The following is a 57,671-nucleotide window of genomic DNA, read 5'->3' as shown; positions in this document are numbered from 1 at the left end:
TTAAACTTTTCATTTATTTTATTTTAAATCCATCCCGGTTTCTAAAGAAATGCTCTTTATCTTATTGGGGTGTGAAACTTTACTATAAAATAAATATAAGCATAAGATTCTGAGATGTGAAAATAAAGGATGTTGAAATTTTAATTCTTTATGATTTAATGAAAACTATTCTTAAAAAATCCATTTAACCAGTCCAAGTACAAAGATTCCTAACACTATGCAACCTATTATCATTAAAGCAAAAGTCTGCGCAAATTCTGTCCAATACTTTTTTTTATCGAAAGTAAAATCACTGTGGTTGATATAATAGACGTCATATACCAAAGGATCTATGCGCAAATCCGGCCGAAAATGTACAATTCCCTGGATATATCTTCTTCGTAGAGCTTTTAAATTTCCGATATAGTAGCTGTAACCGGCATCAGTTCCGTCAAAATCTACATCTGCTGCCGAACCATTGTGCTTTACATTCAATACATAAATCTTGTTTCGTGGGCTGATACTTACATCATATACATCCGGAAGGTTATATTTTTCCAGATCATGATAAAGAATTTGATCTATTGTTCCATCGGCTCTTTCGTAATGAATTCCTTTATCATCAACCTGTATCTTTCGGACTACTCTTTTTCTGATTCTCTTCTGATACCTGAAGAAACGGTATAAACCAAAAGCAAGAGCCGGATAGTATAATATTGCCACAATAATAAATATGAACAGTTTATCACTCACCACAACGGGTAATCCCAATACCAGCAGAAATGCCGTCAACAATAAAAGCACTCCAAAAGTCCTGGTTATCCAGGTCATGAAGCACCATGTTTCAGATGTTAATGGCAAAAAATCTTTTCTTGAATCCTCTTGCATCTGTTTAATATACGAAAAAAGTAAATAATACAAAAGAGTCACAGCGGCACCATGACTCTTTTTTATCAAATTGAAAATAAGATATAATTAAATTGAAACTATGAAATCGTATAGGTCTTTTCTGTAGTGGTATTGTAGGTATCGGAAACCACATTGTCTACAAACCTCCACTCTGCAGTAGAACTTCCGGTGGTAAATTTCACATGCAGATATCCTCTTTTATAAAGATTGGCATATTCCAGGTCATCAATCAATAATGAAAATGCCTGAGCCAGTTCTATCGCTTTGGCAGGATCCGAAGTGATTCCCAGATATCCTTCAAGGCCGGGAGAAGAAACGGAACTGCAGGCAAGTTCTGTCCCGATAAATTTACCCTGTGCATCAGTCAGTTTTCCTAACCATGCATTGTGGGTGTCTCCTGCCAGTACCACTACATTTTTTCCTGCAAGAACAGAATAAAGCTGTTCTCTTTCTATGAAATATCCATCCCATGCATCCAGATTGTATGGTAAAGTCGTTGTGATTCTTGCAATTTCCTGCGGTGTCAATGTAGGATCCTGTTGTTGATGTCTTGTTTTAAGAATAATCAACTGAGTGATGGTATTCTGAAACACCTGCATAGTAGCCGGCTGTGCACTTCCATACTGTTTAATTTCCGCAAGAATCTGATTCAGCAGCATCAAAAGCTCTGCAGGAACCATCATTTTCGTCATTAAAATCTGTTGTCCAAGCACTTTCCATTTGGCTGTATCACCATTGATCTGGGCATTCAGCCATGACATCTGCTCGTTTCCGATCAGTTTTCTGCTGGTGCTTAAGAAATCTGTTTTAAACTGTGTCTGATTAAAACTTCCTGTATTATCAAGATAATCCGAATATTCCATTTGTTTATCCCTTGCAATCACCCTTGTATCCATCATGTAAAGGGAAACGATATTCCCGAAGCTGAAACTTCTGTAAATTCTCATATCTTTCCCTGTTTTAAGAGGAATATATTCGCTGTATGCCTGAAATGCAGCCATTTTTCTTGCCTGAAAATCTCCTTCGTTCGGCTGATGGTTTTCTGCTCCTGTTTTATAGGTATCATTGGCAAACTCATGATCATCCCAGACACAGATGAAAGGCTTTTTCTGGTGAAGAAGCTGAAGATTTTTATCTCCTCTGTACTGCCTGTATCGTTCCCTGTAATCATTGAGGGTAAGGATTTCCTTTGCCGGCTGATGCGCTCTTCCCAGCTGATTGGTGTAGGGGTTTGTTCCATATTGTCCGGGAGCATATTCATAAATATAGTCTCCAAGGTGTACGACAACATCTGCTTCAGATTTTGCAATCGCACCATACACATTGAAAAGTCCTGCAGGAAAGTTGGAACAAGATACGACAGCCATTTTTACTTCACTTACAGCATCAGATTTTGAAGGTAAAGTAAGGGTTTCTCCTGTTACGCTGACTTCCTTAGTTGTATTGTTATAGAATCTGTAATAATATTTTGTATTGGAAGAGATATTCTGTACATCTACCGCTATAGTAAAATCATTTACCAGTGCAGCATTTGCCTGACCTCTTCTTACTACTTCTGAAAAATTGCTGTTTTTACTGATTTCCCATGTAATCTCTGCATCTGTTCCTTTTGAATACCGGGTCCAGATAATAATTCCTGTTGCGCTGGGATCAAAACTTGCTACCCCGGATTCAAAACCTCCGTTTTGGAGATTATCGGGGGCATTTCCATTTTCAGTAAAATCGTCGCTGCAACTTTCAATTAAAGGAGCTAAGAAAATTCCTCCGGCAGCCAATAGTGAATTTTTAAGAAACCTTCTTCTGTTGAGTGGATTGTTGTTTTCCATCATTACTTTTTTTGCAAAGCAACGGTATCCGGAGAAGACGGCTGTTAACTGTGTTTTAAATATATTTTATGATTTTTTAAACAAATGTTTAATGCTATGCATAAGAAATTAAATCATGACACATATTGCTGTAATGGGCAAACACAAAAGGAAACCTCTCCGGCTTCCTTTTTTAACAAGTTCCATAGAAGAAGCTTGTTTTCATCAAATATATTATTTAAGGTCTTCTTTTATTCTCCTAATTCCAGCTGGTTTCTGACCAAATTAAAATATTCTCCTTTTTTGGATACTAATTCCTGGTGGTTACCCTGCTCTACAACTTCGCCCTTTTTCAAAACAATAATATTGTCTGCACTTTTTACTGTGGATAAACGGTGTGCAATGATAACAACAGTTCTTCCCTTAAAAAACTCCTGTAAATTATCATGTATAATTTTTTCATTTTCTGCATCCAGTGCAGAAGTAGCTTCATCAAAGAAAATAAAATCCGGATTTTTATATACAGCCCTTGCAATAAGAATACGTTGTTTCTGTCCTCCGCTTAAATCATCTCCTGCGGCTCCTATTTTGGTATCAAATCCTAAAGGAAGACTTTGAATCATTTCGTATATATTGGCTAATTTACAGGCACTGATCAATAATTTTTCATCTGCGTCTTCCTGCATGGCAATATTCTCCCTTATGGTTCCGCTGAATATGTATGAGTCCTGAAGAACAACTCCACAATTGCTTCTCCACCAATCATGATTGATCTGAAACAGCTCTTCCTGCCCGATGTTCAGATCTCCTTCTGAAGAAGGATAAAATCCCAGAAGAAGTTTGGATAATGTGGTTTTCCCACTTCCGCTTTCTCCAACAATGGCAAGAACTTTCCCGTTAGGAATTTTAAAATTGATATTTTTTAAAACATAGGGCTGATGTCCCCCCGGATATTTGAACCATACATTATTTAAACTAATATCCTTACTCAGCAGAGCCTGATTTCCCTCTTTTAAATTAAGGTTTTCATCGGTTTGCTGTAGAATTTCCTGAACTCTTTTATACACTAAACTTGAATCCTGAAATGAGCGGAAAAACGCGACCAGATTTTCTATGGGTGCGGAAGCAATACCTATAATATATCCTATACTCAGCATCTCACCAACCGTCATTTTCCCAAGTGATACCCAATACACGCAAAAAAAGGTAGTTGAAAATATAAATAACTGTTTAATAATGCTGGTAACATTGGTTTGATAAATATCCAGGATAAGACTTTTTACTTTGGTCTTATATATCTTTTTCTGCAGCTCTTCCCACTTTGATATTCTTGAAATATGAGCATTACTAATTTTAACGGAAACCATCCCGGTAATCATCTCAACAAGATGATTTTTGCTTTCTGAATTTAATTTAAAGGCATAATAATCTATAATCCTTCTTTTATTATGAAACAAGTAAATCCATACAGTGGAAAAAACGGCAATTCCCAGAAACCCTAATGCTATATACCGGTTATATATTAAAAGCCTTATTACTAGTACAATCAGTAAAAAAACTGATAAAATATTCGATAGCAATTGCCTGGTTAATAACTGTTCTATTTTTGACTGTTCTTCTATTTTCTGTAATAGGTCTGTATATAATCTGTTTTCAAAAAAAGAGACGGGAAGTCTGACTGTTTTCTGCAGCAAGTCATTCAGCATTTTAATGCTTACCTGTGAGCTAAAGTGTACTCCTACAAAATTCTGAAGGATATTGATGAGTATCTGCCCTCCATACAAAAGCATCTGAAATCCAAAAATTCCAATGATCACTTTTCCTTCTTTCGACTTCATTCCTTCGTCAAACATCTTCTGAATCAGCTGAGGAAAGATATAGGAAATAACGGAACTTATCGTAATTAAAAAAATCAGCAGTCCAATTTTGAAATTTTGTTTTTCTAAAACTGAACGAATATAGCTTTTGAAAATTTTTAAATCCTGCTGTTCAAAAGGAGGTTTAAACTCAACAAACTCTTCTTTCGGGATTAATTGTAATCCAATCCCTTCGTTATCTGCGGACGAAATCCAAAGCTTTACAAACTGCTCTTTTTTAAGCTTTAGCCTGCCATATTTGGGATCTGAGATATAATAAAAATTATTTTTGATTTTATAGAGTACAACAAAATGCTCCTGCTCCCAATGTAAAATGCAGGGTAAATGAACATCCTCGTTCAGTGTAGACAAAGGAACCTTAAAGGGAGTTGTATGAAAATACAGCTTTTTACCGGCATCATTAATATCTGCCAGAGTAACCCCGGATCGGGTAACTTCAGTAAGGTTTCTCAGATATACCAGATCACAATCTTTGCCGTAATATTTTAGAATAATCTTAAGGCAAACCGGACCGCAATCCATCTGTTCTATTTGGGAATAAAAGGGAAATTTGTTGAACACAATAATAAGTTAAATTGTTATGCCTAGTGTTTTTAGCTTTTTAGTAAATTCTTCATCGTTTACTAATTGCTGGTTATTGGATATTTTATCTAAATAATTTTCTATTATAATTTTCACTAATTTTTGCGGAGAACTTTTGATATGAGAAAAATTCTCGTTCAGATAATCTAAAAAATCTTCATCTTCAATTTTGTCGATACAGCGCATGGCTATCAGTAAATTTTCCTGATCGCCTGAAAATTCATTTTGCTTTAGCAGAGCATTAAAGATCTGCTGAAATATCAGTCTTGTTTTTTTCTCATCCTGCGAAGATTTAAGAATGGCGATATAAGAGTTGTTAATAATATGTTTTAACATCCCCTGCTTATCAATAAGGGGAAGGTCTTCAGCCAGATTTTTGCAGCTCTCATTTTCATGTTGGTTAAACATGAAAAAAGCCAATATCTTCAAGACTTCTGTCTTGTACCGCTCTTCATTTTGAGTACGTGCAAAAATTCTGATTTTATTAAGTGATTGTTCTCCAATAATTATGGCAAAATAAGGAAACGTGTTACTCTGAACTAAAGCACTTTCAATAGCCCTGTCAATATTTTCCTCTGCCAGTACAAAATCATTTTCCACGTAATTTTTATACGCAAGCAAAGCATAGTCTAAGCTTATCATCCCCTGATGAATAGGTTCTATGAAATAGGTATTCATACTTTGCATTTTTGAATAAAGGTAATTTCCTAAGGTAGTATTCCCTGTACGAAAAGCAGAAAGTGATTTTTCAGACAGGTTCATATAGTAAAACAATCCTGCCTGGATATCTTCCGGAATATCTTTTCTAAATTCTTCAATCAGATTTTCGAAAATATGTCTTGGTTTTTTCACCTCATATTCCCTGAATTCTACTGTTTTTATTTTGTCTAAAATTATTGTTTCCATACATCATCTATTAAGAAAGCACAGCTTGTTCATTAATATATCTTTGAAGAAGAATTCTGTCGTCAATATTAAATTTGAAGGAAGGACACGCCGGGATATTATCATACCAGTTTTTCGGACATGCTCCACCACACAGAGGAAGGAATTTACAGCTTTTGCACCATGAGTTGTTGTCCGGTATTTCATTAAACCAGTTTCTCATGACAACATTTTTGCTGTCTACATCTTTATCTTTCACAATGTTTCCGGCATAAAACTCAGAGTTATCATATTTTGGAGTGTACGGAATTTCCCAACATGTGGAGACATTTCCAAAAGCGTCAAATACTTCTGAGGTCTGGCTTACTACCATACAAGGTTTAGTAACTCTTTCAGGAATAATCTGTGTTTTAAATTTCGCTTTTGATTGCAGAAGCTTCATATAAACTTCTATTTCAAGCTCAGCAAATTCTTCTTTTGACACGCCTTTAATAGTAGCTTTGTTATCACCCCAGTCGTGGATAGGAGCAAGATAGAAACTTACGTGCTGAAGGATTCCTTCTGCTTCCAGATAATCAATAAAATCTATCACATTGTAACTGTTCTCTTTATCCACATTACATCTGATATTGAAACTTGCTTCTTTTTGATATAATTCTGAATTAACAATTTCTTTGATATTTTTAATGATAATATCAAAACTGTTAGAACCATTTTTCAGATATCTTCTCTTATCATGGAATTCCTGAGTTCCGTCAATGGTGATCTGATATTCTGTAACCCTGTAATTTTTTACCAGTTTTTCAAAAAGAGAATATTTAAGGCTTAAAGCATTTGTAATAATTCTTGAAGAATATTTTAAATTTTTCTCTTCACAAAGGCTGATTAAACGGGTAGATAAATTAGAGATAGCCGAAAGACCTGTTAACGGCTCTCCTCCATACCATGTAATACTCAAGTGTTCCAGATCGTTTGACAGACTTTCCATTTTAGTAATGATTCTGTCGTATGTAAGATCTAAAACTTCTTTTGACATACTTTTGTTAGTATGCAGCTGGCCGCAATAGTGACATCCCAGCTGGCAGTTTCCTGAAGGCTGAATCACATAAGAAAGTGTTTTCAGATCCTGATGATCTACCGACATGATGTTGTCTGAAAGGATTTCTCTTAACTCATCTTCAAACTCAGGTACATAAAATTCATTTTTTATCAGGTTGATAAAAATTTCTTCGGGAATCTGAGTGGTTTCAAGATTACATATTTTTTCATATAACCCTTTTTTCACTTCAATGGATGTTCCGGAACGGGTAGAAAAAAGAATGACATGATCATCTAAAATTTCCTCGTTTTCTATGGTATGGATATATCTTGATAATTTGTATTTCATAATTATTTTATTTTAATATTAAATAGAGTAGCACGAATGCTACTCTACTTTTTACTTTAGTTGTAACTCCAACATTCGTTACCACTGCAAGTTTGTGTACCTCCGAATCCCCAGCAGTCATTCTGACTTGTGCACGTTGCCGCTAGTTCTAAAGGTAACTTACCTCCTTTGATTGTCTTTACTGAACTTTCGCTCATTCCCTGTAGCTTATTTTCAGTGATTTTTTTAGACAGTTCAAACAATTTTTTGTTTTTCATCACAATAAATCTTAGGTTAATTTTTTCTCTTGTAAAGTTTTAATTCCACACAAGACCCTGCAGAACATAAATTTGTGGAATCAGAGTTCTATTAGTTATAACTCCAGCAGCTGTTACCACTGCAAGTAGCTGTACCTCCGAATCCCCAGCAGCTGTTCTGACTTGTACAGTCTGCTGCTAATTCCAAAGGAAGTCTACCTCCTTTGATTGTCTTTACTGAATTTTCGCTCATTCCCTGTAGCTTGTTTTCAGTAATTTTCTTAGACAATTCAAACAATTTTTTGTTTTTCATGACAATAAATTTTCATGGTTAATAATTCCCCTGAACAGTTTTAATTCCACACAGGGCTATACAGAACACAAATTTCTTTATGAAAAGCTCCAGCAATTAGGATCTACGTGCAGATCCGGCCTGCACCAACTACAGGTACATTGGCTACAATGGTAAGCGAGTAAGCCACCGGTAATAAATACAAGGCCCTCTTTTTGCAGTTTTTTCATTTTGACATTTGTGATTTCCTGAGAAATCGTTTTAAGCTTTTTGTTTTTCATAGAAGTAAGTTTTTTATGTTTATTACGAATCTTAACTCTATAAAAATTAATCAAGCCTATGTAGACGAATTATTGGTCAAAATAAGCCCAACAACTGTTTAATGCACATGGGCTGGTTCCATAACCCCAACATGCATTTGCACCGAAACATGCACAGTCTGATATAATCTCTTTTTGTATTCCCCCCTTAATAACTTCAACTGATTCTCTTTTCATTCCTGGGATTTTGTTCTCAGTAATTTTTTTAGACAATTCAAACAGTTTTTTGTTTTTCATCACAATAAATTTTCATGGTTAATAGTTTGCTGAAAAGTTCAGGCTTCAGAGAAGGCTCAATAAAAGTCTTTATGAAAAGCTCCAGCAATTGGGGGTATTCGTTGAGCAGATTCCGCAATAGGAATTACAATCGGGATGTCTAATGCAATCATCGACAGTAAAGTCTTTCCCTGCGTAGATAGTGAGAACTTCATGTTTGTGTAGTTTTTTGAGCTTACCCTGAGTTATCTTTTTGGATAACTCTTCAAGTTTTTTGTTTTTCATGGTTATTAGTTTTATCCTTTAGTGTATTAGTTTTGTAGTAAAAGAACAGGATTACAGCCGGGGGTTTTCATTTTGAGTTCTCCCCTTGTCTATATCTCCGGTATTCACCTTTTTTACTTTGTTGTTTCCAAATGTTTTGGATATGCTGAGTGATATGGATCTTAAATTTGATTGCGAAAGAGTTTCAATATATCCGTCATTATTATATAGTGTATTACGGGAGTTTGAAAGATTCAGCATATCTTTTACAGAAAGCTTGAATTTAAAATCTTTATAACTCTTTGAAACCTCAAGCTGATTATTGATAAAATAACCGTTTTTCTTATTAACTAATGTATATGGAGAGGTGTAACCAAAGTTATAGCTTATGTTCCAGCCTTTATTCCAAAGATTATTTCCACTAATTGTAACGGAAGAGTTATTATACCAAGAACTAGGATGAACATCATAGATATCTGCATTATTGATGTAATACATTCCTGTTGAAAGATTAAACATCCATTTGTTTTCAAACAATGGTTTGTTATAGTTCAATCCCACATAAAGACGCTTTACATTACCTTCAAAGTTTTTGGGCCTTGTAACAGAAACATTATCTACAACCTCTGTATAAGGAAGAATAGGATTTTTTACAATACCGAAATTACTTACAAACACCCAGGTTCTTTTTATGCTGTAGCTCGCATTAAATAAATACATCTTTGCCACATTAAGATCAGGATTTCCGGTTTCCCACCAGGTTTCATTATTCTTATAAATAAATGGGTTCAAATCATCTACATAAGGTCTCCATAATGCAGTTCTATATCCCAGAGAAACTCTGTTGTTCTTATTGATCATATAAGAAAGGTTGATGCTGGGTACAATATTGTTGTAGCTTCTGGAAAAGTTCTCGCTAACCGTATTTTGTTTTGCGTTGATGTTTGTGTTTTCATAACGAAGCCCCATGTTTACATCCAATGCCGAAAACAGTTTTTTCTTAACATTGGTATATAAGGCGTTGATATTTTCATGATACGTAAAATTATTAGAAAATAGGGTATTTAATGTACCGTCTGCATTATAATAGGTATAAGGATTATCCGTAGAAAGCCAATTAAGTTTTCCTCCTGCTTCGAAACTAAGTTTTAATTTTTCGAAAGTCTTGGAATAATCTACTCTTACCGTATAATTGTCCTTCTTATAATCATTATATATTAAGTTTGAATATGGGCTGGTCAAATTGAAAAACTCTGTCGTATTATCTCTGTGATGGGTGTAATAATCAAAGTTGATATCCAATCGCTTGGATTTTTTATCATCATTAAAGCTGTAATAAACATTTCCTCCGAAAAGGTTCAGCTTATCATTTTGTGTATTTACCGTTCTGTTTTCAAAAATTCCTCCTGTAGTATCATAGTATATATTCCTGTTTTCAAGTGAAGATTCAGGTGTTTTGTGATAATATTCCAGAATACCTCCTATGCTGCTTCTTTCATTAAGCTCGTAATCAAAACCTGTATTTCCTCCAAAGTTGGTTTCTTTAATCAGCGTACTTCCTATAATCTGATTTCTGCTGAATTTTGAGCTATAGTTATCAATACTGTTTCTTTGCAGGTCATTATTATTTTCAAAAAACAACATGGTATTATTTGAAAATCTGTTTTTATGATAATTTAAGGCAATATTTGCCTGCTGGCTGTTTTTTCTGTTTTGCTTATCTGTAATGGTAAAACTTCCTTTCAGTCCATCTGTTTCCAGTTTCTTCAGCTTCAGATTAATAATCATTGCATCCTCCAGATCATATTTTGAGGAAGGATTGGTAACCAGCTCTATCTTTACCAGATTAGAAGCCGGCATAGCATTAAGATATTGTATTAAATCTTTGCCTTTAAGAACTGATTTTCTGTCATTGATGTAAACAGAGGCGTTCGTTCCCAGAAGAGTTATTTTATTATCATCTAATTTTAATAATGGTGTTTGAGAGAGAACTTCGGATATGTGATTTCCTACAACCAAATCGCTATTTTCAACATTAAAAACAAAACGGTCATCCTTTTGTTCAAAAAAAGGTTTTTTACCATTCACTTTTATTTCTGCAATTTGTTTTTCTATAACTGTTTTAATGGAATCTTTCTTCTCTTGAGAGAAACCCAACAAGGGAAGCACAACACTTACACATATTAATATTTTCCTCATTTACTTTCAATATTTCTGATGCAAACATCATGATTATACTCAAAGTCTACAAGATTAGTAATCCAAAATTGATCAATACCGGTATATCCTTTTCCAAAAATTTACAAATTCCCGACTCATAGAGATCAATATACAACTGATAAACAAATACTTATATTTCATTGATAAAAATTCGATGATAATTCATAAATTTGCAGTGTATTTAGAAATATGAAGAAGTTTCATTTAATTATTTTAACTGTTTTCCCTGTTTTTTTCTTTTCTCAAAGCATAAAGGGACTAAAAATTCCAGACTCGTTAAAGAATAAAAGTTATAAGTATATTAATGATGCTTACAATAAAGTATTCCAGGTTGACAACGATAAAGCTGAGCTTTTAGCCAATTACATTCTATTAAAAGGAAAGAAAGAAAATAATAGGGACATCCTGTTTGATGGATATTATAATATAGCACGGGTAAAAAATCTGAAGAATGAAAACGGGCATCCCTTTGCAGATTCACTCATCTCTGCCTCAAAAAACGTTAATAACTACGATTACCCGGCAAAATCTTATATATTAAAGGGTATTTTATTCAACAATGAAGGGAAATACAAAGAAGCTTTAGATGAATATACTGTTGCTATCAATTTGAATAAGGCTGAAAACAAGGAACAATTTTATTATGTAAGCAAGCTTATTGCTATATTAAAAACTGCGACAGAGGAGTACGAGGAGGCTTTGCCACTTTTTATAAAATATTACAATTATGAAAAGGATAAAGTTAAAAATACAAACCTCGATGCTAAAAACTATATTTCGTCCATTTTTTCCTTAGCTAACATCTATACAAAATGCAAGGATTATAAAAAAAGTATCCGGTTTGCAGATCTCGGATTGGCAGAATGTAAAAAGTATAATGATTACTCCAATTACAATTATCTGCTTATGATAAAAGGAATCAGCCTTTTTTATTTAAAGGATTTTTCGTCATCTTATGTCATTTTATCCAACATTGAAAAAGGATTAATTAATAGTAAAGACTATATTAATTTAGGTATTTTATACTATTATCTTGGAAAAATAAAATATGAAAATCACAAAGAAGAAGAGGCTGTAGAGTATTTTAAAAAAGCAGATTCTATTTCCTTCAATTTTAACGGCTTCGAGGCCATAAAAAGAGATGGATATGAAATTCTAATTGATTTTTATAAAAAGAAAGGAGACCTCAAAAATCAGCTAAAGTACATTGACAACCTGATGTATAGTGATAGTATAATAGCTGTGAACCGAAAAAATCTTTCAAAAGAAATTCTGAAAAAGTATGATACCCCTTTACTTATGAAAGAAAAATTAAATATAATTGATAAACTGAACCATCAGAATATATGGTTAATAGTTTCTCTGTTATTTATTACTTTACTTTTCATATTTATTATCCGAAAAAACAGGAAAAAGATAAAAGAATATGAAAAACAGGCTAAAATACTGTTAGAAAAACCTGTAATAGTTCCTGCTCCTGTATTTATAGAGGAAATTAAACCAGAAAGTAACACAGCTCCCTCTGCTTCTATTGAAAGAAAAGAAAAGACGACCAAGAATGATCTCTCTACCAACTCAAAATTTAAAATATTAATTGACAAAATTGAGGAATTTGAGAAGACAAATAGCTTCCTTGCGAAGAATATTACATTAGACTCTCTTTCAAAAGAGTTTGACACCAACAGAGACTATCTTTCTAAGCTCGTGAATGAATTAAAGGGTAAAAACTTTTCACAATATCTGAACGAACTTAGAATTAATTATATCGTCGAAGAATTAAAATCTAACGAGAAAATAAGAAAACATACCATTGCTGCAATTGCAAATGATATAGGCTACAACAACGCTGAATCTTTTACGAATGCTTTCAAAAAAATAACGGGGACTCTTCCTTCTTACTACATAAAAGCACTCAACTAAACCAAAACAACAACACATTAATTAACAATACGTTACCACCTGATCTTATCGAAATTTATCAATTTCGGCATGTATATTTTCGTTCTTAGCAAGATTAGAACTTTATTTGCACATCAATTTATTAAATCAATTTTAAATCATTTTTACTAGTGAAAAAGCTTAAGAAAACAGAAAAAAAATTATCTTTAAACAAACTTCAAATGTCTAAAATAACACGTGGACTGAATTCCATAAGGGGAGGTTTAGGTATAGACAACCCAGGTTTTGCAGGAGACAATGGAGCGAACGACACAGTTGTAAATAAAACACTTGATACGATCGATATCCAAACAGGAACAAACTAAAAATTTAATAACTACTTCAACATTTTATCAGTAATTTTGGAAAAAATTACTGATTTTTCATTCTATGAAATACATATTAATTGTACCTTTCTTTTTATCATGTACTATTATTTTTTCTCAGAAAATAAGTATTAAACATTTTAATGAATACAATATTGAAAAACTGCAGCCTTTAATTTCTTATTTAAATTCTGAAATACAAAAGAATTATAAAGAAAAAGACAAGGCGGTAAAGTATGATAATCTTTTCAGAGTAAGTATGGCAGCACAAAACTATGATACTGCTTTAAGTCAGCTTGATTCAGTACGCAGTGTTTACAGAAAAAGTAATCCCATTATTTCATATGCTATGGGAACACAGTATGAAATTTACATAAATGCTCAAAAAAATAAAGATTCGCACAAAAATTTTCAGGAAAAATATAAAGAAGAATTTCTCAAAAAATATGAAAGTCTGCCTATAAAAACACAGATCATACTTCCCCGCTATTTCAATGGTGATACCGAGAAAACAAAAAAAGAAATTCTGGCTACTCTTAAAAATGATTTTGAGAAAAAAGACAGCGTAGATCTGAAAAAAGCTTTACAACTATGCAGAAGTTATAACTCATATATAACAGGACCTACATTTGATATTGCTAAAAATTATTTAAAAGAACTCGACTCCAGGAACTTTGAGGTAAAAGACAGTTTATTAATCAATAATGAAATTAGTATAAGGGTTGTTTTAAATAAAAAAATAGCTAGTCCGGAATCTACCATCCTGGTCAATTCCATCTATCCTGATGCAGAAGATGCGAATGATCAAAAAGTACAGGCAAGCTATGGTTATCATTCTGTTTACATATATCCCAGAGGAAAATATACGAGTAACGCTGCCATAGAACCTTTTGAGCATGAGCAGGAAGATATAAATAAGGTTATAGACTGGGTGATAAAACAGCCATGGAGCAATGGCAAAGTAGGAATGATCGGAGGCAGTTATCTGGGATTCAGCCAATGGGCAGCCGCTAAAAATATTCATCCGGCTCTAAAAACTATTATTCCACAGGCCTCTGTAGGAATTGGCGTAGTAGATTTCCCCATGAATAATAACATCTTTGCTTCCTATTCTCTTCGTTGGATTAACTATGTTACCAACAATAAAATGCTTGATGCAGGTTTTAAAGATGAAGATCAATGGAATTCTGTTTTTAAAAAATGGTATGAAGGTGGTGAGGCATTTAACAAGTTGGATTCTATTGCCGGTAAAAAAAATATCATATTTCAGCGCTGGTTAAAGCATCCGGCATTTGACAGCTATTGGCAGAAAATGATTCCTTACAAAAAGGAATATTCTAATATCAACATCCCGGTTTTAACCATTACGGGATATTATGATTCTGATCAGCTGGGAGCGTTATACTATTTCAGAAATCACTATAAATACAACAAAAACGCTAATCATTATTTGATTATCGGGCCCTATGATCATTCGGGAGCTCAGGGTTATATCAAAAATAATCTAAAAGGATATACTATTGATTCTGAAGCCAATATGGATATCGCAAATATAACAATGGAATGGTTTGATTATATTCTGAAGGGTAAATTAAAACCAGCTTTCTTAAAAGATAAAATTAATTATCAGGTAATGGGAACCAATAAATGGAAAAGTACTTCAAGCATTGATAATTTTGATAAAAATAAATTAAAATTCTATATCACAAGCCAACATCAGCTTTCTCCAGCAAAAGATAGAGATAAAGACTTCACACCACTTACGGTAGATTTAAAAGACCGTACCAATGCAGATGAGCTTTTTAAGCAAAAAGATAACGTGCTGGATAGTAAAATTTACAGTCCGGACGCCGTTGTATTTTCATCAAAGCCATTTGAAAAACCGGTGGAATTTACAGGAAATTTTGTGGGTAATCTGAAATTATCTGTTAATAAAAAGGATGTTGATGTATATATGAAACTTTATGAAAAGACCAAAGAAGATAAATATTTTCTATTATCCACCTATTATGGAAGAGCAAGCTATGCTAAAAGCTCAGAGAAAAGAAAATTGCTGTGTGAGAACAAAGAAACAAGTATAACTGTTACCAACAATGAATTTGTAAGTAAAAAAATGGAAAAAGGAAGTAAACTGGTTTTAGTATTAGGAGCTATAAAAAATCCACTTATGCAGATCAACTATGGAACAGGAAAAGATGTAAGCGAAGAAACCATCAAGGATGCTGCAGTTCCTATGGAAATAAAATTTTACAATAACAGCTTTATAGAAATCCCTATTTCACTTAATTAATGCCACGTTTTCCATTTCAGTTTTTTGATACATTTGTTGTCAGATCACCTATTTTTTCATACAAAGAATTTCAGGATAATTTCTCTGGTGAAAACTTCGCCAAGGGATCTTTAGAAAAATATTGCAACCATACAATTTTTAGAGAAGCTATTTATTTAGCTTCTCTTTCCTTATATGATGAGATAGAGAAATTGATGGATCGTGAACATACAACGTCTAATTTGCCAAATGAAAAAACAAAGATTTCATTATTAAAATATTATAACCGCTCAAGTACCCGCTGTACCCCATTTGGTTTATTTTCAGGAGTTAGTATAGGAAAATTTGAAAAAGAGACTCTATTTCCGATATTCTCAGAGCCTACAAAAGTAAGAGATACAAAGCTGGATATGCATTTTTTAGTAGCGCTATCAGAGCAGCTTCTTTTAATTCCGTCCATTAAAAATAGTATCTCTTTTTTTCCTAACAACAGTATTCATAAGGTTGGAAATAAAATTCGCTTTGTAGAATATGAAAATACAGGAGGAAAAAGAGATTACATCATTTCTTCCGCTCCCATTTCCAAAGAGTTAGAACTTATACTACAGTTTTCAGAAACGGGTAAAACAATTGACCAGCTTGCCAGCTCTCTTGTTCATGAAGATATATCTTTTGAAGAAGCCCGGGAATTTATTGATGAGCTTATCGGAAATCAGGTTTTAATAAGTGAAATTAATCCAACAGTTTCGGGAGGAGATTTTCTGGAACGATTAATTTATATGCTAAACAAAATTGGCAGGCATCAGGAAAAAGATATTTTGGTTGCTATTAAAAACAAGATCAGTGAACTTGATTTACATTTTGGAAATACGGCAGAAGCATATTCTGAAATTGAGGAACTCATCAAAAAGCTGAATGTACAATATGAAAAGAAATATCTTTTTCAGACAGATCTTTATTTTGAAGATGAAACAAATTTATCCTATCAATGGAAAAAAGAACTGAAGAAAGGAATCTCTTTTCTAAATAAAATTGCTGTTCCTTACAAAGAATCTGCTTTAGAAAAATTCAAAAAAGCCTTTTATGAAAGATTTGATAATGAAGAAGTTCCATTATCTTATGCTTTAGATCCGGAAATAGGAATTGGCTATTTACAAGATATTCCGGCCAAAGGAGTTCATCCTTATATTGAAGATTTAATCCTGCCCTATTCTAATCAGAAACAAGAAATTCAGGTAAATCTTAATCCAGTACAAATTATTCTCAATCGTAAATTACAAAAAGCTTATTGGAATAAAGATCATGTAATACATTTAACTGATGATGATTTTAATGGTTTTGAGGAACAGTGGAATCAACTGCCAGATACATTGTCCGTTATGACCGAAATCATTTCAGAAAATCAGCAGGAAAAATTATTTTTAAAATCTGCCGGTGGAAATGCCGGAAAATTATTGGGCAGATTCTGTTCAGAAAAATCATCTATAAAAGATTTGTTGAAAGCCATTGCTGAAAAAGAACAGGAACTTAATCCGGACAAAATTTTAGCAGAAATTGTACACTTACCCGAATCCAGAATTGGAAATGTGATCAGAAGACCTTCTATAAGAGAATATGAAATTCCTTATCTGGCGGGCTCTGCATTAGAAAGAGACAATCAAATTTTTGTGGAAGACTTGTACCTGTCCATAAAGAATAACCAGTTATTCCTAAGGTCAAAGAAGCACAATAAAGAAATTATTCCTCATCTTACGAATGCCCATAATTATTTAAACAACTCTTTACCTGTCTACCATTTTTTATGCGATTATAATAATCAGAATGTAAAACCTCATTTATCATTTAGCTGGGGTGGTTTATCCCAAATCTATGATTTCCTGCCAAGAGTTGAATATCAAAATATCATTTTGTCTAAAGCACAGTGGAAAATTGATCCTGAACAAATTCATTATTTTGATTCCATTCTTCAATCTGGTAAAAGAGAGCTTTTGTTTCAAAATATTGAAGAGTGGAGAAAATTAAAACAAATTCCACAATGGATACAGTGGGTAAAAGGAGATAATACACTGGCGGTCAATCTGAAAAATTATGATTTAATTCAAATGTTTTTATCATCCGTAAAAAATGAGAAACTAATTTTTATTGAGGAGTTCCTGTATAATGATCAGTCAGATTATATTCATCAATTCGTTTTCTCTCTTTATAAAGATCTATAAATAAGATGATAACCAGAAAATTTCATCCGGGAAGTGAATGGCTTTATTTCAAAGTTTACACCGGGATCAAAACTTCAGATACTATTTTACAGGAAGTTATAGAACCATTAGTTGAACAATTACAAATTCAAAACCTTATTGATCAATGGTTTTTTATACGATATAACGATCCTAAACCCCACCTGAGAATAAGATTAAACCTTAAAAATATAACTGCCTGTAGTATGATCCTGGGAATGATCAATTCCTTATTTAAGGACTATCTGGAATCGGGAGAAGTCGCTTCTATCATTATGGATACCTACTCAAGAGAACTTGAGCGTTATGGTGAAAACACGATAGGATACGCGGAAGACCTCTTTTTTAAAAGCAGCCAATTGATTTTAAACTTTCTGGAATACAGTGATGAAGAAAAGATCATTACTTCTTTATTTTATATAGATCAAATTTTATCAGCATTCAACCTGTCTCCTGAAGAGAAAATAGAGTTTGCAAAGCGTTCTGAAAATGCTTTCAAATCAGAATTCAATGCAGATAAGAACTTAAATAATCAGTTAAAGAAAAAGTATAATGAGTTTTATCCTCATTACTTTGAATTTATTACCTCTGAGGAATATGAAGAAATCAGAAATTTAATAAAAAGTAATATCACTGAAATTGCATTAAAGCCTGAAGAACTTTCAAAATTAGAAAATGATAATGTATTAAAAATAAAACCCAAAGATTTCTTCAAAAGTGTTTTTCATATGCATATTAACCGATTGTTTATTTCCCATCAAAGATTATTTGAGATGGTGGTTTATGATCACTTATTCCGTATTTATAAAACAAACAGAGCCTATTCTCTGAAAAAATAAATTTGAATTTTGTGAAAAATAAAAAACCGCTCACATGATGTAAGCGGTTGATTTTCTGTGGTCCCACCTGGGCTCGAACCAGGGACCACCTGATTATGAGTCAGGTGCTCTAACCAACTGAGCTATAGGACCTCAAAACTTGGTTAAATTTTGTGTTTGCAAAAATAGTAAAATTTCTTTCACTACAAAATTTTTTATTGCTTTTCTTGGCAAAGTTCTACCAGCACGCCGTTGGTGGACTTCGGATGAAGGAATACAACTAATTTGTTATCAGCACCTTCTTTCGGTTCTTCGGAGATAAACTGAAATCCTTCTTTTTTTAATCTTTTTACTTCCTCAAGGATATTTTCAACCCCAAATGCGAGATGATGGATGCCCTCTCCCTTTTTATCAATAAATTTAGAGATCGGGCTTTCAGGATTACTGGCTTCCAGCAGCTCGATTTTACTTTCTCCTGTTTCGTAAAAAGAAGTTACCACGCCTTCTCTTTCCACTGTTTCTTTTTTATAGGATTCTTTTCCTAATAGTTTTGTAAAAAGTTCATCAGAAACACCTAAAGACTTTACGGCAATACCAATATGTTCTAGCTTCATAAATAGTAATCAATATAATTAATCGTAAATTTGATACTACAGTTGAATTTCAAAGTATCAATTCAAACAAAAGTACTAAATTTGCAGAAATTATGGAAAGTAACAGACAAAGAAAAGTAGCACAGATCATTCAGGAAGACTTCGCGGAGCTTTTCCGCAAACAGGCTGCAGAAAGCAAACAGAGCATATTGGTATCTGTTTCAGATGTAAAAGTAACTGCCGACTTAGGAATTGCCAAAATTTATTTAAGTATTTTTCCACAGGAGTTCCGTACCGCTGTGATGAAGGAGATTGAAGAAAACAAACCTCAATACAGAAATTTCATTGGCCAGAAAATGGCAAAGCAGGTGCGTATTATTCCACAACTTAACTTTTACCTGGATACCGCTCTTGATGATGTTGAAAGACTGGAAAGAGAATTAAGAGGCGAAGGCGACAATCCTGTTTTATAGATCTTGAAGAATATTGCATTTTACATAGCATCCAGATACCTTTTGGCTAAAAAAGGAAGTACTGCCGTTACGTTCATTACGTGGCTGGCCGTAGGTGCCATGACGGTTGCTGTGGCTGCAATGTTCGTCATTATTTCGGTATTTTCAGGACTTGAAGACCTGAATAAAGACCTTATTTCCAATCTTCATGCTGATCTTACTTTAAAAAGCACTTCCGGAAAAACAATTAAAAATCTGGATAATGTCACAAAAACTCTCATCAGCAACAAAGAAATCAGCAGTTTCTCCCGTGTTATTGAAGAAAAAGTTTACATCAGCTTCAATGGAAAGGGTGACATTGCCTATTTAAGGGGTGTAGATTCTGCCTATGTAAAGGTAAATCCTATCAATAAAGAGGTATTCTACGGAACGTATCCAAGTTTCAGATATTCGAATGAGGTATTAATGGAGAACAGTCTGGATAACAGACTATCAATTCCTGTAGATTCTTCCAATCATTATGCAACAGTCTTCATGCCCAAACCGGGAACAGGGATTATCACCAAGGAAGAAGACATCTATAATAAAAGAGATATTCTGGTAACGGGTGTTTTCCCCGGAAAAGATCAGCTGGACAATTATATCGTTTCTCCAATTGAGCTTACGGAAGAATTACTTAGTCTTCCTAAAAATTCGGCTTACCAGATTGTTATTAAATTGAAAAATCCGGAAAATGCAGATGCAGTAAAACAAAGTCTGCTTTCTTCACTGGGAAAAAATATTGAGATCAAAACCAAGGAAGAAGAGAATGCTGCTTTCTGGAAAATGATCAACACTGAAAAGCTTTTTATTTACCTGATCTTTGCGTTGGTTATCTTTATTACCACCTTTAATCTTGCCGGAGCCATTATCATCCTTCAGCTTGATAAAAAAGAGCAGGCAAAATCATTGATATCACTCGGCTTTCCTTTAAGCCATTTAAGAATGACCTATTTCTACACCGGACTCCTGATTGTTATTTCCGGAGTAATTACCGGATTAATTTTTGGAACAGCACTTTGCTATTTCCAGCTTTACACAGAATTCTTCAGAGCCAATGAGGTTCTGCCATTCCCGGTAAAAATTGTAGGAAAGAACTATCTTATTGTAGCCCTTACGGCTTCCTTATTTGGAATCACTATTTCTTGGTTCTTTTCAAAAATCAGCAAAGAATATATTACTAAAAACTAATATTTTAAGTTTATATATTACACACAATTAATATACTTGGGTTTCATTTTTTCGTACCTTTACGCCCCAATTTTAAAAAATGAAACAAATTTTATCTTTTTTTCTTTTAAGCGTTGCATTTATGAGCGCTTTGGCACAGGCTCCGGCTGGATATTATAACCAATCGCCAACCTTAACAGGTGCAGCTCTGAAAACAGCTCTGAAAACTATTATCAGCAACGGACATATAGACAATGGCTATGGAGGTTTATGGACTGGCTATGCCACTACTGACCGTGATTATTTTTATGAAAATGACGGAACAATTCTGGATATTTATTCTGAAAACCCCAATGGAGCGGATCAGTATAATTTCACCCTGGGAACCAGTCAGTGCGGATCTGCCGGATATTCTAATGAAGGTGACTGCTACAACAGAGAGCACGTTGTTCCTCAAAGTTTGTTCAACAATGCTTCCCCAATGGTCGCTGACATTCATTTTATCCGTGCTACAGACGGAAAAGTAAACGGAATGAGATCCAACTATCCTTTCGGAATTGTAGGAACCCCTTCTTTCACCTCTAAAAACGGATCAAAACTAGGCACATCTGTATCTGCAGGATATGCAGGTACCGTATTTGAACCCATTGATGCTTTCAAAGGAGATATCGCAAGAATGATTCTTTATTTTGTAACAAGATATGAGGATAAACTTCCTAACTTCACTTCCGGTGATATGCTTGGCAACACAGCATTTCCGGGATTACAGCCCTGGGCACTTAATCAGTATTTAGCGTGGAATGCAATGGATCCGGTATCGCCGGAAGAAATTGCCAGAAATAATGCTTCTTATACTTACCAGGGAAACAGAAACCCTTTCATTGATCACCCTGAATATGTTACCCAGATCTGGGGAGCTCCGGTTATTGACAGCCAGGCCCCTACAGCAGCAACCAACCTTGTTGCCAGCAATCCAACTTCAAACTCTATTGCTTTAAGCTGGACAGCTGCAACAGATAATGTGGGAGTAACATCTTACCAGATTTACGCCAACGGAACATTAAAAGCTACTGTTTCAGGGACAACTACATCTACTATTGTTTCAGGATTATCTCCGCTTACTCAATATACATTCTATATCATTGCTAAAGATGCTTTCTCAAACTCTTCTCCACAAAGCACAACCGCTACAGAAACCACTCTTGACACACCTGCCGGAGGAGGAAGCTGCGGAACTGAAAATTTTGAAATGATCACCGGCCCTGTAAATACATACATGACAGTAAACTGGACCAACAATGGAATTTCATGGACTGCTACAGACGCAAGAGTTGACCAGACCATCAATAATAAAGCTATTACCATAAAAAATGGAACTTTAACAAGTTCAACTTTCTCAGGTGGAGTTCAGAGTTTAACATTAACAACTCAATTGAAATTCTCCGGAAGCGCAGGATACTTCAATGTTCTTGTAAACGACGTCAATGTAGGAACTATTCCTTACAGTAATGTTGTTACTACAACTACCATTAATAATATAAATGTAAGCGGAAATGCTGTCATTAAACTGACCAATTCTTCTCTTACCAACAGAGTGGCTCTGGATGATCTTAGCTGGACATGTTTCGGAACTACGTTAGCTACCACTGAAAACCAAAAGGACAAATCAGACTTCACTATCTACCCTAACCCGGTAAGAAATAATGAATTATTTGTAAAAGGAGAAAACCTTAGCAAAATTTCAAAAGCTGATATCTATGATCTTTCCGGAAAATTAATTGAAACGATCGCCAACCCTTTCAGACATTCAAATAGGATCAGCCTTAAAGGTTTGCTTAAAGGAACTTACATTCTGAAAACAGAAAATTTCTCTACTAAATTTATCGTAGATTAATTATTAAAAAATATTTCAAATTAAAAGACTGGATTTATCCGGTCTTTTTTTTACTTTTGATAGATGGATTCCAATAAAAAATTAGGATTGATAGGACGAAACATTTCCTATTCTTTTTCTAAAAAATTCTTCGAAAACAAGTTCCAAAAGCTCATGCTGAAGAACTTCTCCTACGATATTTTTGATCTGAACGAAATTAATGAAGTAGAAAAACTTTTTGCTTCTCCGGACCTTTTAGGTTTCAATGTAACGATTCCTTACAAAGAAAAAATAATAGATTATCTGGATGAATTAAGTGATGAAGCGGAGAAAATAGGCGCCGTAAACTGCGTTCTTATTCAGGATGGTAAAAAAACCGGCTATAATACAGATGCATTCGGTTTTGAAAAGACGCTTCTTTTGCACAGAAAACCTTCACAGGATAAAGCCTTGATTTTAGGAAACGGAGGAGCTGCAAAAGCCGTCAAATATGCTTTGGACAAGCATAATATTCCTTCAGCCACCATTTCCAGAAGTACGGAAATCAATTTTGAAAATCTTGATCAGGAAACTGTTGCTGAACATAAAATTATCATTCAGTGTACGCCGGTAGGTACTTTCCCGAACGTGAAAGACTGTCTTAATTTTCCTTTTGACGGGCTTTCTTCAGATCATCTGGTTATCGACCTGATTTACAATCCCAATTACACCCAATTCATTATCAATGCCTCTGAAAAAGGAGCAAAAACTGTGAATGGCTATTATATGCTTGAACAGCAAGCAGAAAAAGCCTGGGAAATTTGGAATTTTCAAAAAAAATAACATAAATTAGTACTTTAATTGGCCTTACAGCTATATTTAAAGGATATTAATGCCACTCACATAAAAGATTTGCTATGACTACAGAAAACAATCTTTCTGAAAACGAAGAAAAGAAAAATCCTAACGAAGTATCTCAGGACACATCAGAAAACACGGTTTCTCATGATGCAAACCACCATGACGATGATACAGAACATCTGGATGAACATGAAGAAGAAATTTCCCTTGCCGATGCTTTAAAGGAAATGGAAAAAATCATCAACACTCCCAACGCCGGTGAGAATTTCAAAAGATTCAATCAGCTGAAGGAAAAAGCAAGTCATTATATCCATGATGAAGTGGAAGATAAAAAGCATGAATATGTAGAAGCCGGAAATCCTGCTGAAAATTTCAGCTATGAACATCCATCTCAGGCAAAATATTCTGCATTGGTTAATATCTTCAAGGAAAAACATGATGACTTCCAGAAAGGACAGGAAGAAGAACAAAAGAAGAATCTGGACCACCGCCAAAGTATTATCGAACGACTTAAAAATCTATACACAAGCTCTGAACCGGGAATCAATCTTTTCAAATCTATTCGCGAGATTAAAGAAGACTGGTCAAAAGCCGGACAGGTTGCCAAGTCTGAATTCAAAATTCTTAATAATAATTATTTCCACCATCTGAATCAGTTTTATCAGATGCTGGATCTGAATAAAGAATTCTTGGAACAGGAATACAGCCACAACCTGGAAAAGAGAGAGCATATCATTGCCCGTGCTAAAGAGCTTGAAAATGAGCCTGTAATTCAGAAAGCGTTAAACGAGCTTCAATATCTTCATAAACTCTGGAAAGAAGAAGCAGAGCCTGTTGCTGAAGAGTTCCGCGAAAAAACATGGGAGGAATTCAAAGAAATTTCCAACAAAATTCACGAAAGGAAGTCTGAACTTTCCGCATCCATTGAAAAAGAACAGACTGTAAACCTTGAAAAGAAGAATGAGATCATCTCTGAAATCAAGAAACTGTCTGAACCTTCGGAAACGCCCAACCACAACTACTGGCAGAATGCCATTAAAAGAGTGGAAGATCTGCGTTCTGAATTCTTAAAAACAGGAAGTGTTCCAAGAAAACTTTCCAACCAAAACTGGAATGATTTCAAAACGACACTAAGAGGCTTTAATACAACGAAAAATAATTACTACAAATCGTTGAAAGGTTCTCAACAGGCGAATCTTGAAGAAAAATTAAAACTAATCCAGACTGCACAGGACAATATGAATAACGAGGAATGGGATATCGCCGTTCCGTTATTCAAAAAACTTCAGGAAGACTGGAAAAAAATCGGCCACGTTCCAAAGAGCATGACCAATAAAATATGGGATGAATTCCGTGACGCCTGTAATGCATTCTTCAACAATTACAGAGAGAAGAGCAATACTTCTACCGACAACTGGAAGGAAAACTATAAAAACAAAAAAGCCCTTCTTGATGAACTGAAAGAAGTTTCCAATGAAGAAGGAAGCATCGAAAGAATTGAGCAGATCAAAACTTCATGGAATAACATCGGAAAAGTTCCGAGAGACAAAATTTCAATCAACTCTGAATTCAACAAAACATTAAGAGAGAAACTGAAAATAAATAAAATCAACGAGCTTGAACTGAAAGAAGAAGGTTTATCTGAAAATCAGCTTACCGACAAAGCAAGAAAGATCAAAAATCAAATCTCTGACCTTGAGGCAGAAATCGTTAAACTGGAAAACAACCTTTCTTTCTTCAACAAACCTTCGAGAGAAAACCCTCTGTTAAAAGATACTTACAATACGATTGATGAGAAAAAAGCTCATCTTGAAACATTAAAACAAAATCTCCACAGCATTATCAGTGGAGAATAACACATAACAAAATGAATAAAGGCGGAGCAAAGCAATTTGTCTTCGCTTTTTCTTTTTATAAAACATGAACAACGACGAATTTTATATTAAAAGATGTATAGAGCTGGCTCGTAAAGCTCTTGGAAACACCTATCCCAACCCTCTTGTAGGAAGCGTTATAGTACACAATGGAGAGATCATTGGCGAAGGATACCATCACAAAGCCGGAGAAAACCACGCAGAAATCAATGCCATCAATTCCGTTAAAAATAAAGATCTGATCCCGGAATCAACGATCTATGTATCTCTGGAACCATGTGCCCACTATGGAAAAACTCCGCCTTGTGCTTTAAAGATTAAAGAACTGGGATTTAAAAAAGTGGTGATTGGTGCTATGGATTCCCATGACAAAGTGAACGGCAAGGGAAAAAAAATCATTCAGGATGCTGGAATTGAAGCCGTATCAGGAATTCTTGAAAAAGAATGCATTGAACTGAACAAAAGATTTTTCACCTACCACGAAAAGAAAAGACCCTATATCATTTTAAAATGGGCAGAATCCGGTGATGGTTTTCTTGATAAAGATTTTAAACCGACTGCTGTTTCAAACTCGTTAGTGAATCAGTTTGTTCATCAGTTAAGAGCTGACGAGCATGCCATTTTAGTAGGAACTCAAACTGCATTAAATGACAATCCAAGCCTTACCGTAAGAAATGCAGAAGGAGTAAACCCTGTCCGGATTTTAATTGATTTTGATCTAAAAGTTCCTGCCAGCTTCAATATTTATAACAATGAAGCAAGAACATTGGTTTTAAATTCTGTGAAAGAAGCTATTGAAGGACATATTCAATTCATTAAAATCAACAAGGCTGATTTTCTGGCTGAACTCACGGAGGTATTGTATAAAGAACAGATACAGTCAGTTATTATCGAGGGCGGCCGTTTTACGCTGCAGGAATTTATTAATGCAGGTCTCTGGGATGAAGCAATAGTGATAAAAAATGAAAATCTTATCCTTGAAAATGGTACAAAAGCCCCTGAATTCAATTATACACCTACTAAAGTTGAAAACTTCAGAGATAATACGATCTCATTTTTCAACCAAAAATAAAAGAAAAGCCGTCTAAACTGACGGCTTAATTTATGATCATGGTGCAGAATCGTAAAGCATTTAATATTTTTGCATCAACAAAGCAGGAACCTCCAATGACGTTTGAATATAAAACCATAGAAAAACCCATAGAAAATACTCTTTTAAAAGAAAAAGGGAGCAAATTCATCGGATTTGCTTTTCCGGTAACCAATGAAAAAGAATTAAAGAGTGCGCTGGAAAAGATCAGAGAAGAACATCCGAAAGCCACTCATCACTGCTATGCCTTCAGAATGGGATTAAATGGTGAAAATTACCGTGCCAATGATGATGGTGAGCCTTCCGGAAGTGCAGGTTTGCCAATTTACAACCAGCTTCTGGCTAATGAAATCACCAATGTACTTGTCATTGTTGTCCGTTATTACGGGGGAACCAAATTAGGGGTTTCAGGATTGGTAAAAACCTATAAAGAATCGGCAAAGATCACATTGGAAGAAGCCAGCATCATTACCAGAGAACTGGAAACAGAAGTAGAGATCCGGTTCAACTTCAATCAACAGAATACGATTTTCACCTTACTTTCAAAATTTGATGCTAAAGTTTTGAACTTCGATGCGAATGAAAACTGTATTCTTACCGCCTCACTGAAACTGGCACAAAAAGAAAGCATCTCAGAAAAGCTTTCCGAGATGCAATATGTTTCATTTGAATTTAATGACTAATCCCTTCTTCCACCAAGAAGCAAAGATGCCCAGTAAAGAAGTTGTGCCAGAGAGCCTAAGGCTGCCACCACGTAAGTTCTTGCTGCCCATTTCAGGCTGTCCTGTACTCCAACAAACTCTTCTGCAGTTACAGTTCCTGTATCTTTAAGCCACTTCATCGCCCTGTTACTTGCATCGTATTCCACGGGAAGCGTTACAAAAGCAAAAAGAGTGGTCATCGCAAACATTGCTACTCCGATGGCAAGAACAGTCGTATTTCCATTTGGGTTTTCAATTGTTCTTGATGCCGCCATTACTGCGATACCCGCAATAAGAACAAACTGCATCAGATTAGAACTTATATTTACAATAGGAACCAGCTTTGAACGTAAATTCAGCATAGAATATCCTACCGCATGCTGCACTGCATGTCCGCACTCGTGAGCTGCTACTGCCGCTGCCGCTGCATTTCTCTGCATATAAACTCCTTCCGAAAGGTTCACTGTTTTATCTGCCGGATTATAGTGGTCCGTCAACTGCCCGGGTACTGATATTACCTGAACATCATTTATCCCGTTATCTCTCAACATCTTTTCCGCTACTTCTTTGCCTGAAAGGCCATTTCGAAGGTGTACATTGGAATAATATTCAAATTTCGATTTCAATCTGGACGAAACCCACCAGCTCACCAACATTGAAATACCAATAATGATATAATAACCCACCATTTTATATAAATTTTGTGTTTAATTTTACCCATAATCATATAAAAACTGTGCCAAAGTATACGATATTATTATTTATATTTGTCCTTTAATTCCTCTCAAAAAACATGTCTACAGTTTCAATTATTGAAGTAAAAACAGCGGGTCAGCTCAAGCAATTCGTAAAGTTTCCGATGGATTTGTATAAAAACAATCCCTACTATGTTCCGTCTTTTATCAATGACGAAATCAACATCTGGAATGCTGATGAAAATCCTGCGCTTCAATATTCTGAGGCAAAACAGTATCTTGCCTATAAGAATGACAGGATTGTAGGAAGAATTGCCGTTCTGATCAATCATAAGGAAGAGAGAGAATTAGGAATTAAAAAAGTTCGTTTCGGATGGATCGATTTTATTGATGATGCTGAAGTTTCAAAGGCATTAATTCAAAAAGTAGTTGATTACGCTAAAGAAAAAAGTATTGACAAAATTGAAGGGCCTATGGGCTTCACCAATCTTGATAAAGCTGGAATGCTGGTAAAAGGTTTCGACCAGCTTGCAACCATGATTGGAATTTACAACCATGCTTATTATCCTCAGCATCTTGAAAACCTGGGTTTAATCAAAGAAAAAGAATGGGTGGAGTTTGAAATCATTTTCCCTGAAACCTTACCGGATAAAATCCACAAGTTCAATCAGCTTATTTCTGAAAAGTACAAACTGAGAGTTTTAAAATTCAAAACGAAAGAAGAGATTATTCAGTATGTGGATCCTATGTTTGATCTTTTGGATGAAACTTACAAACACCTTTCCACGTACACCCCTATTTCGGACGAGCAGCGTAAAACCTACAAAGAGAAATATTTCAAACTCATCGATAAAGATTTTATTGTATGTATCGCTGATGAAAACAACAATCTGATCTCATTTGCCATTACAATGCCTTCTTATTCCAAAGCGCTGCAAAAATCCGGAGGAAAACTGCTTCCATTCGGCTGGTGGCATTTCTTACAGGCAGGAAAGAAAAATGACAGAGCCAATTTTTACCTGATCGGAATTCACCCTGATTATCAGAGAAGAGGAGTCACTTCTATTATTTTCAAAGAAATCTGGGATATATTCAGAAAAAAGGGAGTAAAATACCTTGAAACCAACCCGGAACTCGAAGAAAACAAAAGTATTCAGCTGTTGTGGCAGGATTACAATCCGGTAAATCATAAAAGAAGAAGAACGTATTCAATGAAACTCAAGTAATTGATAATCTATCTTATATAACACCTAAACTTTGAATTTTATGAAACCACAGCTCATTATATTTGCTATTTTAATTGCTGGATTTATCAGTTATAATATCTTTTTCCAGTCACCTGATGACAAAACAAACACCGTAATCAATATTCTTTTTGCTAGTATTCTTTTTGGATATATTTCCTTTATGGCCTATACTCTTTTGAAAAAAATGAAAAAATAGACGATAACCATAGCCCAATAGGTCATTTAATCACTTGTTTTTATTCCTCAATAAATAAATTCAAAATATCCACGATATACATGATGGGATGCAATTTTTCCAGAGTTACTACAAAAAAAGGGGAAAAACACCACGAAAAAATAATCATAAAAAGCTAATTTTTATTGATTCTAAATTACCGGTTTAGCTCATTTTCATCCGACTTTTAAGCTGATAAATTTCATGCTTTCTTGTTTATTCGCTAAATTTGCAAATTGAGATAATAATGCAAAAATGAATTTACCTGAAAGTTATATTCCAATCCTTATCCAGGCTGGTGTAGCAGTAGGATTTGTAGCGGTTTCTTTGCTTGGAGCACATTTCTTAGGTCCACAGCAGAAAAAAGGAAACTCTGTAAAAAACCAAAGCTGGGAATGTGGGGTTCCTGTAGAAGGAAACGCCAGAACACCGTTTTCTATCAAGTACTTCCTGACTGCGGTATTGTTCGTACTATTCGATATTGAAATCGTATTCTTTTATCCTTACGCTGTAAACTTCAGAGAATTCGGTATGGAAGGTTTCCTTGCCGTGCTTACATTCGTTGCGATCTTCTTCGTAGCGTTTTTCTATGTCTGGAAACGAGGCGCACTGGATTGGGATAAATAAATTTTAACATTAAAAGATTGAATAATTTAATCATTTAAAAACAGAGATGATTAAATTTATAAAAGTTTTAATCTTTAAATATCAACAAAAGAAAATGTCAGATAAAAAACCAGTAATAAGAACAGATGCACCTGCTCCCGAAGGCTATGAAGGAGAAGGGTTTTTCGCAACAAAACTGAGCAGTGTAATCGGGATGGCAAGAAAGTTTTCACTTTGGCCGTTACCCTTTGCAACCTCTTGTTGTGGTATCGAGTTTATGGCTACCCTGAACCCGACATATGATGCTTCAAGATTTGGTATGGAAAGAAACTCTTTCTCTCCAAGACAGGCAGATATGCTGATGGTTTGCGGAACTATATCAAAGAAATTAGGACCTGTCCTGAAAGAAGTGTACACTCAGATGGCTGAGCCGAAATGGGTGGTAGCAGTTGGAGCTTGTGCTTCCAGCGGTGGTATTTTTGATACGTATTCTGTACTTCAGGGAATTGACAAGATTATTCCGGTAGACGTTTACGTTCCCGGATGTCCTCCAAGACCTGAACAGATCATTGAAGGTGTAATGCAGGTACAGGCTCTTGCAGAAAGCGAAAGCATCAGAAGAAGAGACATGCCTGAATATCAGAAATTATTAGATTCTTACAACATAAGCAACTAAACGGAAATGACAAACGAATTTGTATTAGAAGCAATCACAAGAGAATTTCCGGAATCTGTCATTTCAAGCTCAGAACCTTATGGAATGTTGACTATTGAAGTGAAGAAAGAAGATATTAAGAAAATCATTCACTATCTGAAAGATTCATCACTGGAATTTAATTTCCTTACGGATATCTGTGGTATTCATTATCCTGAATTCCCTGAAAAGGAAATTGGTGTTGTATACCATTTGCACAATATGATGGCCAATTTCAGATTACGTCTGAAAATCTTTATGTCCAGAGAAAATATTGAAGTAGACTCTCTTGTAGAGCTATTTGCAGGAGCTAACTGGATGGAAAGAGAAACGTATGATTTCTATGGGATTAAATTTAAAGGACACCCGGATCTCAGACCTATTTTAAATATGGAAGATCTTGGATACCACCCAATGTTGAAGGAATATCGCCTTGAAGACGGTACAAGAACCGACAAGAACGATAGCATGTTCGGAAGATAAAAAAGCGAATGGCCAATGGCAGCTAGCCAATAGCCAGAAGCAAATAGCTAAAAGCAATCATTATGAAAGATAACTCATTATCTAATATACTAAACCAGTACGAAAGTAAGGAACAGATTGACGGACAATTATACACCCTGAATCTGGGACCTACCCACCCTGCTACGCACGGGATTTTCCAGAATATCTTAACGATGGACGGAGAAAGAATCCTTCACGCAGAGCAAACCGTAGGATATATCCACAGAGCATTTGAGAAAATTTCTGAAAGAAGAAACTATTCTCAGATCACTACCCTTACGGACCGTATGAATTACTGTTCTGCACCCATCAATAACTTAGGCTGGCACATGACAGTAGAAAAACTGATTGGCGTAGAAGTTCCAAAACGCGTAGACTATATGCGCGTTATCCTGATGGAGCTTGCCAGAATCGGTGACCACCTGATCTGTAACGGGGTAACCGGAATGGACTCAGGAGCTATTACAGGTCTTACTTATATGTTCATCGAAAGAGAACGTATTTATGATATGTATGAGCAAATCTGCGGAGCCAGAATGACAACCAATATGGGAAGAATCGGAGGTTTTGAAAGAGATTTCACTCCTAAATTCCATGAGCTGATCAAGGATTTCTTAAAAACTTTCCCACCAAGATTCAAAGAATTCTGTACTTTATTAGAAAGAAACAGAATTTTCATGGACAGAACCATCGGTACAGGAGCTATTTCTGCCGAAAGAGCTTTAAGCTACGGTTTCACAGGTCCTAACTTACGTGCAGCAGGGGTAGATTACGATGTACGAGTTGCGCAGCCTTATTCTTCATATCAGGATTTCGACTTCATTATTCCGGTAGGAACTTCAGGAGATACTTACGACCGTTTCATGGTTCGTCAACAGGAAGTCTGGGAATCAATCAAAATTATCAAACAAGCATACGAAAATCTTCCGGAGGGGCCATTCCATGCGGATGTCCCTGATTTCTATCTTCCTGAAAAGGCAGATGTATACCAGAAAATGGAAGCATTGATCTACCATTTCAAAATCGTAATGGGAGAAACCGATGTACCGAAAGGAGAAGTTTATCATGCTGTAGAAGGTGGAAACGGAGAATTAGGTTTCTATCTTGTGAGTGACGGAGGAAGAAGTCCTTACAGACTTCACTTCAGAAGACCATGCTTCATCTACTATCAGGCATACCCTGAAATGATTACAGGTTCTGTAATTTCAGATGCCATTGTAACGATGTGTAGTATGAATATTATTGCGGGAGAATTAGACGCATAAAAAGAAGATGTCAGACATCAGATTTCAGATGTTAGACTCTTCGCTTTATATATAAATTTAAAATCTGATGTCTGAAATCTGGCATCTGAAATCTTAGATAAAAAATGAGCGAAACAATAGCTTTTAAACCGGAAAGTTTAGCACAGGTACACAAAATTATCGCAAGATATCCTGAAGGAAGACAAAAATCTGCTCTTCTTCCTGTACTTCACTTGGCACAGAAAGAATTCGGAGGATGGTTAGATGTTCCTATGATGGATTATGTTGCCGGACTATTAAGTATCCAACCGATCGAAGTATATGAAGTGGCTACTTTCTATACGATGTTCAATATGAAGCCGGTAGGTAAATATGTACTGGAAGTTTGCAGAACAGGACCTTGTATGGTTTGTGGAAGCGAAAAAATTCTGGATCATATCAGAACCAAACTGAACATTAAGGATGGAGAAACTACTGAAGATGGTATGTTTACTTTAAAACCAGCTGAATGTCTTGGAGCATGCGGATACGCACCCATGATGCAGCTAGGGAAATTCTTTCATGAAAATTTAACGATAGAAAAAGTAGATGAAATCCTTGATCTTTGCAGACAGGGACAAGTTGCTTTAGACTAATAGAAATTTTAAATTCTACATTTTAGATTTTAAATTATTCAGTTATTTTCTTTAATAATTATAAAAAGCTAGAAGCCAATGGCCAATAGCGAAAAGCATAATAAACAATGAGTAAAAAACTTTTACTTAAAGACGCACATATAGAAGGTATCCGCTACTTTGAGACTTACCGTAAACAGGGAGGTTATACAGCAGCTGAAAAAGCCTTGAAGATGACTCCGGACGAAATTCTTGAAGAAGTAAAAGCTTCAGGACTGAGAGGTCGTGGTGGAGCTGGATTCCCAACAGGAATGAAATGGAGCTTTCTGGCCAAACCTGAAGGTGTTCCAAGACACCTTGTTGTGAATGCGGATGAATCTGAACCTGGAACATTCAAGGACAGATATCTGATGGAGTTCCTTCCTCATTTATTGATTGAGGGAATGCTAATTTCTTCTTACTGTTTAGGATCCAATACTTCTTATATCTACATCCGTGGAGAATATTCGTGGATTCCGGATATCCTTGAAGAAGCTATTGAAGAAGCTAAAGCAGCAGGATTTTTAGGTAAAAATATTTTAGGAACCGGTTTCGATCTTGAAATCTATGTACAGAGAGGTGGTGGAGCATACATCTGCGGTGAAGAAACGGCATTGCTTGAGTCCCTTGAAGGAAAAAGAGGTAACCCGAGATTAAAACCACCATTCCCGGCTGTAAAAGGTCTTTGGGAAAGACCAACAGTGGTAAACAACGTTGAATCTATTGCGGCAGTAGTTCCGATCATTGATATTACAGGTGCTGAGTATGCTAAAATCGGGGTGGGAAGATCTACAGGTACGAAATTGATTTCTGCTTGTGGGAACATCAACAAACCGGGTGTATACGAAATCGATATGACGATCACTGTAGAGGAATTCATTTATTCTGATGAATATTGCGGTGGTATTAAGGATGGTAAAAAATTAAAGGCTTGTATTCCTGGAGGAAGTTCTGTTCCGATTGTTCCAGCAAATCTATTGCTAAGAACCGTGAACGGAGAGCCAAGATATATGAATTATGAATCATTGGCAGATGGTGGTTTTGCTACCGGAACCATGATGGGTTCAGGAGGTTTCATCGTTTTGGATGAAGACCAGTGTATTGTAGAACACACCATGACATTGGCGAGATTCTACAATCACGAAAGCTGCGGACAATGTACACCTTGCCGTGAAGGAACGGGATGGATGTACAAGATTTTAAAGAAAATCGAGAAAGGAGAAGGAAAAATGGAAGATATCGATCTGCTTTGGGATATCCAGAGAAAAATCGAAGGAAATACGATTTGTCCGTTGGGTGATGCAGCAGCTTGGCCGGTTGCAGCAGCGATCCGTCACTTCAGAGATGAATTTGAGTGGCACGTGAAAAACCCAGAGTTGTCTCAGACACAAAATTATGGATTGGCACATTATGCTGACCCTATCCCGGCTGTTGAAAAGAACGCATAAGTAAAAGATGAAAAAATTATTGGTGGTCGGCTTAATGATGTCGAATTTTGTATTTGCACAGAATAAAAAAACTGATACTGCAAATTATAACAGATCCGTTGAAGAGGATTTATCATATTTAGTAAGTGAGAAAGAGCAGATTAAAGCTGAGAGAAAAGAAAAGCCTTTACCATTAAGCAAAAAAGGTCAGGTTTTCGTATTTTACGGTTGGAACAGAGCCGCTTACAGCAATTCTGACATCCACTTTACCGGAAATGGATACGATTTTCAGCTGAATAATGTAAAGGCACAGGACAGACCTACAAAATTTGGAATTGTCTATTTTGATCCGAGCTGGTTTACTGTAACACAGTATAATTTCAGAATAGGATATTTTATTAAAGACAATTTAGCATTGGTACTTGGGATAGACCACATGAAATATGTAATGGATCAGAACCAGACTGTAGGTTTCAAAGGTCATATTTCAGATCCTGAGTATGCAGCAATGGTTCAGAACGGGCAGGTTAATCTTGCAGATGAGAAGTTCCTTACTTTCGAACATACAGACGGGCTTAATTATGAAAACTTAGGTCTAGAGAAATACAAAAATCTTGTTCATAAGAAAAATATAGATTTAGTATGGTCTTATGGAGCCGGAATCGGATTTATGTTTCCGAAAAGTAATGTAAAACTTTTTGGTAACGAAAGAAGTGACCGTTTCCACGTTGCAGGTATGGGAACCGATATCAGATCCAGTCTTAACCTTGTATTCTGGAAAAACTGGATGCTGAGATTAGAAGGAAAAGCCGGTTATATCAATATGTGGGATATTAAAACTACATTAAATAACAAACCGGACAAAGCACGTCAGGATTTTGTTTTCGGACAGGTTCTTGGAGGAATTGGATATACATTTAATACAAAGAAATATAAATAACAAAGCCTATTGCTTAACGCATAAAGCTTAAAGCATATCATATGAGCGAAGAAGTTAAAAAATTCAAAATAACTATAGACGGACAGACTACCGAAGTTTTGCCTGGTACTTCTATTCTGGAAGCTGCAAGACAAATTGGTGGTAAATCTGTGCCTCCTGCAATGTGCTACTACAGCAAGTTGGAAACCAGTGGAGGGAGATGTAGAACTTGTCTGGTAGAAGTTTCTAAAGGATCTGAAGCAGATCCTCGTCCTATGCCAAAATTAGTAGCAAGCTGCAGAACTAATGTAATGGACGGTATGGAAGTAAAAAATCTTACTTCTGAGAAAGCTCAGGAAGGAAGAAAAGCCGTTACCGAATTCCTATTGGTAAACCACCCGCTGGACTGCCCTATCTGTGACCAGGCAGGAGAATGTCATCTTCAGGACTTAGGATATGAGCATGGTGTTGAAAATACAAGAACAGAATTCGAAAGAAATACTTACGAAGCTGATGATCTTGGACCGAACATCAAATTAAATATGAACCGTTGTATTCTTTGCGCAAGATGTGTACTGACAGCCAACCAGCTTACAGAAACAAGAGAACACGGTATCCTTTTCAGAGGAGATCACGCTGAAATTTCAACGTATTTAAATAAAGCTTTAGACAATGACTTCATCGGAAACGTTATCGATGTTTGTCCTGTAGGAGCATTAACAGACAGAACAGCCCGTTTTGCCAGCAGAGTTTGGTTTACAAAACCAATGAACGCTTCTTGTAAATGTGATAAGTGTTCAGGAAAAGCTGTAGTATGGATGAAAGGTGACGAAATTGTAAGAGTTACTGCCAGAAAAGACCAGTGGGGAGAAGTGGAAGAATTCATCTGCGATACATGCCGTTTCGAAAGAAAATCTTTATCAGACTGGAATATCGAAGGTCCTAGACATATCGACAGACATTCTGTAATTTCATTGAACCACTACGAAAAGCCAAAAGACGAACTAAGAGTTTTAGACAATCCGATGGCTAAAGAAATCAGTGAAAAAGACGAAAAATAATTAATAAGACATCAGATTTCAGATACCAGACTTCAGACAGCAAATTAAATCTGACATCTAGCATCTGACATCTTAATATCTAAATAAAAATGGATTTACTTACATTTAAACTTATACTTGTACTAGCACTTTTTCTGCTGTCACTTACGATTGCAGCCTACTCTACCTGGGCAGAAAGAAAAGTTGCCTCTATTATGCAGGATAGAATTGGTCCCAACAGAGCCGGACCTTTCGGATTGCTGCAGCCTCTTGCTGACGGTGGAAAGTTTTTCTTCAAAGAAGACTTTACACCTGCCAATGCAGAAAAATTCCTTTTCGTATTAGGACCAGCGCTGGTAATGTTTATTTCATTGATTACAGGAGCTGTTATTCCTTGGGGTAAAAGTTTAAATATTGCAGGTACTTCTTTTGATCTTCAGGTAGCAAACATCGATGTTGGTGTACTTTTCATCATCGGTATGGCTTCCATCGGGGTTTACGGAATTATGATCGGAGGTTGGGCTTCGAACAACAAATATTCATTACTAGGTGCTATCCGTGCTTCTTCTCAGATGATTTCTTATGAATTGGCGATGGGATTAGCACTTCTTTCTATCATTATGATGTCTGGAAGTTTGGATTTAAAAGAAATCACTGAAAGTCAGACTACAGGAAAATTATGGGGAGTTATTCCATGGGTTTCAGGATTGAACTGGAACATTTTCTACCAGCCGATTGCATTCCTTGTTTTCTTTGTAGCTGCTTTGGCAGAAACCAACAGACACCCGTTCGATTTACCTGAGTGTGAATCTGAATTGGTAACAGGATACTCTACAGAGTACTCTTCCATGAAGTTAGGTTTATATATGTTCGGAGAATATGTGAACATGTTTATTTCCAATGCGTTCATGGTAGTTCTTTTCTTCGGAGGATATAACTATCCTGGTATTGAATGGGTAACTCAGAACTGGGGTGAAAATGCTGCAGGAATCTTAAGTATCGTAGCATTCCTTACGAAAACAGTAATCGGAATTCTGATCTTCATGTGGATCAGATGGACACTTCCAAGATTCAGATATGACCAGCTAATGCACTTAGGATGGAAAACACTAATCCCTATGGCATTGGTAAACCTATTAATTACAGGAGCTGTAATTTTAGCGTTTGGAAATTAAATTATCTAAACCTAACAGGTTTTTGAAACCTGTTAGGTTTGTGTGAATATTGAATATTAAAAATTAAGATAACAGACAAGATTAGTCTAAAATCTGGTGTCTAACATCTAATATCTATAATTAAATGAAACTTACAAACAGATCAAAAGTTGTTTCCAATAAAGAAATGACCCTTGCTGAAAAAATCTACCTTCCTGCGATCTTTACAGGAATGGGGATTACATTTAAGCATGCTGTAAGAACCGTGATAAAGGGTGCTCCCGCAGTATATTCGTATCCGGAAGTACAGAAGCCAAGAACCACCATCTGGAGAGGCCAGCACGTTTTGAAAAGAGACGAAGAAGGCAGAGAAAGATGTACAGCTTGCGGACTTTGTGCGGTAGCTTGTCCTGCAGAAGCCATTACAATGACTGCTGCTGAAAGAACTAAAGAGGAAAAACATCTTTACAGAGAAGAGAAATACGCTTCAGTATATGAAATCAATATGCTAAGATGTATTTTCTGCGGTATGTGTGAAGAAGCTTGTCCTAAATCTGCCATCTATCTTACCGACAGGTTGGTAGACGTAGAAACCAACAGAGGTTCTTTCATTTACGGAAAAGATAAATTAGTTGAAAAAATAAATGAAAGGATTGATATCACCACAAGACAATCCGAGAAACAAAAAAATGCGGTAAAATAATGGATCAGTTTTTATTTTTCTTGGTGGCGTTTTTAGCTGTGGCAAGTGCAGTTTATTTTGTATTTGCAAGAAATCCTCTATATGCTATTTTGTCATTAATTGTTACGATGTTTTCAATTGCCGGAATGTACATTCTTCTCAATGCACAGTTCCTGGCAATCATCCAGATTATTGTTTACGCAGGTGCCATCATGGTACTTTTCCTTTACATCTTAATGATGCTTAACCTTAATAAACAAGACGAAAGTAAGAAGAACAATACTTTAAAATTTGTTGGAGTTTTTACTGCATGTCTTTTATTAATTGGAGTTTTAGGGGTATTCAGAGGAATTCAGGACCACCACATTGTTGTTGAAAATGTAGACAGAGGGGTAGGTCTTACGAAAAATCTGGGTAGACTTTTGTTTAATGAATATGTTTTACCGTTTGAGCTTGCTTCCATCCTAATTCTGGCAGGTATTGTAGGCGCGGTATTAATCGGTAAAAAAGATTTATAAAATTATGGGAGAAGTAAATACATTTATACAAAGCATCCCTTTGGACTACTTCATCATTCTTTCATCAGTATTATTCTGTTTGGGAGTAATGGGAGTATTGCTTAGAAAAAATGCTATTGTGATTCTGGGCTGTGTAGAGCTTATGCTGAATTCTGTAAACCTTTTATTGGCAGCTTTTTCAGCGTATAAAGGCAACGGCGACGGACAACTTTTAGTTTTCTTCATTATGGTGGTAGCAGCGGCTGAAGTAGCAGTAGGTCTGGCAATTATTGCTATGCTATATAGAAACACCCGTTCTGTAGATGTGAGTATATTTAATAAATTAAGAGGATAAGAATGGAGAATCTAGTATATGCAATAGTACTTTTACCACTTTTAGGGTTTCTTATTAACGGGCTGTTCGGGAAAAATCTTCCAAAAATATTGGTAGGATCTCTGGCTACTGCTGTAGTTTTCGGATCTTTCTGTATTGCAGTAAGCCTTTTCATGAATTTCAATTCTGAAAGCCAGCCTGTCATTGTAAAAGCTTTTGAATGGTTTAGAGTCAACGGAGTTCAGATTAATTTTGGATTCCAGATTGATCAGCTTTCTTTAATGATGGTAATGATCATTACGGGTATCGGTTCACTGATCCACTTATACTCTATCGGATATATGAGTCATGATAAAGGATTCTACAAGTTTTTTACTTACCTGAATCTTTTCATCTTCTCGATGTTACTTTTAGTAATGGGAAGCAACTACCTTATCCTGTTCATTGGATGGGAAGGTGTAGGTCTTTGTTCTTACCTGTTGATCGGATTCTGGTATACCAACGAAGAATATGGTAAAGCAGCAAGAAAAGCTTTCATCATGAACAGAATTGGTGACCTTGCGTTATTGATCGGTATCTTCATGATCGCTTCTCAAACCAATGCTGTAGATTATCTTTCTGTAGCAGAAAACGCTTCAAAATTTGAATTAGACGGAACAGTGATTATCTTTATCACAGCGAGTTTATTCATCGGTGCTACCGGTAAATCTGCTCAGGTTCCATTATATACATGGTTACCGGATGCGATGGCGGGACCAACTCCTGTATCAGCGTTGATCCACGCGGCAACGATGGTAACAGCAGGTATCTATTTGGTAGTAAGATCCAATTTCTTATTTACTTTAGCACCAACTGTACAGGGAGGAATTTTATTCATCGGCTTCTTAACCGCTGCTTTGGCAGGGTTCTATGCACTTCGTCAAAACGATATCAAAAAAGTGTTGGCTTATTCTACTGTTTCACAGCTTGGATTTATGTTCATCGCTTTAGGTCTTGGTGCCTATACAACAGCAATGTTCCACGTAATGACACACGCATTCTTTAAAGCGTTATTATTCTTAGGTGCAGGTTCTGTAATCCATGCTATGAGCAACGAACAGGATATGCGTTTCATGGGAGGCCTTAAAAAATATATTCCTCTTACCCACGCTACATTCCTTATCGGAACATTAGCCATCTCAGGTTTCCCTTTATTATCGGGTATGATCTCTAAAGACGAAATTTTAGTAGCAGCTTTCGCTAAAAACCCGATTTACTGGGTAATCTTATTTGTTTTAGCGGCAATGACTGCAACGTATATGTTCAGACTATACTACCTGACATTCCATGGAGAATTCAGAGGTACTGAAGAACAGAAACACCACTTACATGAAAGTCCGTCAAATATGACATTACCATTGATCGTATTGGCAATTCTTTCTGTAATCGGAGGTTTTATCAACCTGCCACACTTCATCGGTCACGGGCATTATGCCAAACTGATGGAATGGTTAAAGCCGGTTCTTACGGAACAAAGCTACAGCCAGATGGAAGCTACTCTTTCAGGAGTACCTTTCAATACTGAAATGATCTTATTAGCAGCTACAGTCTTGATGTTTTTCACTGTATGGTTCATCGTTAGAAATACTTATGTAAGTAAGAAAAAGATGGCTGTTGCAGAGGAAAACTATACCGGATGGGAAAAGCTTTCTGCTAAGAAATTATACGTTGACGAACTTTACAACGCATTGATTGTAAAAACTGTTGAAGGATTAGGACGCGGAGGAAAAATGTTTGATAAGGGTATCTTAGACCGTTTTGTAAACTTTGTAGGTGATGGTGCTGAAGACAGCGGAAAAGCTATGAAGCGTGTACAGAACGGAAATGTAGAGACATATATCCTTATCATGTCTTTAGCGGTGGGAATTATATTAATTGTTAACTTTTTATTACAATAATAATGTCTTGTTTGTTATTAACATTATTACTATTACCTCTAGTAGGTTCGGGATTAGTTTTTGCCTGGAAGAATAATTCCAGCAAATATTTGGCGCTTGGAATTGCATTGGTACAAATGCTCCTTACGTTCTACGTACTTTCGGATTTTGATTTTACTCCGACAGTAGACAGCGTATTGCAGCATGAAATCAATTATCCATGGTCACAATTTATGAAGAGCTCTCTTCACTTCGGTATCGATGGAATGAGCATGCTTCTTTTATTACTGACCAATATTCTGGCTCCAATCATTATTTTATCATCTTTCAACGAAAATCTAAACTATAGAAATACATTCTACGGACTGATTCTGTTGATGCAGTTTGGTCTTGTAGGAGTATTCACTTCTTTAGACGGATTGTTATTCTACATTTTCTGGGAAGTAACTTTGATTCCAATTTGGTTCATTGCCGGACTTTGGGGACAAGAGAATAAAAGGTTTGAGTTCACTACGAAATTCTTCGTATATACATTCGTGGGATCATTATTTATGTTAGCCGGATTGATCTATGTGTACAACCACTCTGCATCATTCGCTTTAACTGATCTATACAATGCACAGCTTAACGAAGTACAGCAGACTGTGGTATTCTGGTTTATTTTCTTTGCTTTTGCAGTGAAATTACCGGTATTCCCTTTCCATACATGGCAGCCTGACACGTATACCTACTCTCCTACTCAGGGATCTATGTTATTATCAGGGATCATGCTGAAGATGGCAGTATATGGTGTAATGCGTTATTTACTTCCAATCACTCCGCTTCCGATTGCCGGAATTTCCGGACAGATCGTAATTATTCTTGCTATTGTAGGAATTGTTCACGGAGCTTTGATCGCTATTATCCAGACGGATATGAAGAGAATCATTGCATACTCTTCCTTCTCTCACGTAGGATTGATGGTAGCAGGGATCTTCGCTTCAGCAGTAGTTACTTTAAGAGGAACTTTCAATGTAGAAGGTGCTGAAGGAGCTTTGGTACAGACATTTGCTCACGGTATCAACGTGGTAGGATTATTCTACTGTTGTGATATTTTATATAAGAGATTTAAATCAAGAGACATCAGACAAATGGGTGGTCTAGCTAAAGTAGCACCTAAGTTTGCGGTGTTGTTCCTGATCATTATATTAGGTTCAATGGGAGTTCCATTAACCAATGGATTCATCGGGGAATTTATTTTGTTGAAATCGGTTTATGATTTTAACGGAACAGCAGCAGTAATTGCTGGTCTTACGGTAATTCTTTGTGCGGTGTATTTATTGAGATTCTACGGAAAAGCAATGTTTGGAGAAGGAGATGAAGCCGTTTTAAGTACAGCAAAAGATTTATCAGGTGTGGAATTTTCTGTATTGGCAAGTTTAGCGGTTTTTGTGATTTTACTAGGTATTTTCCCACAGCCGGTAATCGACATGGTGAGTAGTTCGGTGAAGTTTATCTACCAATCAATGGTAAGTTAATTTGATATTTTAAGAAATGAGTGTTTTAATTATTGTTTTCCTAACGGCAGTTATTGCGTTATTTTCAGGAGTTTTTGAACAAGGAAAATTCGCAAGATACATTGGGATTTTGGGATTAATCATCGCATTGTACGTAAGTTTTATGCCGGAATGTTCGTTTTTCGACCATTACAAGCATATGTATGAGTACAGTGACAATACCGCATTATTCACTAAAATATCAATCGTAACAACATTATTGTTATTCTTCTTGGGCGGTTTTGCTTTCAGCAACCACAGAAGCCACCAGTCAGAATTATATGCATTGATGCTATTCGCATTATGTGGAGGGATCATCCTTTTCGGATACCAGAATCTGGTGACGATGTTCTTAGGAGTTGAGATCCTTTCTATTCCATTATATGTAATGGCTGGAGCTAACAAAACGGATTTAAGATCCAACGAAGCTTCTATTAAATATTTCCTTATGGGTGCATTCGCAACAGGTTTCTTACTGTTTGGGATTGCGTTCATCTATGGAAGTGCAGGAAGTTTTGATCTGTACAAAATCCACGACTTTGGAGTAGCAAATGCTGGAAATGTAATGTTTATCTTAGGAGTATTACTAATTCTTTGCGCATTGGCATTCAAGGTAGCTTTAGCACCTTTCCATATGTGGAGCCCTGATGTATATGCAGGTTCTCCTTCATTAATCACAGCTTTCATGGCGAGTGTAGTAAAGATCTCAGGATTCTTTGCCCTGTTCAGATTGATGACGCTTGGTTTCGCTGGGGTTACTCACGAATGGATTAATGTTTTAGGGGTATTCTTAATCATTACATTACTTTTGGCAAACGTTATGGGTCTTGCTCAGACGAATGCAAAAAGAATGCTGGCATACTCTTCAGTATCTCACGCAGGATATATCGGATTGGTATTCTTCGGAATGACAAGTCTTTCTACTTATAACCTTGCCTTCTATCTGTTTGCTTACTCTTTATCTACAGTAGGAGTTTTCATGTGTCTGATCTGGGTAGAGAAATTAAAAAGAGAAACGTCTTTCGGAGCTTTCAAAGGATTGGCAAAAACAGAACCTTTATTGGCAACAGCAGCAACGATCTCAATGCTTTCAATGGCAGGAGTTCCGTTAACAGCTGGTTTCATGGGGAAATTTGCTTTATTCTCCCAAGCGATGAACGGTGCTGCATTCTTAGTACTGGTAGCTGTGTTAGGTTCTGCCCTATCCATTGCTTACTATCTAAGACTGATCATTGCAATGTTCTTCTTTAAAGAATCAACATTCAAATCGTCAGAAAAAGTAACTCTTACATACAATATCATTGCAGTAATTGTTATTGCCCTGATCATCATCCTTGGAGTTTTCCCGGATCTATTTGCAAGAATGTTCGGATTGTAAAATCAGAACTCTACAATATAAAAAGCACAACTTCTCAGTTGTGCTTTTTTATTATCTTATTTAAATAATTAATATCTTACCCAAAAAAGTTACAATTTTTGTTTATCAGTAAATCTATATTCTGTCTATATAAAAAACAGTAAAGAATTATAAAATACCTTGCAGAGTTTCCCAAAGCACCTGCAAATTATATACAATAAAATAAAAATTCCACACGATCAATATTCTGCTTTTTTCATAACTTTACTTTAAATTTTTCAGCTCTTGGCTAATCTCTATAAAAAAGACTCTCCCTTTCAGGTTTATATATCATTCAAAAAATATTTGGATGTTCTGGAACATATCCGGTATAATGACAGACTGGAATACAGGGTCAATTATGCAGAGTCATTACTAGAGAGCACCAGAAATTTTAAAGACCTTAGAGAAGGCTTTCAGGATACAGCCCTTCTTGAAAAATACGAAGACCTCATCAGGCTGCTTCTTGCAGACCTTTTCCCGACAGGCCTCACCAGAAACGAAATAAAAGCAGCAAGTATTCCGCTCTCCAACATTACCTTTAACTATACCGAAAGATTTAAAGATATTCTGAAAGATGCAGGAAAAGATTTCGAAATAGAACTCAGGAATATTTCAGATAATGAATTCTATGTATTTTGCTGTTGTCTGATTCTTCAGAGCTATTTCAAAAAAGATATTAAAAGTACACTTCCGTTTTATTATGACATCCCGAATAAGCAGGGAATCATGAAGCATTATAAAATTACGGTCAATTCAGATTTTACGGAAATTACTCCTACAGAAGATGCCAAAATTCCATCTGATGATATTCTGGATATGCTTTTGGAAAATCTTGATGATTTTAAACTCTGGAAAAAGTATTTCCCTTCACAATCGTGGATACTGAAAGGATTTACCATTATTTCACTGGTAGACTGTACCTCTGAAGTGGCCCTTTCCGATCTGAAATCCAGCATGATTGAAATTGATCCGGAAAATATGAATCCCAATGAAAATCTGACTGAAATTTTCAAATCTTATTTTGATGTTCCAGAATTGAGCTTCGGACTGATGACGTTCAACAAAAAGGAACAGAAACTGGATAAACTTCCGATTTACGAAAGTCTTCTCACAAATCACATTCTTGATTTCTGGATCAATGCATTTGATGAAGAAACCCGCAAGAGTACCTTCAATAATTTAAATCATAATTCAAAGCCTGTCGTTGTTTCCAATGTAAACAACCTGGAAGAGAATGTCAAGCTGCTTCCTTCCTTCAGTATTTTAAAAGACAATAATGTCAACAGTTTCATGGTAATTCCTATCATGAAAGATGGAGAACTCCTTGCGATCATGGAATTCACCTCTCCGATTGCCGGAAGTTTCAATGGCTTAAAACTTAAAAAACTGGAGTTTTTCACTGATATGGTTCTCTTCTCTCTGAACAGGTTTTACTTTGAGAAAAACTATCAGATAGAAGCCATTATTCAGCGTGAGTATACAACCATCCACGACAGTGTGGTCTGGAAGTTCAGAAATGAAGCTGAGAAATATTTTACGGCATCGCTCGGAAAAAAAATATATACTTTAAAACAGATTGCATTCAAAAATCTTACCCCGTTGTTTGGGGTTTCGGATATCCGTTCTTCTTCTGAAAAGCGTTTTAATCTGATGCTGCAGGATCTCAACCAGCAGATTGAATGGCTGAACGAAATTCTGACACTCACCAACTCGGATTCCGAAAAATTTATACTGGCACTGGATGTTTTTGAAAATGAGATCAACAATGAGATCAAAGCGGATACGGAACAACGTTTTCAGAGATTATTAAGGGAAGAAATTCATCCTTTTTTACAGGGAAAACTGGAAGTAAGAACCTCCAGAGAAATAAAAACAAAAATCAAAGACTACTTTTCACATATCTTTACTTCTACGGATCTGTTTTATCACCACAGAAAAAAACTTGATGATTCTATTACGCTTGTTAACCGGAAACTGGCAGATATGCTGGATGAAAGCCAGGTAAAAGCGCAGGAAATTTTTCCGCATTATTATGAAAGGTTTAAATCTGACGGTGTGGAACACAATCTGTATATTGGTTCTACCATCGCTCCTGAGCTGCACTATACTTCAAAAGTAGTCCACAAACTGAGATACTGGCAATTGAAAACCATCTGTAAAATGGAACTTGAATTTCAGTCGTTCAAAAAGTATCTTCCGGTACCACTTGATATTGCTTCACTGATTTTCGTCTATAATGAAAAAATAGACATCCGTTTCAGAATGGATGAAAAACGTTTTGATGTAGACGGAGCCTACAATTCCTATTACGAGATTATTAAAAAACGTCTGGATAAAGCCCATGTGAAAGATTCTTCCGAGCGTATCACCGCTCCCGGAAAAATCACCATTGTCTATTTCGGAATGGAAAATCAGAAGGAATATTTAGATTATATTTCGAAACTCCAGAAAAAAGAGGTTTTGCAGCATGACGTAGAATTTTTAAGAGTAGAGGATCTTCAGGGAATCACTGGATTGCTGGCGTTAAGGGTTTCTTTTACACTTCCGCAGGAATAAAAATGATGCTTCTTTAATCCACAAAATAAGTATCCGGCTTCTTCAATTCCCCTTGAGGAATTCCTGCCTGCTCAAAAATAGAAAACTCAATCGTACGGCAGATGCTGTTCAGGGCAAGGTCATTTTCCTCTTCACCAAAAGGTTCACCAATCTCCTGAATAATGGCATCAAGAGCAATAAAGGTATAACTGATCAGCAGAACGATCAATGGCATCATCCATCCCAACGTATCTACCAGCCCGAAAGGAAGCCAGAAACAATATAAATAAACGGTACGATGCAGCAAAACACTGTAAGCAAAGGGTAATGGTGTATTGTAAATCCTTTCACACCCACCGGAAATAGTAGAAAACTGGTTCAGCTGATGATCCATGGAAGTCATGACAATGGTATCAATGTTTCCTTTTTTATTCTGTTCGTTGAGCCAGTCTGCAATAAAACCAAGAATAATATTGGGAATAAATTTCTTGTTCTTCACCTGTTCCAATTGTTCTGATGAAAGCAGTCTCTCAAGATGTTCTGTACCAGATTTATCTCTCAGCTGAAAGTTCAGTGACCATGCAAATGCAGAGATCAGCTTGATGATTTTCTCTTTTTCCTCTTTAGCTTCAGGCGAAGAATCGTTTACCAGCGATAGGATCTGTCTTGTAAGGGATCTGGTTTCAATGACCAGTAATCCCCAGAGTTTCCGGCCTTCCCAGAAACGGTCATAGCTTGCAGAATTACAGAATCCCATAAAAATGGCAAGAGCCAGTCCTATTAATGTAAAAATAGTAGGATTGAGATGTACTTTATAATCAAAAATTTTTCCTTTGAAAAAATAGATAGCCAATGAAAACAGCGTGATAATGGTAAGCTGAACAACAATTTTCTTCAATACGGATCCTCTCCATATAAATAACATTTTCAGCCAATTCGTACGCTGTCTGACGATCATTTGTGTGGATGTTTATTAATTAAAGACTAAGAAAAGCCACCCCGAAAGATAAAACGGAAATAATAATTCCAGCCATAAAAATCTTGTAGGTAATGGATAAAAGTTTGTACTTCCTGTTAAGAACTTTCCCGAGATAATACAGATCCTTCACCATTGAGTCATAAATATAATCCCTGTCTTTAATAAGGTCTTTCATGGCGTTGTTATAGTCATCAAACAACATCTGCTGAAAGTTTCCAAAGAACAGCAGGTTTACTTTTCTGTTGGCAATATCCTGAGAAGTAAATGTTGATTTGGTTACATTCGGTTTTGTAGACAGAATCGCAAATATGATCGTCAGTACACTTGACAGCAATAGTATGAAACTTGGAAGAATCAGATGTGAATTTTTAGGAGCATCCAGCTTCGGCACAAGCACGGAAAGACACACTGAAATAATAATGGCATTTACCGATAAAAGAATATTGGCTTTGCTGTCTGCAATGTCACTTAGTCTCGTATGATTGTTCAGTGTCACCCTGAATAAGGTATCTACACTTCTGTCCGATTTTTCTTTTTCTTTTTTACCTTCCGAAGCCTCCTTTTTGTTTTCTTTTTTCTCTTCTTCTTTTTCCAGCTTCTTTTCGATTTTTTTAATATTTTTCTTTTTCAGGGGTTCCCAGTTTTCTTTAGCATAATCCGTATAAAAAGTATGCTTATTTTTTAACATATCCAGATTTCCGGCATTCCATTCTTCATTGGAAAAACATCTTACATTCGTTAGTTCCCATTCTTTTCTCAAAGCATCAGAAATATCACTATAATCATGACCTGCAAAATGGCTGAAGTCAGCATCTTTTACAATTTTTTCCAGTAAATTCTGGGGTTCGTAATGAATTTTCGTAGCCAGAATCAGTTTTTCAACATCTGCAATATAGTTTTCAGGATAATTTTCCTGATGTAAAAAGGCTTTCATCACCTCCACACTTCTTTCTTCATGGTTCAGGGCACATTCTATATACCCTGTATCATGAAACCATAATGCAACAAGAACCTTTTCCTGATCCTCTTCAGAAACAGGGGTATTTTTCATGATTTCCTCAGCCTTATTAACGGTATAGGCAGTATGGATAAAATTATGATAAAAATATACTGAAGATAACTTATCTTTGAATAAGATTTCAACATAATTTTTAGCTTTTTGTAAAATGCTCATCCCTGAAATTTTGTTAATGTAAATTTATGAATTTATCCTTTAAAACTCATCTAAAAAATACTTCTATTGTTCTTCGAACGGTAATGTCCGCAGGAGCTCTTTATTCCTGTGCTACATATAACGTACAAAAGGGCAAAAACTTATTTGAAGTAAAAGATTCCGAAATAAAATCTGAAAGTGATTTTAAACTTTTTCTGATTGGAGATGCAGGAAATGCAGATGAACCTCAGGCACAAAAAACACTGAATTTACTGAAAAGTAAGCTGGATTCTGCCGACAGCAATTCTATGCTGATCTTTTTGGGCGATAATATCTACCCTAATGGTATGCCCAAAGAAACAGATAAAGATTATGCCCTGGCAAAACAAAAACTGGAAAATCAGCTAGCTATCACCAAAAATTTCAAGGGAAAAACATTAGTAATTCCCGGGAATCATGACTGGTACAATGGACTGGAAGGATTGAATACCCAGGAAGGACTGGTTAAAAAATATCTTGATGATAAAAAAGCTTTCCTTCCGAAAAATGGCTGCCCTATTGATGATATCAATGTTTCTAAAGATATAAAGCTTATTGCCATTGATACAAAATGGGTGATAGCAAACTGGGATAATTATCCTGGAATCAACAAAAACTGTAACATCAAAACCCGTGAAGATTTTTTCACCGAGTTTAAAGACCTGATCATTAAAAATCAGGGCAAAAAAATAATTGTTGCTTTACACCATCCTATCATCAGCAGCGGAACACATGCAGGTTTTAATTCTGCAAGATCTCATCTTTTCCCTTTAAAGAGTAAAATTCCTGTACCTGTAGTGGCCAGTGTCATCAATATATTAAGGAGTTCCTCAGGAGCCAGCCCCGAAGATATCAATAATCAACATTATGCAGATCTGGCCAACCGACTGAAAAGTATTGTTCAGGATAAGGAAAACATTATTTTCGTATCCGGTCATGATCATAATCTGCAATATCACGAAGATGGAAATTTAAGACAGATTATTAGTGGCGCAGGCTCTAAAACAGACCCGTCTACCATTGTAGAAAAAACAGACTTTTCCTACGGAGGAAGTGGTTTTGCGGTTTTAAATTTCAGAAAAGATGAAAGTACAGATGTTGAGTATTTTTCAACCAAAGATGCCCAACTTCAAAAGCTCACTCATATTTCCGTGATTTCCAAACCGGATGTATTCGTCAATAATTTCCCTAATTCTTTTCCTGCCACATTTTCTTCCACCATTTACCCGGTACAGCTAACTGAAAAAAGAAAGTTTTACCGCTGGCTTTGGGGCGATCATTACAGAAGATACTACGGAATTCCTATTGAAGCACCAACCGCCAATCTTTCGGAATTGAACGGAGGGTATATTCCTTTCAGGGAAGGTGGAGGAAATCAATCCAACAGTTTACGACTGAAGTCTGCAGATGGACAGGAGTTTGTAATGCGCGGTGTGAAAAAAAGTGCGATCCGCTTTCTTAACAATATGGCTTTTCAGAAAAGTACATTAGGAGAAGAACTTGCAGATACATTTCCTGAGAAATTCCTGCTGGATTTTTACACAACCAATCATCCGTTTACCCCTTTTACGATTGGAAACATGTCGGAAAAGCTGGGTATTTTCCATAGTAATCCAAAGCTGTATTACATTCCTAAGCAGCAAGCTTTGGGAAGGTATAATGAAAACTACGGGGACGAAATGTACATGATTGAAGAGCGTTTTTCTTCAGATCCTAAAACATTGGCTTATCTGGATCATGCAAAAGATATCGTTTCTACAGATGATGTACTAAAAAATCTTAACAAAAGCGATAAATATTCTGTTGACAGAGAATCTTATATCAGAGCAAGGTTGTTTGATATGCTTATTGGTGACTGGGACAGACATTCGGACCAGTGGAAATGGGCAGAATATGAAGCGGGTGATAAAGTAATCTATAAACCTATTCCTAAAGACAGGGATCAGGCATTCAGTAAATATGATGGTGCAGCCTTCAGAATCATTATGAATGTTCCTGCCATTCGTCACATGAAAACCTTTACAGAAGATATCAGCAGTGTAAAATGGCTCGCTATGGAACCTTATCCGATGGATCTTGTGTTCTTAAAAGGGGCAGACCAGAATGAATGGGAAACCCAGGCAAAATATATTCAGGAGCATCTGACTGATGCGGATATTGATGAAGCTTTCCACAATCTTCCGAAAGAAGTGCAGGATGAAACCATCGATGAAATTCAGAGAAAACTGAAAATAAGAAAGACAAAACTACAGAGCTATGCCGCTCAGTATTATGATGTACTGCAGAAAAAAGTTCCTTTGGCAGGAACGGTAAATCCTGATAAGTTTGTCATCACCAAAAACGGACATTCCGTCCTAGTGCAGCAATATAAGCTGGGTAAGAATAAAGATCAGAATGAACTTGTTTTTGAAAAAACCTATCATGATTCAAAAACAAAGGAATTATGGATTTACGGACTGGAAGATGATGATACCTATGTAGTAACCGGAAGCGGAAATCCTAAAATGACGATCCGGCTGATTGGTGGATATAATCATGATACCTATAACGTTGCTGATGGAAGAAAAGTGAAGATTTATGATTTTAAATCTCAGAAAAACACCTATAATGCCGGTAATGCAACCAAGAATATTACAGATGATTATGACATTAACAGCTATAATTATAAGCATCCTAAATATAATTCCGTTGCAGGATATCCAAACCTGGATTACAACCCGGATGACGGTGTGATCGTAGGCGTCCTGGCCAATTACACAGTAAATAATTTTATCCGCGACCCATTTACTCAGAGGCACAGTTTAAAAGCTAATTTTTATACAGCTACAGCAGGATTTAGCCTTACCTACAAAGGAGTATTTAAAAAAGCCATCTCAGGCTGGGATATTAACCTTGATGCATTTTATACGACTCCAAGGTTCTCTCAAAACTTCTTTGGACTTTCCAATGAAAGTGAGTATGATAAGGAAGAAACAGAAAGAGAATATAACAGAGCCAGAATTTCCAAGTTCAACTTTGCTCCATCCATCTCTCAAAAGAGCTGGATGAATCTCAGCCACCAGTTTCAATTGACTTTTGAAGATAATAAAGTACAAAGAAAAGCCGGCCGTTTCATCAACCAGTCTCCGGATGTGAGACCTGGAGTATTCAACAGCCAGCAGTTTGTTGGAGCCAATTATACTTTTGGTTATAAAAATGCTGATAATACGGCCTTCCCTACTCTGGGACTGGAATTTATGCTGAATGCAGACTGGAAAGCAACTCTTTCTGATTTCAATAAGAATTTCGTAACGGTAAAAGGAAAACTGGCCATTGACCACAGGATTGATAAAAAAGGAAAATTTGTATTCGCCAATTCCAGCAATGTAATGTGGATCAATAACAATAATTTTGAATTTTATCAGGCAGCGGCTATCGGAGGTAATAATGGAATGAGAGCCTTCAGAAACGAAAGATTCTCAGGAAGATCCTATTTTACCAATAACTCAGAAATCCGATGGGATTTTGGAAGGGTAAGAAATAATATTGCTCCTGCCAACATGGGTATTCTTATCGGATATGATATCGGCCGTGTATGGAATGACCATGAAAATTCCAGAAAATGGCATCAGTCTGCCGGAGCTGGAGTATGGCTGAGTATTGTAGAAATGATGTCTGCCAGATTAAATTATTTCTATGGTTCAGATGGTGGAAGGATTTCTGCCGGAGTAGGAATGAAATTTTAAGTTTTACACATGAAATAGTTAATGATGAGCTTTATAGCCTCAAATCAGTTTTAATAAAATTTAATCATTCAAATTTTGACTCATATTTTTTACCGATAAAACAAATATGGCTTTTATTGAAAAGCCATATTTTTCATTTATATAGGTACTATTTACATTTCTTATTCTCCTGAAAACTTCATACTGATACATTAAATGTATAAGAGTTTCTAGGTAATATAATTTGATGATTTTAACATTGATTAAAAAAAGGAATAGATACCAATCTGTTTATAATTGCAAATTGGGTAGATAAATATCTACAAAAAAATATAAAAATCACAAAATAGTGATATTTAAAAAAAATAATTAAGTTGCATAATTATTTCAAGCCTTTTTGATACATGTAAATCATCCTATCACTCAATTCTATTCACTTCTTTGCAAATCACGGATTATAAAAAAAAAATAATTTTGTTCTCTATAATCACAAAATATACATCCGATGATCAAAAGATTATTTCTTACATTGTTTCTAATCACAGCATTTTCTGCCAATGCACAGATCGGGATCTTGACATCTACTCCACAGAGAACACTGCATGTCAACGGTTCGTTACAACTGGTAAAAGAATTAAATGTAGGAGGTTCTGAAAATGTACAGGGTACTGCAGGAAAGGAGGGAGAGTTTTTAAGTTCTAATGGAGCCGGTACATCACCAACCTGGCGAACGATAGAATCCCAAAGTTTTTTAAAGATTGTTTTTACGGGGCAAAAAACAAATATCTCACCTGGTACCGGTAGTTATACAGGAAGCAGCAGCGCAACAAACTATGAAGCACCATCCAGGAACTATATCTATAATATCGTCAATAAAATAGATAATAATTATGTATCGTATGATGCCAATACAGGGATATTTACTGTTAGCAGAGCCGGATATTATAACATTTCAACTTATTTATCATATAACCTGAGTTTAAACGGAACCAATCAGACAGCAGGAACGGCAATATCCAGACTTGAGAGAAGTTCAGATACGAGTGATTATATTTCAGCAATGTCGACAGGACATGGAGAAAGAACAGAAAGTATATATCATCAACTGACAGGTATCAAGTTTCTTAATTCCGGAGAAACCTTTTCTCTCAGATGTGTTTATACCCAGAACTTCAGATTAGCATCAGGAAATATCAGCATTTCTTATCTGCTGCCTTAAAATTGAAAACACAAATATTTAGCACTACCAACAACAAATACTCAATCCAATGAAAAAAAATTTATTACTGACATTGTTTTTAGTCATGTCATTTTTAGCCAATGCACAAGTTGGGATATTAACACCAACTCCCCAGAGAACATTGCATGTCAACGGCTCACTGCAGCTGGTAAAAGAATTGAACGTAGGAGGCTCTGAAAATATACAGGGTACCGCAGGTAGAGAAGGCGAATTTTTAAGTTCAAATGGTGCAGGAACAGCTCCTACCTGGCGAACTATAGAATCTCAGAATTTTTTAAAAGTAGTCTTTGTAGCCAATAAGGACGATATATCACCAAATACAGGAAGCTATGCAGGAAGCCATTTAACCGGAACCTTTGAAAACTTTGCTCAAAATTTTATTTATAATATCGTTAACAAAATAGATAATAATTTTATTGCCTACGATGCAAACACCGGGATATTTACTGTCAAGAAAGCAGGTTTCTACAATGTAGCAACCTATTTTACATATGATTTAAACCTCAACGGAACTAATCAGACAGCAGGAACTGCAACGTCACAACTACAGAGAGAGGCTGATACCCAAAACTTAGTTTCAGCAGTATCAACAGGACATGGAGAGAGGACAACACAAGTATATCATCAGCTTGCAGGCATACAGCCTTTTGCTGCCGGAGAAACTTTCAGGCTAAGATGTAAATATACCCAGGATTTTAGATTATCAAAAGGTAATATCAGTATCTCCTATCTTACTCAGTAAACAATAGAACATCAATTACTTCCATAACATTCATTTATTTTAAAAACCCTTCAGATTTCTCTGTAGGGTTTTACTTGGTGTGTTATGGAAACGGAAAGTATAATAATACCTGGCCATTCTGATCATAATTATAAGTCCATTTTGATTTGGATATTTCCGGCTGCGGAGGTATACCGGTATCAGGATAATCAGCATATTCAGTCACTGATTCCTTAGCTCTAAAATTATTTTTTGATAAACTCTTTTCATAAAAATCATCATTAATCAAAAATAATTTTTTAAATGGATTTTTAGCATTGTCAAAATCTGAATATACAGTAGTTGTGAACTGTTTATCCTTACCAGTATCCTTTTCTAATGTTTCACTTTTAGAAAGGTTACTATTTCCATCAAAATAATATGTTGTAAAAAACTCCTGATAACCACGCTTAGTATATACACTTATTGTATTGGATCCATACGTATAGGTCCTTGTCATCTCCAGTTCGGCAAAACTTCCATTCTTATAATACTTTTCAGCCTTAACAGGTCTGTTATTTTCCGTCAGATAAGAAGTTGTTCTATACCCGGAAGTCGTTTCCGATTCAAAATAATCTACCTGTATCTTATTGTTTGTATAAGTTAACTGAGTAACTATATCAGGATAAAAAACTTGGGTATTTGCTGTTACAAAATAGTTCCTTCCGCGCATTTTCTGTAAACGTCCGTTTTCATAGAAAAACTGATAATATTTTTCCGGACTGCGTAGTGTTGTGCGCTGATCCATCTCAAAAATGTATCCTTTATCAGGTTGTAAATCTTCAGTTTGATTTTCATTTACAGTTATAGATTCATCATTAGTACTACTGCAAGAGGAAAAACCAAGTACCAACAGGATATACAATATTTTTTTCATAGTTATTTAATCGGCTGTAAAGATAAGGCTTATAATGAAAAACTGTACACATTTCCTCCTTCATCTTTCCCTTTCTCATCTGCGATCATTAATGTTTTATCATCAAAGAATACAATAGCTTCCTTCTGGGAATTATGGTTCAAAGGAATTTTTTGAATTTTAGCAGAATTAAAATCGTTAGCAGTAAATCCGGTAAGAACGTGAACATTTTTATGGGTAAGCAAGACAATTTTATCTTTTGTACTGTTGATACTGGCAGAGGTAATAGCTGCATCATTATATCCTCCATCAAGCTTTAATTTTCCTATTAGCTTAGCTTCAAAATCCCCCTCTTTGTTAGGTACCTGGAATATAAGAAAGGTTCCATCAAAACCTTTGCTTCTGTTTTTGGTGAATAAGTAAAAATTCCCGTCCATTTCAACAAAACCTTCACAGTCGTACAACAGGTTCGACTTTTTCGGAGGAAATTCTGTCTGCCCCTGATAATGAAATTTTGTAGTCTGAACAACTTTGGTAACAATTTGTTTGCTGTCTTTCAAATCTGTTTTTAAGATCGCCAGATCCTGTCGGTTATTATCATTATTACCAAAATCTCCGATATAAATATTTCCCTGAGAATCGGATATGATGTCTTCCCAGTCGGTGTTTTCAGCATTTTCCACCGGTATTTTTGCCAGCATGTCACCTTTATCACTCAGACCATATATTGCATTTTTATTTCCTTTGTCTTCTATCGCCCAGATGGTTTTCTTATCTTTTGACAAAGTAATTCCGGAAACTTCCTTCAACTTTTTAGGTAAGGTAAACTGGACTTTCAGTTCATCCTCCTTAGTAGGGGAATTCTGAGCTTTTGGATTGCAGCTCAATAAAAGCAAAGCAGGTAAAATAAGAAAACGTAACATATTTATTTTTTATTTTTTTAACTGAATATAAGAAGCATTAATTGTTCCAATCGGGAACTATGAAAGTTTTTTTGCTTTTTCCCAGAGAACATCCATTTCTTCCAGTGACAGATCTGCCAGTTTCAGATCCTGTTCTTCAGCAAGACCTTCCATTTTCTGAAATCTTGAAATAAATTTTAGATTGGTTCTTTCCAATGCAGAATCCGGATTGATTCCTGAAATTCTGGCATAGTTGATCAGAGAGAAGAAAACATCACCCAGCTCCTGTTCTTTCTTATCCAAATCTGTTTCAGCATGGAACTCCTGAATCTCCTCATCTACTTTTTTCCATGCGTCTTCTGCATCATGAAATTCAAAACCTATCCCTTTTACCTTATCCTGAATTCTATACGCTTTTACCAAACTTGGCAGACTTTTAGGAACTCCGCCTAAAATAGACTTATTACCTTCTTTTAACTTTAATTTCTCCCAGTTCTGCTTCACTTCTTCTTCATCCTTCACTTCAGTATCTCCATAGATATGAGGATGGCGGAAAATCAGTTTTTCATTCAGGGAATTGATAACATCTGCAATGTCAAAACTTCCTTTTTCAGAACCTATTTTAGCATAAAAAACAAGGTGAAGCAGGACATCGCCCAGCTCTTTCTTTATTTCCTGTAAATCATTTTGCAAAATAGCATCTGAAAGTTCATACGTCTCTTCAAGGGTAAGATGACGAAGGGACTCTAACGTCTGTTTCTGATCCCATGGGCATTTTTCACGCAAATCATCCATAATATCCAGTAATCTTCCGAAGGCCTCCAGTTTCTCTTGTTTCGTATTCATAAATAATGGGAAATTCAATCTTATACAAATGTAAGGGTTATTCGGGCATCATTACAAACGTTGGAAGTAAAAGTTGCGGAGTGCAGAATTTAGGATAGATTTGATATGTAAACCTAACAGGTTTTCGAAACCTGTTAGGTTTGGAATATTAACCCCCAATTATTTACTGCCAGAAAACAAAAAACCTTGTCCGGAATTTCCAGACAAGGTTTTATATTTTTAATTCAGAAATGAATTATCCTTGTTTTCTGTGGGTGCTCTTTGGAGCTGATTTTGCTGCTGAAGTCGCTTTAACTTTCGGAGCAGCAGGTTTCTCTGCTTTTGGAGCTTTTTTAGCTTCTTTTTCAATGCTTACTTCTTCAGCAGGTTCTCCGTCTAAAGTTTCAGGTTCTGCTTTTACAAAGCTCTCAGGCGTAATATATCCTGCTTTTTGAAGGATGTTGTACCACTGAGCCAATTTCTTGATATCAGAAGAATATACTCTTTCTGTGTCATAGTTTGGAAGAGAAGCCAGCATAAAATCTTTCAGATCTGCATCAGAAGATTTGTGAGAGATAGTTTCCTTATAGTCGTTGTTTTTAGCAATATTTTCAAATACTTCAAACAAAGGAACTTCTTTCTCAAATGTAAACATGGCGATATTGTCCAATAAACTTACCTGGCTTGAGTTTCCAATGCTTACTTTTTTCTTTGAGGTAACATCTTCAA

Annotated in this window: 51 protein-coding genes and 1 tRNA gene (2 of these 52 cut by a window edge); 32 read left to right on the top strand and 20 right to left on the bottom strand. The window is 35.8% G+C overall.

From position 1 onward, the window contains the following. The 11 genes from ACLI50_RS19600 to ACLI50_RS19550 all read right to left on the bottom strand — a co-directional run. Positions 1-13 carry the 5' portion of an MBL fold metallo-hydrolase gene (locus ACLI50_RS19600; RefSeq protein WP_202843646.1) on the bottom strand. Its footprint begins 1,037 nt before the window's first position, so the window shows 13 of its 1,050 coding nt (coding positions 1-13); it begins with the start codon at positions 11-13; its stop codon lies beyond the left edge, outside the window. Positions 14-171: 158 nt separating this feature from the next. Beyond that, the gene (locus tag ACLI50_RS19595; RefSeq protein WP_202843648.1) at positions 172-810 is read right to left on the bottom strand and encodes a hypothetical protein; all 639 of its coding nucleotides are present in this window, start codon (positions 808-810) and stop codon (positions 172-174) included. 155 nt (positions 811-965) lie between these two features. Next, entirely contained in the window at positions 966-2,717 is a 1,752-nt protein-coding gene (locus ACLI50_RS19590; protein WP_202843650.1) for an alkaline phosphatase D family protein, read from the bottom strand. A 227-nt stretch (positions 2,718-2,944) separates the two neighbouring features. Then, positions 2,945-5,131, bottom strand: coding sequence for a peptidase domain-containing ABC transporter (locus tag ACLI50_RS19585; RefSeq protein WP_411414461.1), 2,187 nt, complete (start codon positions 5,129-5,131; stop codon positions 2,945-2,947). Between the two features lie 9 nt (positions 5,132-5,140). Further along, the gene (locus tag ACLI50_RS19580) at positions 5,141-6,058 is read right to left on the bottom strand and encodes a hypothetical protein (protein WP_411414460.1); all 918 of its coding nucleotides are present in this window, start codon (positions 6,056-6,058) and stop codon (positions 5,141-5,143) included. Between the two features lie 10 nt (positions 6,059-6,068). Further along, on the bottom strand, positions 6,069-7,424 hold the full coding sequence (locus ACLI50_RS19575) for a radical SAM/SPASM domain-containing protein (protein WP_002983497.1): 1,356 nt from the start codon (positions 7,422-7,424) through the stop codon (positions 6,069-6,071). 56 nt (positions 7,425-7,480) lie between these two features. Next, positions 7,481-7,681: a hypothetical protein gene (locus tag ACLI50_RS19570; protein WP_002983498.1), complete on the bottom strand. Its 201-nt coding sequence runs from the start codon at positions 7,679-7,681 to the stop codon at positions 7,481-7,483. 91 nt (positions 7,682-7,772) lie between these two features. Next, positions 7,773-7,973: a hypothetical protein gene (locus ACLI50_RS19565; protein ID WP_002983500.1), complete on the bottom strand. Its 201-nt coding sequence runs from the start codon at positions 7,971-7,973 to the stop codon at positions 7,773-7,775. A gap of 329 nt (positions 7,974-8,302) precedes the next feature. After that, positions 8,303-8,509, bottom strand: coding sequence for an ecotin (locus ACLI50_RS19560; protein ID WP_330745285.1), 207 nt, complete (start codon positions 8,507-8,509; stop codon positions 8,303-8,305). Between the two features lie 56 nt (positions 8,510-8,565). Continuing rightward, the gene (locus tag ACLI50_RS19555) at positions 8,566-8,703 is read right to left on the bottom strand and encodes a hypothetical protein (protein WP_343643252.1); all 138 of its coding nucleotides are present in this window, start codon (positions 8,701-8,703) and stop codon (positions 8,566-8,568) included. 121 nt (positions 8,704-8,824) lie between these two features. After that, positions 8,825-10,951, bottom strand: a complete 2,127-nt coding sequence (locus ACLI50_RS19550) for an outer membrane beta-barrel family protein (RefSeq protein WP_411414459.1) — start codon at positions 10,949-10,951, stop codon at positions 8,825-8,827. Positions 10,952-11,161: 210 nt separating this feature from the next. On the opposite strand from ACLI50_RS19550, the gene ACLI50_RS19545 reads away from it, so the two are divergent. The 5 genes from ACLI50_RS19545 to ACLI50_RS19525 all read left to right on the top strand — a co-directional run bounded on the left by ACLI50_RS19545 (position 11,162) and on the right by ACLI50_RS19525 (position 18,578). Further along, positions 11,162-12,892 carry a helix-turn-helix domain-containing protein gene (locus ACLI50_RS19545; protein ID WP_411414458.1) on the top strand — a complete coding sequence of 577 codons (1,731 nt, stop codon included), beginning with the start codon at positions 11,162-11,164 and terminating at the stop codon, positions 12,890-12,892. Between the two features lie 200 nt (positions 12,893-13,092). After that, on the top strand, positions 13,093-13,236 hold the full coding sequence (locus tag ACLI50_RS19540; RefSeq protein WP_227942361.1) for a hypothetical protein: 144 nt from the start codon (positions 13,093-13,095) through the stop codon (positions 13,234-13,236). Between the two features lie 64 nt (positions 13,237-13,300). Continuing rightward, a complete protein-coding gene (locus ACLI50_RS19535) occupies positions 13,301-15,526 on the top strand; it encodes a CocE/NonD family hydrolase (protein ID WP_411414457.1) in 2,226 nt (741 codons plus the stop codon). After that, positions 15,526-17,721, top strand: a complete 2,196-nt coding sequence (locus tag ACLI50_RS19530; protein WP_411414456.1) for a lantibiotic dehydratase family protein — start codon at positions 15,526-15,528, stop codon at positions 17,719-17,721. Before ACLI50_RS19535 ends, ACLI50_RS19530 begins: the two co-directional genes overlap by 1 nt. Before the next feature lie 5 nt (positions 17,722-17,726). Further along, complete coding sequence (locus ACLI50_RS19525; RefSeq protein ID WP_411414455.1) at positions 17,727-18,578, top strand: thiopeptide-type bacteriocin biosynthesis protein; 852 nt, start codon at positions 17,727-17,729, stop codon at positions 18,576-18,578. Positions 18,579-18,636: 58 nt separating this feature from the next. Here the strand turns inward: ACLI50_RS19525 and ACLI50_RS19520 are convergent. Together ACLI50_RS19520 and mce are read right to left on the bottom strand one after the other, a co-directional pair. Further along, positions 18,637-18,710: transfer RNA gene (locus ACLI50_RS19520), tRNA-Ile, on the bottom strand. A gap of 62 nt (positions 18,711-18,772) precedes the next feature. Beyond that, positions 18,773-19,171 carry a methylmalonyl-CoA epimerase gene (gene mce / locus ACLI50_RS19515; RefSeq protein WP_137905486.1) on the bottom strand — a complete coding sequence of 133 codons (399 nt, stop codon included), beginning with the start codon at positions 19,169-19,171 and terminating at the stop codon, positions 18,773-18,775. Between the two features lie 92 nt (positions 19,172-19,263). Between mce and rbfA the strand changes: the two genes are divergently transcribed. The 7 genes from rbfA to ACLI50_RS19480 all read left to right on the top strand — a co-directional run bounded on the left by rbfA (position 19,264) and on the right by ACLI50_RS19480 (position 27,171). Further along, positions 19,264-19,623, top strand: a complete 360-nt coding sequence (rbfA, locus tag ACLI50_RS19510) for a 30S ribosome-binding factor RbfA (protein ID WP_002983518.1) — start codon at positions 19,264-19,266, stop codon at positions 19,621-19,623. Positions 19,624-19,626: 3 nt separating this feature from the next. Further along, positions 19,627-20,832, top strand: a complete 1,206-nt coding sequence (locus ACLI50_RS19505; protein ID WP_202843668.1) for an ABC transporter permease — start codon at positions 19,627-19,629, stop codon at positions 20,830-20,832. A 79-nt stretch (positions 20,833-20,911) separates the two neighbouring features. Continuing rightward, the gene (locus tag ACLI50_RS19500) at positions 20,912-22,705 is read left to right on the top strand and encodes an endonuclease (RefSeq protein ID WP_411414454.1); all 1,794 of its coding nucleotides are present in this window, start codon (positions 20,912-20,914) and stop codon (positions 22,703-22,705) included. Between the two features lie 63 nt (positions 22,706-22,768). Next, positions 22,769-23,506, top strand: a complete 738-nt coding sequence (locus ACLI50_RS19495; protein ID WP_411414453.1) for a shikimate dehydrogenase family protein — start codon at positions 22,769-22,771, stop codon at positions 23,504-23,506. Between the two features lie 74 nt (positions 23,507-23,580). After that, complete coding sequence (locus ACLI50_RS19490) at positions 23,581-25,380, top strand: DUF349 domain-containing protein (protein ID WP_411414452.1); 1,800 nt, start codon at positions 23,581-23,583, stop codon at positions 25,378-25,380. Positions 25,381-25,444: 64 nt separating this feature from the next. Next, positions 25,445-26,470: a bifunctional diaminohydroxyphosphoribosylaminopyrimidine deaminase/5-amino-6-(5-phosphoribosylamino)uracil reductase RibD gene (gene ribD / locus ACLI50_RS19485; RefSeq protein ID WP_411414451.1), complete on the top strand. Its 1,026-nt coding sequence runs from the start codon at positions 25,445-25,447 to the stop codon at positions 26,468-26,470. A 95-nt stretch (positions 26,471-26,565) separates the two neighbouring features. Continuing rightward, on the top strand, positions 26,566-27,171 hold the full coding sequence (locus ACLI50_RS19480; protein ID WP_227942420.1) for an IMPACT family protein: 606 nt from the start codon (positions 26,566-26,568) through the stop codon (positions 27,169-27,171). Here ACLI50_RS19480 and ACLI50_RS19475 read toward each other — a convergent pair. Beyond that, positions 27,168-27,878, bottom strand: coding sequence for a zinc metallopeptidase (locus ACLI50_RS19475; RefSeq protein WP_171006330.1), 711 nt, complete (start codon positions 27,876-27,878; stop codon positions 27,168-27,170). The genes ACLI50_RS19480 and ACLI50_RS19475 overlap by 4 nt on opposite strands. Before the next feature lie 104 nt (positions 27,879-27,982). Between ACLI50_RS19475 and ACLI50_RS19470 the strand changes: the two genes are divergently transcribed. The 17 genes from ACLI50_RS19470 (at position 27,983) to ACLI50_RS19390 (ending at position 46,505) form a co-directional block, all read left to right on the top strand. Beyond that, positions 27,983-29,110: a GNAT family N-acetyltransferase gene (locus tag ACLI50_RS19470; protein WP_411414450.1), complete on the top strand. Its 1,128-nt coding sequence runs from the start codon at positions 27,983-27,985 to the stop codon at positions 29,108-29,110. A gap of 490 nt (positions 29,111-29,600) precedes the next feature. Next, a complete protein-coding gene (locus ACLI50_RS19465; protein WP_034693436.1) occupies positions 29,601-29,972 on the top strand; it encodes an NADH-quinone oxidoreductase subunit A in 372 nt (123 codons plus the stop codon). Between the two features lie 94 nt (positions 29,973-30,066). Next, positions 30,067-30,627, top strand: coding sequence for an NADH-quinone oxidoreductase subunit B (locus tag ACLI50_RS19460; RefSeq protein WP_002983540.1), 561 nt, complete (start codon positions 30,067-30,069; stop codon positions 30,625-30,627). A 6-nt stretch (positions 30,628-30,633) separates the two neighbouring features. Next, positions 30,634-31,128: an NADH-quinone oxidoreductase subunit C gene (locus tag ACLI50_RS19455; RefSeq protein WP_062675584.1), complete on the top strand. Its 495-nt coding sequence runs from the start codon at positions 30,634-30,636 to the stop codon at positions 31,126-31,128. Positions 31,129-31,190: 62 nt separating this feature from the next. Next, positions 31,191-32,414: an NADH dehydrogenase (quinone) subunit D gene (gene nuoD / locus ACLI50_RS19450; protein WP_002983543.1), complete on the top strand. Its 1,224-nt coding sequence runs from the start codon at positions 31,191-31,193 to the stop codon at positions 32,412-32,414. 104 nt (positions 32,415-32,518) lie between these two features. After that, positions 32,519-33,028 carry an NADH-quinone oxidoreductase subunit NuoE family protein gene (locus tag ACLI50_RS19445; protein ID WP_411414449.1) on the top strand — a complete coding sequence of 170 codons (510 nt, stop codon included), beginning with the start codon at positions 32,519-32,521 and terminating at the stop codon, positions 33,026-33,028. A gap of 107 nt (positions 33,029-33,135) precedes the next feature. Next, on the top strand, positions 33,136-34,494 hold the full coding sequence (gene nuoF, locus ACLI50_RS19440; protein WP_089697000.1) for an NADH-quinone oxidoreductase subunit NuoF: 1,359 nt from the start codon (positions 33,136-33,138) through the stop codon (positions 34,492-34,494). Positions 34,495-34,501: 7 nt separating this feature from the next. Then, on the top strand, positions 34,502-35,413 hold the full coding sequence (locus tag ACLI50_RS19435; RefSeq protein WP_117753116.1) for a hypothetical protein: 912 nt from the start codon (positions 34,502-34,504) through the stop codon (positions 35,411-35,413). A gap of 41 nt (positions 35,414-35,454) precedes the next feature. Then, entirely contained in the window at positions 35,455-36,453 is a 999-nt protein-coding gene (locus ACLI50_RS19430) for an NADH-quinone oxidoreductase subunit G (RefSeq protein WP_062675587.1), read from the top strand. 89 nt (positions 36,454-36,542) lie between these two features. Further along, entirely contained in the window at positions 36,543-37,607 is a 1,065-nt protein-coding gene (gene nuoH, locus ACLI50_RS19425) for an NADH-quinone oxidoreductase subunit NuoH (protein ID WP_202843681.1), read from the top strand. A gap of 124 nt (positions 37,608-37,731) precedes the next feature. After that, positions 37,732-38,289: a NuoI/complex I 23 kDa subunit family protein gene (locus tag ACLI50_RS19420; protein WP_002983553.1), complete on the top strand. Its 558-nt coding sequence runs from the start codon at positions 37,732-37,734 to the stop codon at positions 38,287-38,289. Then, positions 38,289-38,786, top strand: a complete 498-nt coding sequence (locus tag ACLI50_RS19415) for an NADH-quinone oxidoreductase subunit J family protein (protein ID WP_202843683.1) — start codon at positions 38,289-38,291, stop codon at positions 38,784-38,786. The genes ACLI50_RS19420 and ACLI50_RS19415 overlap by 1 nt, the downstream gene beginning before the upstream one ends. Before the next feature lie 4 nt (positions 38,787-38,790). After that, positions 38,791-39,120, top strand: a complete 330-nt coding sequence (nuoK, locus tag ACLI50_RS19410; protein ID WP_002983557.1) for an NADH-quinone oxidoreductase subunit NuoK — start codon at positions 38,791-38,793, stop codon at positions 39,118-39,120. A gap of 2 nt (positions 39,121-39,122) precedes the next feature. Beyond that, positions 39,123-41,036, top strand: coding sequence for an NADH-quinone oxidoreductase subunit L (gene nuoL, locus ACLI50_RS19405; protein WP_062675589.1), 1,914 nt, complete (start codon positions 39,123-39,125; stop codon positions 41,034-41,036). Positions 41,037-41,038: 2 nt separating this feature from the next. Then, the gene (locus tag ACLI50_RS19400) at positions 41,039-42,532 is read left to right on the top strand and encodes a complex I subunit 4 family protein (protein ID WP_110009636.1); all 1,494 of its coding nucleotides are present in this window, start codon (positions 41,039-41,041) and stop codon (positions 42,530-42,532) included. A gap of 16 nt (positions 42,533-42,548) precedes the next feature. After that, a complete protein-coding gene (locus ACLI50_RS19395; RefSeq protein ID WP_411414448.1) occupies positions 42,549-43,928 on the top strand; it encodes an NADH-quinone oxidoreductase subunit N in 1,380 nt (459 codons plus the stop codon). A 264-nt stretch (positions 43,929-44,192) separates the two neighbouring features. After that, entirely contained in the window at positions 44,193-46,505 is a 2,313-nt protein-coding gene (locus ACLI50_RS19390; RefSeq protein ID WP_411414447.1) for a GAF domain-containing protein, read from the top strand. Positions 46,506-46,518: 13 nt separating this feature from the next. Here ACLI50_RS19390 and ACLI50_RS19385 read toward each other — a convergent pair whose 3' ends face one another. Together ACLI50_RS19385 and ACLI50_RS19380 are read right to left on the bottom strand one after the other, a co-directional pair. Beyond that, positions 46,519-47,442, bottom strand: a complete 924-nt coding sequence (locus ACLI50_RS19385) for a bestrophin family protein (RefSeq protein WP_411414446.1) — start codon at positions 47,440-47,442, stop codon at positions 46,519-46,521. 19 nt (positions 47,443-47,461) lie between these two features. Continuing rightward, positions 47,462-48,637 (bottom strand): Pycsar system effector family protein, encoded by a 1,176-nt coding sequence (locus ACLI50_RS19380; RefSeq protein WP_343643554.1) that lies wholly within the window; start codon positions 48,635-48,637, stop codon positions 47,462-47,464. Positions 48,638-48,663: 26 nt separating this feature from the next. On the opposite strand from ACLI50_RS19380, the gene ACLI50_RS19375 reads away from it, so the two are divergent. The 3 genes from ACLI50_RS19375 (at position 48,664) to ACLI50_RS19365 (ending at position 54,341) form a co-directional block, all read left to right on the top strand. After that, the gene (locus tag ACLI50_RS19375; protein WP_411414445.1) at positions 48,664-52,380 is read left to right on the top strand and encodes a metallophosphoesterase; all 3,717 of its coding nucleotides are present in this window, start codon (positions 48,664-48,666) and stop codon (positions 52,378-52,380) included. Positions 52,381-52,864: 484 nt separating this feature from the next. After that, complete coding sequence (locus ACLI50_RS19370) at positions 52,865-53,578, top strand: hypothetical protein (protein WP_343643549.1); 714 nt, start codon at positions 52,865-52,867, stop codon at positions 53,576-53,578. Positions 53,579-53,627: 49 nt separating this feature from the next. Further along, entirely contained in the window at positions 53,628-54,341 is a 714-nt protein-coding gene (locus tag ACLI50_RS19365) for a hypothetical protein (protein WP_202843697.1), read from the top strand. 82 nt (positions 54,342-54,423) lie between these two features. On the opposite strand, the gene ACLI50_RS19360 is transcribed toward ACLI50_RS19365, so the two are convergent. The 4 genes from ACLI50_RS19360 to ACLI50_RS19345 all read right to left on the bottom strand — a co-directional run. Continuing rightward, complete coding sequence (locus ACLI50_RS19360) at positions 54,424-55,236, bottom strand: hypothetical protein (protein ID WP_202843699.1); 813 nt, start codon at positions 55,234-55,236, stop codon at positions 54,424-54,426. 29 nt (positions 55,237-55,265) lie between these two features. Next, a complete protein-coding gene (locus ACLI50_RS19355) occupies positions 55,266-56,138 on the bottom strand; it encodes an SdiA-regulated domain-containing protein (protein ID WP_343643544.1) in 873 nt (290 codons plus the stop codon). Between the two features lie 57 nt (positions 56,139-56,195). Further along, a complete protein-coding gene (gene mazG, locus ACLI50_RS19350) occupies positions 56,196-56,963 on the bottom strand; it encodes a nucleoside triphosphate pyrophosphohydrolase (RefSeq protein ID WP_343643542.1) in 768 nt (255 codons plus the stop codon). A 235-nt stretch (positions 56,964-57,198) separates the two neighbouring features. Further along, positions 57,199-57,671, bottom strand: the 3' portion of a protein-coding gene (locus ACLI50_RS19345; RefSeq protein ID WP_202843709.1) for a DUF5606 family protein. 82 nt of this gene lie beyond the right edge of the window; the window shows 473 of its 555 coding nt (coding positions 83-555); its start codon lies beyond the right edge, outside the window; it ends in the stop codon at positions 57,199-57,201.

The organism is Chryseobacterium cupriresistens (genome assembly GCF_046614675.1).
In the GTDB taxonomy this organism is placed as follows: Bacteria; Bacteroidota; Bacteroidia; order Flavobacteriales; family Weeksellaceae; genus Chryseobacterium; species Chryseobacterium cupriresistens.
Note: the sequence above shows the minus strand (reverse complement) of the source record. Positions and strands in the feature narration are given on the sequence as shown.

Coding starts and splice junctions, on each gene's coding strand:
- ACLI50_RS19595 (WP_202843648.1), bottom strand. CDS start 810: ATGACCTGGATAACCAGGACTTTTGGAGTGCTTTTATTGTTGACGGCA.
- ACLI50_RS19590 (WP_202843650.1), bottom strand. CDS start 2,717: ATGATGGAAAACAACAATCCACTCAACAGAAGAAGGTTTCTTAAAAAT.
- ACLI50_RS19580 (WP_411414460.1), bottom strand. CDS start 6,058: ATGGAAACAATAATTTTAGACAAAATAAAAACAGTAGAATTCAGGGAA.
- ACLI50_RS19575 (WP_002983497.1), bottom strand. CDS start 7,424: ATGAAATACAAATTATCAAGATATATCCATACCATAGAAAACGAGGAA.
- ACLI50_RS19570 (WP_002983498.1), bottom strand. CDS start 7,681: ATGAAAAACAAAAAATTGTTTGAACTGTCTAAAAAAATCACTGAAAAT.
- ACLI50_RS19565 (WP_002983500.1), bottom strand. CDS start 7,973: ATGAAAAACAAAAAATTGTTTGAATTGTCTAAGAAAATTACTGAAAAC.
- ACLI50_RS19560 (WP_330745285.1), bottom strand. CDS start 8,509: ATGAAAAACAAAAAACTGTTTGAATTGTCTAAAAAAATTACTGAGAAC.
- ACLI50_RS19555 (WP_343643252.1), bottom strand. CDS start 8,703: ATGAAGTTCTCACTATCTACGCAGGGAAAGACTTTACTGTCGATGATT.
- ACLI50_RS19550 (WP_411414459.1), bottom strand. CDS start 10,951: ATGAGGAAAATATTAATATGTGTAAGTGTTGTGCTTCCCTTGTTGGGT.
- ACLI50_RS19545 (WP_411414458.1), top strand. CDS start 11,162: ATGAAGAAGTTTCATTTAATTATTTTAACTGTTTTCCCTGTTTTTTTC.
- ACLI50_RS19540 (WP_227942361.1), top strand. CDS start 13,093: ATGTCTAAAATAACACGTGGACTGAATTCCATAAGGGGAGGTTTAGGT.
- ACLI50_RS19535 (WP_411414457.1), top strand. CDS start 13,301: ATGAAATACATATTAATTGTACCTTTCTTTTTATCATGTACTATTATT.
- ACLI50_RS19530 (WP_411414456.1), top strand. CDS start 15,526: ATGCCACGTTTTCCATTTCAGTTTTTTGATACATTTGTTGTCAGATCA.
- ACLI50_RS19525 (WP_411414455.1), top strand. CDS start 17,727: ATGATAACCAGAAAATTTCATCCGGGAAGTGAATGGCTTTATTTCAAA.
- mce (WP_137905486.1), bottom strand. CDS start 19,171: ATGAAGCTAGAACATATTGGTATTGCCGTAAAGTCTTTAGGTGTTTCT.
- rbfA (WP_002983518.1), top strand. CDS start 19,264: ATGGAAAGTAACAGACAAAGAAAAGTAGCACAGATCATTCAGGAAGAC.
- ACLI50_RS19500 (WP_411414454.1), top strand. CDS start 20,912: ATGAAACAAATTTTATCTTTTTTTCTTTTAAGCGTTGCATTTATGAGC.
- ACLI50_RS19495 (WP_411414453.1), top strand. CDS start 22,769: ATGGATTCCAATAAAAAATTAGGATTGATAGGACGAAACATTTCCTAT.
- ACLI50_RS19490 (WP_411414452.1), top strand. CDS start 23,581: ATGACTACAGAAAACAATCTTTCTGAAAACGAAGAAAAGAAAAATCCT.
- ribD (WP_411414451.1), top strand. CDS start 25,445: ATGAACAACGACGAATTTTATATTAAAAGATGTATAGAGCTGGCTCGT.
- ACLI50_RS19480 (WP_227942420.1), top strand. CDS start 26,566: ATGACGTTTGAATATAAAACCATAGAAAAACCCATAGAAAATACTCTT.
- ACLI50_RS19475 (WP_171006330.1), bottom strand. CDS start 27,878: ATGGTGGGTTATTATATCATTATTGGTATTTCAATGTTGGTGAGCTGG.
- ACLI50_RS19470 (WP_411414450.1), top strand. CDS start 27,983: ATGTCTACAGTTTCAATTATTGAAGTAAAAACAGCGGGTCAGCTCAAG.
- ACLI50_RS19465 (WP_034693436.1), top strand. CDS start 29,601: ATGAATTTACCTGAAAGTTATATTCCAATCCTTATCCAGGCTGGTGTA.
- ACLI50_RS19460 (WP_002983540.1), top strand. CDS start 30,067: ATGTCAGATAAAAAACCAGTAATAAGAACAGATGCACCTGCTCCCGAA.
- ACLI50_RS19455 (WP_062675584.1), top strand. CDS start 30,634: ATGACAAACGAATTTGTATTAGAAGCAATCACAAGAGAATTTCCGGAA.
- nuoD (WP_002983543.1), top strand. CDS start 31,191: ATGAAAGATAACTCATTATCTAATATACTAAACCAGTACGAAAGTAAG.
- ACLI50_RS19445 (WP_411414449.1), top strand. CDS start 32,519: ATGAGCGAAACAATAGCTTTTAAACCGGAAAGTTTAGCACAGGTACAC.
- nuoF (WP_089697000.1), top strand. CDS start 33,136: ATGAGTAAAAAACTTTTACTTAAAGACGCACATATAGAAGGTATCCGC.
- ACLI50_RS19435 (WP_117753116.1), top strand. CDS start 34,502: ATGAAAAAATTATTGGTGGTCGGCTTAATGATGTCGAATTTTGTATTT.
- ACLI50_RS19430 (WP_062675587.1), top strand. CDS start 35,455: ATGAGCGAAGAAGTTAAAAAATTCAAAATAACTATAGACGGACAGACT.
- nuoH (WP_202843681.1), top strand. CDS start 36,543: ATGGATTTACTTACATTTAAACTTATACTTGTACTAGCACTTTTTCTG.
- ACLI50_RS19420 (WP_002983553.1), top strand. CDS start 37,732: ATGAAACTTACAAACAGATCAAAAGTTGTTTCCAATAAAGAAATGACC.
- ACLI50_RS19415 (WP_202843683.1), top strand. CDS start 38,289: ATGGATCAGTTTTTATTTTTCTTGGTGGCGTTTTTAGCTGTGGCAAGT.
- nuoK (WP_002983557.1), top strand. CDS start 38,791: ATGGGAGAAGTAAATACATTTATACAAAGCATCCCTTTGGACTACTTC.
- nuoL (WP_062675589.1), top strand. CDS start 39,123: ATGGAGAATCTAGTATATGCAATAGTACTTTTACCACTTTTAGGGTTT.
- ACLI50_RS19400 (WP_110009636.1), top strand. CDS start 41,039: ATGTCTTGTTTGTTATTAACATTATTACTATTACCTCTAGTAGGTTCG.
- ACLI50_RS19395 (WP_411414448.1), top strand. CDS start 42,549: ATGAGTGTTTTAATTATTGTTTTCCTAACGGCAGTTATTGCGTTATTT.
- ACLI50_RS19385 (WP_411414446.1), bottom strand. CDS start 47,442: ATGATCGTCAGACAGCGTACGAATTGGCTGAAAATGTTATTTATATGG.
- ACLI50_RS19380 (WP_343643554.1), bottom strand. CDS start 48,637: ATGAGCATTTTACAAAAAGCTAAAAATTATGTTGAAATCTTATTCAAA.
- ACLI50_RS19375 (WP_411414445.1), top strand. CDS start 48,664: ATGAATTTATCCTTTAAAACTCATCTAAAAAATACTTCTATTGTTCTT.
- ACLI50_RS19370 (WP_343643549.1), top strand. CDS start 52,865: ATGATCAAAAGATTATTTCTTACATTGTTTCTAATCACAGCATTTTCT.
- ACLI50_RS19365 (WP_202843697.1), top strand. CDS start 53,628: ATGAAAAAAAATTTATTACTGACATTGTTTTTAGTCATGTCATTTTTA.
- ACLI50_RS19360 (WP_202843699.1), bottom strand. CDS start 55,236: ATGAAAAAAATATTGTATATCCTGTTGGTACTTGGTTTTTCCTCTTGC.
- ACLI50_RS19355 (WP_343643544.1), bottom strand. CDS start 56,138: ATGTTACGTTTTCTTATTTTACCTGCTTTGCTTTTATTGAGCTGCAAT.
- mazG (WP_343643542.1), bottom strand. CDS start 56,963: ATGAATACGAAACAAGAGAAACTGGAGGCCTTCGGAAGATTACTGGAT.